Here is a 45108-nt window from a genome sequence, read left to right as displayed (position 1 = left end):
TTCGTCGCCGGGTTCCTGGTGATGCTGCTGCTGCGCAGCGCGGGCGCCGTGCCCGGCCCGGCCCTCGCGGGGGCGAAGGAGGTCTCGACGGTGCTGCTGGCGGCGGCGATGTTCGGGCTGGGGACGTCCGTCCGCGTCCGCTCCCTGCTGCGGACGGGACGGCGCGGCCTCCTCCTCGGCCTGCTCTCGACGGTGCTGGTCGGCGCGATCTCCCTGGCGGCGCTCAGCGTGCTCGGCCACCGGTGAGGACCTCCTCGCGCCGCCCCAGGCGCTCGTCCAGGAAGTCCTCCCAGGTGCGGCTGCCGTGGTCGGCGCCGTCCAGGGTCAGGTTGCGGGCGGCGCGGTAGGCGCGCCCGGCCTTCCCCGGGATGCGGACGGGCAGGGTCGGACGGCGCTTGCCGCGCGCCCCCAGGTACCCGGTGACGAGTTCCCTCATCCCGTAGACCTGGGGACCGGCCAGGTCGGGGACGCGGCCGGCCGGCTCGCTGAGCGCCAGTTCCACGAGCCGCACGGCAACGTCCCGCGCGTCGACCGGCTGGAACCGCAGCCCGCCCGGAATGGGGACGACCGGCATCTTGGCCATGGCCTGGACGGTCTGCAGCACCAGGTCGTGGAACTGGGCCGCGCGCAGGATCGTGTACGGCACGCCCGATTCGGCGACGGCCCGCTCGGTCTCCACCTGGGTCTTCATCCAGGCGAGCGGAACCTGCTCGGCACCGATGACCGAGATGAGCACCAGGTGCCTCACCCGCGCCCGCGCCACGGCCTCCATCAGGTTCCGGGCGACCACGTCATCGCCCTTGCCCCCGCCCGCGAGGTGCATGACGATCTCGACGCCGTCCAGCGCGGCCTCGATCCCCTCGTCCTTCATCAGGTCGCCGGTCACGTACTCGACGCCGTCCTCGGGGTCGCGGGCGTGGCGGGTGAGGACCCGCACGTCCTGTCCGGCTTCCCTCAGCAGCGGGACGACCTGCCGCCCGACCCGGCCCGTACCGCCGGTGACCAAGATGGGTGCTCGCATGGCTCCTCCGATTTCAGTCGCTCTCGTATTCACCCCTCCAGACGGGACCGTGCACCGGATATGTGACATCGCTGGGACGAAACGCCGATTTTGCCCTGCGGGCGGTGTGGAGGCGTCCGGCCGGGCAAGTGCAGAACCACTGCGAGCGGACGCGAGGAGGGCGCACCATGGCCAGGGGAACGATGCTCGACGTCTACACGGGGTTCGACCGGATGCCCATCGCGGGCGAGTGGCGGGCCGGCCGGTCGGACGGCCGCCGCGAGGACACCGACCCCTACACCGGCGAGGTCCTGACGGAGATCGGGCTCGCCGGTGCGGACGACCTGGACGAGGCGTACCGCGCGGCGCGCGACGCGCAGCCGGCGTGGGCGGCGCGGCCCGCGGCCGAGCGCGCCGAGGTCATGGCGAACGCCGCGCGGATCATGGCCGACCGGGAGGACGAGCTCATCGGCTGGCTGCAGCGTGAGGCGGGGGCGACGCGGGGCCGGGCCGGCATGGAGCTGGCGCTCGTCCGGGCGGTGACGGAGAAGGCCGCCGAGCAGGCCGACCGGATCAACCGGTGGACGGGCACGGGATCCGACATCCCGGACAAGGAGAACCGGGTCTACCGCAAGGCGGCCGGTGTGGTCGGGGTGATCAGCCCGTGGAACTTCCCCGTCCAGTTGTCGAACCGCTCGGTCGCCCCGGCCCTCGCGCTCGGCAACGCGGTCGTCCTCAAACCGGCGAGCGACACCCCGGTCACCGGCGGGCTGTTCCTCGCCAAGGTCTACGAGGAGGCGGGGCTGCCGCCCGGACTGCTCAGCGCGCTGATCGGCAGGGGGAGCGAGATCGGCGACGCGTTCGTCGAGCACGAGATCCCCCGCGTGATCTCCTTCACCGGGTCCACGCCGGTCGGACGGGGCATCGCGGCCAAGGCGGGGTTGAAGGAACTCGCGCTCGAACTGGGCGGCAACGGACCCCTGGTGGTGCTGGACGACGCCGACCTGGACCAGGCCGTGGCGGGCGCCCTGTACGGGAGCTACCTCCACCAGGGCCAGGTGTGCATGGCGACGAACCGGGTGATCGTGGACGCGTCCGTCCACGACGCCTTCGTGGACCGTTTCGTCGCGGCCGCCGCGTCACTCCGCTACGGCGACCCGCGCGATCCCGGCACGCAGCTGGGCCCGGTCATCAACGCGCGGCAGCTGGACTCGATCCGCGACAAGGTGTCCCGCGCGGTCGAGGACGGTGCCGAACTGCTCCTCGGCGGCGACCCGACGGGCCCCACCGGCCAGGTGCTTCCGCCCCGCGTCCTCCTCGGGGACAGCACGGTCGCCACCGCCGCCGAGGAGGTCTTCGGCCCCGTCGCGACCATCATCAAGGCGGACGGCGAGGACCACGCCCTCCACCTCGCCAACGACACCGAATACGGCCTGTCGAGCGGCGTCTACACCCGCGACGAAGAGCGCGGAATCGACTTCGCCCTCCGCGTCCAGGCCGGCATGACGCACATCAACGACACGACCGTGAACGACGATGTCCACATCGCCTTCGGCGGCGAGAAGGCGTCCGGACTGGGCCGCTTCGGCGGCGAATGGGTCGTGGACGAGTTCACCACCCACCACTGGATCAGCGTCCAGCACAACCCGCGCGACTTCCAATACTGAAGCCGCCCTGCTCAGCCTGCTCAAAGGATTCGGATGGCCTCGGCCTAGCGCCCTGACACGAGTTGGTCGCCGAGGGGGCTCCGGCGGTACAGGACGTGCCGGCCGTCCCGCGCGCGGGTGAGCAGGCCCGCATCGTGGAGGACCTGCAGGTGCTGCGAGACGGCGCTCGCGGTCACCTTCAGGCGGCGCGCGAGTTCGATCGTGGGCAGCGGCTCGTCGAGGACGGCCAGCAGCTCGGCGCGGCGCGTGCCGAGCAGCGCCGACAGGGCGGTGGCGCCGGGTGACGGCGCCGGCGTCCACAGGGTGGCGACACCGCGGCAGGGATAGGACAGGCCGGGCGGCTCGTCCGGGTGGACGGGCGGGGCTGGCTTGTGGGCGAACACCGCCGGCATGAGGAGCAGCCCGCGCCCGGACGCCGCCACGTGGTGCCGTCCGATCATCTTGTCGATGTAGAGCACCCCGTCCCGCCAGGTCAGGTTCGGGTGCATGTCGGCGAACAGCAGGCGGGCGCCGCCCACGGCGAGCTGCCGCGCCCGGTAGGTCATGTCGGCCTCCAGCACCAGGCGCATCTGCGGCCACACCGGTTCGAGCACCGTCCGCCAGTAGCGCAGCAGCACGTCGCAGGCGTCGTCACGGAGCTTCGCGGCCGAGGCGCCGTCCGGAGGCGTCGCCTTGACGAGCGCCGCCTCCATGTCCCTGCGGACCATCTCCGGAGGCGTCTGCCGGACGAGGGCCAGCTGGTCCTCGAAACGCGGCGCGAAGGTCGTGGGGCGCGGCGACAGGAAGTCCGGGACGGCCAGCCTCGTCCCGACGAGGGAGGTCAGCAGGCGGACGTCGTCCGGGTCGAGCCGGGCGAGCGCCGCGCGGCGCCAGGGCAGGTGCACCGTCTGCAGCCCGGGCTCGCGGAGGACGCGCAGGCTCAGGCACGCCTCGTCCAGCGGTGACAGCGCGAACCGGGTGTCCGCGAGGTCTTCGACGCCGAGCTCGAAACTGATCATTAAGCGCCACGCTACATCCGCCCGTGCCCGCCGAGCCTCCGGCGAGTGACCACTCTATGTGATAACTTGATCACTCAATGCAATTGCCGTGACGGGGTAATCATCGCTGCGCGGCGATTACCAGGGCGCGGCAATAATCGCGGCCCCATGTGACGAGTACGAGGGAGTGCGGTTTTGCGGGACTCGAGCCGGGCGTTGGCGAAGTGGGGATTCTCCGACGGGGTGCGGATGGTGCGAGAGGCGGGGCTGATGCCGGCCGACGTGCCCGCCATCGACGGAGCCAACGGAACCATCGTCCATATCGCCGGGCGCCAGTTCATCAACTTCAGATGTGTCGATTTCCTCGGCTGGCAGCACGATGATGACGTGGTGGCCCACTTCACCGATGCCGCGAGGTCCTACGGGCTGGCGAACGGCGGCTCGCGAGCCCAGGCGATCTCCCGGCCGCTGCGCGAGATCGAGCGGCAGGTCTGCGAGATCTACGGCAAGGAAAGTGCCATCACCTTCGCCTCCGGAATGCTCGCCACCGTGGGCTTCGTGCACGCGATGACGTCGAAGATCCAGGTCACCACAACGATCACCGCCGACTTCGGCGATGTCATCTTCCTCATGGACCGCGCCTGCCACTGGTCGATGTGGAAGGCCGTGGAGAAAATGCAGCCGGGCAGGCAGCTGTTCTCATTCGGCCATAACGACGTCGAGCGGCTCCGCACACTCCTGGCCCGCCACCAGGGCAAGCGTGTGATCGTCGGTTTCCAGAGCGTGTACTCCGGCGACGGCAGCGTCGCGCCGATCGGCGCCATTACCGACCTCTGCGCGGAGTACGACGCGGTCAGCTATGTCGATGACGCGAACGGCTTCATGGTCTACGACCACGAAACGGGGCCCTACGCGAACGAGTTCCGGAAGCTGTCGCAGGCCACGTTCGTCATGACCTCGTTCACCAAGTCGATCGGCATGGTGGGCGGCGCGGTCGCCGGGCCCGCGGACGCGGCCAAGGTGATCGAGTACTTCTCCGGGACGTCCGTGTTCACCGCGGCGCTGCAGCCGCCCACCGCCAGTACGATCGCCTACATCATCGGGCGATCGCGGGAAGACCGGCAGCGCGTCGATGACTATTTGCGCATGGTGGCGTGGTTCCGTGAGCAGCTCATCAGCGTGGGCTGCGACCTCAACGACAATCCCAGCTACATCATCTCGATTCATGTTGGCGACGAACGTGTCGCCGAAGTGGTGCGCTGCGAGCTCCAGGAACACGGATACCTCGTCTCGGTCTTCCGCTACCCGGCCGCGGAGCGAGGCAAGGCCCTTCTCCGCATCATCCCGAATCTCAGGCACAGCAAGGAGCACATGGAGGGCCTCGCCGACACCCTCAAGCTCCTCAAAGGGAAGTATCAGTTCTGATCGCGGCGGCGGCCGGGGCAGCCGCCGGGGCGGCGGCCGGCCGGCGGGCGGGCGGTGACGCGCGCCAGGGCGACCACCAGTTCGCGCGGCCGGCCAGCCTCATGATCCCCGGGACCAGCAGGGCGCGCACGAGGGTGGCGTCCACCAGGACGGCCGTCAGCACGCCCACGGCGACCATCTTCACCAGCACCACCGAGGAGGTCGCCATGGCCGCCATGACCAGTGCGAACACCGCTGCGGCGCAGGTGAACAGGCGACCGGTGCGGTGCAGGCCCGCGATCACCGCGGCCGAGGTGTCGCCGTGGCGGCGGTACTCCTCGGTGATGCGGGCGAGCAGGAACATCTCGTAGTCCATCGACACCCCGAACGCCACGCCCAGCACCACGACCGGCATGATCACGTCCAGGGTGCCGGTGGTGCTGAACTCGCCGACCAGCCGGTGCAGACGGCCGTCCTGGAAGACCGCCACCAGCACCCCGAACGTCGAGGTCAGGGTGAGCGCGTTGAGCAGCAGCGCCTTGAGGCCCAGCAGCGGGCTGCCGGTCATCCACATGACCACGCCGATGGTCGCCAGTGCCATGATCGCCACCATCCAGGCCAGCCGCCTGCCGACGAGCCGGCGGGTGTCGGCGAGTTCGGCGCCGGGGCCGCCGACCAGCGCCCGCTCCGGGGCGGCGACCGCGCGCAGCCGCTCGGCGATGGCGGCGGCGGCGTGATCATAGGGGGCGACGGCGGTGGTGGCCGCCATCCAGGTGCCGGCCGGGACGCTGTAGCGCGCCGACCGCGCGTCCGGCGCACCGATCCGCCGGCCGTCGGCGAAGGTCCCGTTCGCGGCCTGCACCCGGACGACCCCCGGTACGGCCGACAGCCGCCGCGGATAGTCGCCGGGGTGCGCTCGATGCGGCAGCACCACGGTGAGCGGCAGCAACTGGGCGTCGAAGCGGTCGCGGATCAGCTGCCCGGCGCGGGCCGCCGGGTCCTGCGGCGGCAGGATCCGCTCGTCGGCGATCCCGAACCGCGCGTGCGGCAGCGGAGTGGCCAGCAGCAGCAGCAGCGCCCCCGCGGCGGTGGTCACCGCCACCGGCCGCCGCATGACCAGCCGCGCCAGCCGCGCCCAGAACGAGGAGCCCTGGGCGGCGGCGCCGGGCCCGGACCGGCGCCCCGCGCTCCACGGGCCCGGGACCGCCAGCCGGTCCACTCCGGCGCCCAGCACCGCCAGCGCGGCCGGCAGCACCGCCAGCGCGGCGATGGCCGCCAGCACCGTCACCGCGATGCCGCCGTAGGCGATCGAGCGGACGATCGGTGAGGGGATCACGAGCAGCGCGGCCAGCGCGGTCAGCACGCTGATCGCCGACAGTCCCATCGCCCGGCCCGTGGTCGCGATCGCGTGCCGCACCGCTTCCTGGACGGGCCGCTGCCGGGCCAGTTCCTCACGGAACCGGGTCACGATGAACAGGCTGAAGTCCACCGCCAGCGCGAACCCGATCAGCGAGGCGATGTTGAGGGCGTAGACCGACACCGGGGTCGCCTCGCTCAGCAGCCGCAGCAGCGCCATCGCACCCACCAGGCAGAAGGCGCCCATGGCCAGCGGTATCAGCGCCGCGACCAGACTGCCGAACACCACCAGCAGCACCGCCAGCGTCAGTGGCAGCGCCACCGTCTCGGCCACCCGCAGGTCGTGCTCGCTCCGCCGTTGCGCCTCCACGCGGACCTGGCAGTCCCCTCCCACGGTCACCGTCAGCGGCCCCTGATGCCGCGGCAGCCGGGGCACCAGCCGGCGGGTGGTCCGCAAACGGTCCTGCAGATCTCCGCGCAGCCACGCCATGGCCACCGCGCTGCGGCCGTCAGAGGATCGCAGGCCGCGGTCGCCGCCGGCCCAGTACGACCTGGCCAGCGACACCCCGGGATCGGCGGCCAGCGCCGCCGTCAGACGCCGGCCCGCCGCCGCGGCCCGCACGTCATCGACCCCGCCCGCCGCCGCGCCCGCCGGCCCGGCGGTCACCTCGGCCACCACGACGAGGTCGGGCTTGCCCGCTCCGGCGTGCGTGCGCAGCCACCGATCGGCCTGCGCCGACCGGGTGGAGACCGGCAGGTTGTCGCCCATCACCAGCCGGTCGTGCACTCCGGCCCCGGCCCATGCCGCGCCCCCCAGCACCAGCAACGTCATCGCCAGCACCCAGTACCGCACGCGTACGACCCCTGCCGCCCACCCGGCCACGTTCCGCACGCCCCCCAAGTCCTGCGTCGGATACAAGTAGTCATGTTATAACTACTCAGAGTGACTAGCAGGTGGCCCCGCCGCTCGCGGGCCGGTCACGGGCCTTGAGCAGGACATCCACCAACCGACGGGAACGACCATGTCCGACGCACCATCCTCCGGCGGTTCGACCCCCGTCCAGGACCGGGCGCCCCAGCCCTCGGTGGAGACGGTGCGCGGGCGACTGCCGGTCACCGAACTGAAGTCGGTCCTGATGCACGAACACGTTTTCGTGACAGACCCGGAGATCCACCTCAACTACCCGCATCTGTGGCAGGAGGACGTACGGATCGCCGAAGCGGTGAGCAAGCTCACCGCGCTGAAGCAGGCGGGTGTGGACACGATCGTCGACCCGACGGTGATCGGCCTGGGCCGCGACGTCGCGCGCGTCGCCCGGGTCAACGCGCTGGTCGACATCAACATCATCGTGGCGACCGGGATCTACACCTACAACGATCTCCCGCACTTCTTCGAGTACAACGGCCCGAAAACGGCGCTGGGCAATGACGAGCAGATGGTCTCGCTGTTCGTCCGAGACCTGACACGGGGAATCGCGGGGACGGCGATCAAGGCCGCCTTCCTCAAATGCGCACTCGAAGGGGAGTTGACCGCCGGAGTCGAACGGGTGCTGCGGGCCGTGGCCGAGACGCACAAGCGCACGGGAGCACCCATCACCGTGCACACCAACCCGGCCGCACGCACCGGACTGCTCGCACAGCGGATCCTGACCGAGGAAGGCGTCGATCTCGGCGCGGTGGTGATCGCGCACAGCGGCGACACCACGGACCTGGACTACCTCCGGGAACTCATCGACAACGGCTCCTATGTGGGGATGGACCGCTTCGGCCTGGACATCCTGCTGCCCGGCGACCAGCGGGTGACCACCGTCGCCAAACTCGCCGAGCAGGGACTGGCCGAGAGGATGGTGCTCTCACACGACGCCTCCTGCCACATCGACTGGTTCCCACCCGGCGTCCGGGAAGAACTCGCTCCGAACTGGCAGTTCACGCACATCCACGACACGGTCCTTCCGGCGCTGCGCCACGCCGGGGTCTCCGACCGCCAGATCGACACCATGCTCATCGACAACCCGCGCCGCTACTTCAGCGGTGGCAGGGCGAACCGCGTGTCCGGCGAGATCCCCGCCCCTGGGCCCGAAGCCGATCATTAAGCGCCGCGCTACATCTCTTGGCCTTCCCGCCCGTCCGACGTGGACTTGCCCGTACAACCTGACGGAAGGACGGGCATATGAAGGGCTTCGACCCGCGGACCAGCTTCGGCAGGGTTTCCGGTCGGCGTGTCACAGGGGGCGTGGCTGTCTCGTCTCGGGTCTCGAAAACGGGTTCATCGGGGGACACGCTAAGGAGCGGGACATGAACGAGCAGGTCGAGGAGAACCGGAAGCGGAAGGTCGCGCTGGTCACCGGGGCGAACAAGGGGATCGGCCGCGGGGTCGCCGGGCGGCTCGCCGCGCTGGGCATGACGGTCTTCGTCGGTGCCAGGGACGCGCGGCGCGGCGCGGAGGCCGCCGCCGCGCTGCGCGAGGCGGGCGGCGGCGACGTGCACGCGGTCGCCCTTGATGTCACCGACCCGGCCACCGTCGAGGCGGCGGTGAGCCTGATCGAGGAGCGGTTCGGCCGCCTCGATGTGCTGGTCAACAACGCCGGGATCACCGGCTCGGGCCAGGTCTCCCCGCAGGACGCCACCGACCAAGTGCCGAGTACGGTCGACCTGGACATGGTCAGGGCCGTGTTCGAGACCAACGTGTTCGGGGTGATCGCGGTGACGAACGCGATGCTGCCGTTGCTGCGCCGCTCACCGGCGCCCCGCATCGTGAACGTCAGCAGCCACGCCGCGTCGCTCACCCTGCTCAGCGACCCGGACGGCCCCTTCGCCGCGCTGCTGCCGTCGGCGGCGTACAGCCCGTCCAAGTCCGCGCTCAACGCGCTGACCGTGCACTACGCCAACGAGTTGCGAAAGGACGGCTTCCTGGTCAACTCCGTCGCCCCGGGGTTCGTCGACACCGACAGCAACAACCACACCGGGTTCCTCACCGTCGAGCAGGCCGCCGCGACCGTGGTGCGCCTGGCCACGCTGGACGCGGACGGGCCGACCGCCGGCTTCTTCGCCGAAGAGGGGCCGGTGGCCTGGTGATGGACGGCGGAGAGGAGTCCTTCGAGGACCTGCGGCCGCTGCTGTTCTCGATCGCCTACCGGATCCTGGGCAGTGTCAGCGAGGCCGAGGACGCGGTCCAGGAGACCTGGCTGCGCTACACGTCTTCCCCGACTCGGCCTATGTCCACCAAGTCCTTCCTCTCGGCGGTGGTCACCCGGATATCGATCGATGTGCTGCGGTCGGCCCGGTTGCGCCGGGAGGAGTACGCCGGGCCGTGGTTCCCCGAGCCGCTGCTGACCGACCCCTACCAGGACCCGGAGCGCTCGGCGGAACTGGCCGACTCGCTGTCGATGGCGGCACTGCTGCTCCTGGAGCGGCTCAGCCCGCTCGAACGCGCGGTCTTCGTGCTGCGGGACGTGTTCGGGTTCGGCTTCGACGAGGTCGCGTCCGCCGTCGGACGCTCCGAGGGCGCCTGCCGCCAGCTCGCGGTACGGGCCCGCCGCCACATGGACGCGGGCCGCACCCGGTTCACCGCCGACCAGACCGAGCGCACGGAACTCGCAGGACGGTTCCTCGACGCCTTCCGGGAAGGGGACGTCGACGGACTGCGCGAACTGCTGGCCGCCGATGTCCAGATGGTCGGCGACGCCGGCGGCAAGGCCCCGCAGCTCGGCGGCCAGATCATCGGCCTCGAGAAGGTGGCCCACGCGCTCGCCTGGTCCGTCTCGCGGTTCGTCCGGGCCAGTGCCGTGCTGGAACAGCGGGAGGTGAACGGGCAGCCGGGCGCGATCGTCCGCGACGGGGACGGCAGGGTCCTCAGCACGTGGGCACTCGACATCCTCGACGGCCGGATCCAGACGATCCGCACGGTGAACAACCCCGACAAGCTCCACCACGTCGGCCCCGTGGGCGACGCCTGGGACGCTCTGCGCGCCGCGAACCAGCCCCTTACGGATTGACCGGCCAGGACATAGGCCCCTGGACGCAGGCCCCTGTGCGCTGCGGCGCCGGCCGACCCGGATCAACGTCCGCGAGACCGCCGATCCCGAGGCCGGACTACCTGGACCATCTGCGATCGGCGGCTAGATCGGGTAGCGGGTGGCCTCGTCGACCTCCGCGCTGCTCGGGTCCGCTATCACCTGGGGTTTGGGCGGGACCTCCTGGCCGGACACCGTGTCCTCCAGGTGGATGCGCGGCGGCAGTGCTCGCCAACGGCCATCCGTGTTCTCGGACCGCTCGTCATCGCTCATATGTCCATGATGCCCGGAGACTTCCGTCAGCGGGGGCGTGGTGGGTGTTTGGCGATGAAGAGGCCCTCGGCCGACACGCAGGTCTCGCCGCCGGCCTTGATCTCGCCGGTGGTGCGGATCTTGCGGCCGTCCACGGAGATCTGGCGGGCGGTGATCGTGAGCGGTTCGAAGAGCGGGGTCAGGCGGTGGTAGCGGACGGTCAGCTCCGCCGTCACGCCCGATGCGCCCGCCCAGCCGTTCGCGACGCCGAGGGTGTGGTCGAGCAGCAGGGCCGAGACGCCGCCGTGGACGCATGACGGCGGCCCCTGGTAGGGCAGGCCGAGGGTCGCCTCCGCCTCGATGGTGCGGGAGTCCACGGCCGTGTAGTCGAGGGGCGGCGCGATCGGGTTCTCCCGCCCGGCGACCGGGTCGTGGCGGGTCATGCCGTCGCCGCGCCACATGTCGACCAGGCGGTCGTCCACGGGCGGGGACGACGAGTCCAGGTCGTCGGCGACGGCGTTGAGACGGTCGGCGATATCGGACATGTCGGCGTCCGTCATGTCGCCGGCGCGGACGAGGGCGTCGATGACGCGGCGGGCCGCCGCGACGGCCGCGTCCACGCCGGCGGGGCGGGTTCCGGAGTGCAGGTCGATCGTCATCACGCCACCGGGTCGCGGGGCAGGCCGAGGAGGCGCTCGCCGATGATGTTCAGCTGCACGTCGGTCGTGCCGCCGGCGATCGACATGTTGCGGGAGTTCAGGAACATCCAGGTCGGGTCCTTCAAGCCGCCCTCGCCGCGTCCGGCGAGCGCTTCGGGGCCGATCCAGTCCATGGCGGTCTCCCACACCTGCTGGAGGTGCTCGACGCCGATCAGCTTGCCGATGCTCGACTCGGCGCCCGGCTGGCCGCCGGCGAGGGACCGCAGCGTGGTGCGCAGCCCGAACAGGCTGCTCGACTGCGCGTCGCAGAGGATGCCGCCGAGCGTGGTGAGCCGTTCGTCGTCGGCGTCCGCCGCCAGCTTGAGGAGGGCCTCGCCGCCGCTGCCGAGGGACGAGTCGTTCGAGAGTGAGACGCGTTCGTTGGCGAGGGTCGTGCGGGCGAGTCTCCAGCCGTTGCCCGGGGTGGAGACCAGGAGGTCGTCCGGGATGAAGACGCCGTCCAGGAACACCTCGTTGAACAGGGTGTCGCCGGTCAGCTCGCGGAGCGGGCGGATGTCGATGCCCGCGGACTTCATGTCCAGCAGGAAGTACGACAGGCCCTTGTGCTTCGGGACGGACGGGTCGGTGCGCGCGAGCAGGATGCCCCAGTCGGCCTCGCGGGCCATGGACGTCCACACCTTCTGGCCGGTGATCGTCCAGCCGCCGTCCACCTTCTCGGCCCGGGTGGTCAGGGACGCCAGGTCCGAGCCCGCGCCGGGCTCGGAGAACAGCTGGCACCAGCGGATGTCGCCGCGCAGGGAGCCGGGCAGGAACCGCTCGTGCTGGGCCGGCGAGCCGTGCGCGATCAGCGTCGGCACCACCCAGTTGCCGATGATCATGTCGTGCGCGCGGAGGCCGGCGGCGCGCATCTCCTCGGCGATGACGAGCTGGGTGACGGCGTCCGCGCCCTTGCCCCACGGGGCCGGGAGGTGCGGGGACGTGTAGCCGCGGTCGGCCAGGTAGGTCGCGCGCTCCCTGCCGTTCAGGGCCTTGGCCGGCTCCAGTTCGGCCCGCACGTCGGCGCGGACCGCCTCGGCCTCGGGCGGCAGTTCGACGCTGAGCTCGCGGCGGACGCCGTCCAGGGTCAGCCGCGCGACCCGGCGGCGCCACGACGCGGTGGAGCCGAGCAGGATGCGGAGGGTCTGCGCGCGACGGAGGTAGAGGCTCGCGTCGTGCTCCCAGGTGAAGCCGATGCCGCCGAGCGTCTGGATGCAGTCCTTGGCGGTCTGGAACGCGGCCTGGACGCTGGTCGCCCCGGCGACGGCGGCGGCGAGGGACGCCTCGTCCGAACCGGTCTCGTCCTGGGCGCGGGCGGCGTCCCAGGCGCAGGCGCGGGCCTGCTCGGCGTGCGCGAGCATCCGGGCGCAGCGGTGCTTGACGCCCTGGAACTGGCCGATGGGACGGCCGAACTGCTCGCGGACCTTGGCGTAGTCGGCGGCGGTCGCGGTGGCCCAGTCGGCCAGGCCGGACGCCTCGGCGGCGAACAGCACGGCCGCGAGGTCGCGGACCGCCTGCGAGTCCAGATTCAGGACTGACCCGGCCGGTACAGTCGCGTTCTCCAACTCGACCGTGGCCAGGCGGCGGGTCAGGTCGTGGCTGGGCAGTTCGTCCACGGTCGCGGCGTCGCGTGGCAGGACGAGCCAGGCGTCCGCATCGCCGTCCTTCGCCGGGACGACCAGGACGTCCGCCAGTGCGGCGCCCAGGACCGGGCCCGAGACACCGGTCACCGTGATCGCGGTGCCGGAACCGGAACCGGAGCGGGAAACGGTCAGGCTCCCCGCGTCCAGGCCCACCGCGCCGACCGCGCTCCCGTCCGCCAGCGACGGCAGGTGCGAGGCGTGCCCCGCGCGCGACAGCACCGCGCTCGCGAGGACGGTCGGCAGGAACGGCCCCGGGACGATGGCGCGCCCCAGTTCCTCCAGCACGACGGCCAGTTCCACCAGCCCGTAGCCCGCGCCGCCCGCGTCCTCCGGAAGGTGCAGCCCGAGCAGTCCCTGCGCGGCGAGGTCGTCCCAGAACGCCGGCGCCTTCTCCCGGTCGGCGTCCACGGCGGCCCGCACGACCGACGGCGCCACCTGCCGGGACGTGAAGGCGCGCACGGCGTCGCGCAGGTCGCGGTGCTCCTCGGTCAGCCCGATGGTCATGTTCAGATCCGTTCGATGATCGTGGCCGTGGAGTGCGCGCCGCCCGCGCACATCGTGACGAGGGCGGTCGACCTGTCGGACCGTTCCAGCTCGTTCACGGCCTGCGTGATGAGGCGGGCGCCGGTCGAGCCGACCGCGTGGCCGAGGGCGATGGCGCCGCCGTTGACGTTGACCTTGTCCATGTCGGCGTCCAGCACCGACGCCCACGACAGCACGACCGACGCGAACGCCTCGTTGATCTCGACGAGGTCGATGTCGGACAGCTTCATGCCCGCCCGCTCCAGGACGTGCCGCGTCGAGTCGATCGGCCCGTCCAGGTGGTAGTACGGGTCGGACCCGACCATCCCGGACGCGACGATCCGCGCGCGAGGCCGCAGCCCCAGCTCGGCTGCCCGCTCGGCCGACATCAGCAGCACAGCCGCGGCCCCGTCGCTGATCTGCGACGAGTTGCCGGCGGTGTGGACGCCGTCCGGAACGACCGGCTTCAGCCCGGCGAGCGCCTCGGCGGTCGTGTCCCGCAGGCCCTGGTCGCGGGTGACCACGGCCGTCTCCCCGGTCGGGCCCTCCTTGGTCATGACGGGCGCCTCGATCGGCAGGATCTGCCCGGCGAACCGGTCGTCCTCCCACGCCGCCTTGGCCTTGGCCTGCGACGCCAGCCCGAGCGCGTCGGCGTCCTCGCGGGTGATGCCGCGCTTCTTCGCGATGCGCTCGGCGGCGGTGAACTGGTCGGGGTAGTCGATGTCCCAGCCCTCGGGCGCGGGGCTGCCCGTCCCGGGGGCGAGGGCCTGGCCGAGGAAGACCCGGCTCATCGCCTCGACGCCGCAGCCGATGCCGGTGTCGATCGCCCCGGACGCGATCAGCCCGGCGACCATGTGCACGGCCTGCTGGGACGACCCGCACGCGCAGTCGATCGTCGTGCACGCCGTCGTGTAGGGCAGGCCCGCGTACAGCCACGCGTTGCGGGTGACGTTGTTGGACTGCTCTCCCGCCTGCGTCACGCATCCGCCGACGACCTGCCCGACCGTCGCCGCGTCGACGCCGGCGCGTTCCAGCAGCCCGCGCTGCGCCGACCCGAGCAACTGCGCCGGGTGCAGCCCGGACAGGGCTCCGTAGCGCTTGCCGACCGGCGTACGGACGGCGTCGACGATGACGGCCTCAGGCATGAGCTATCTCCTTGTGGAAAACAGGGTGCGTTGACTTGCGGCGTGTTGTTGTTATGGAGCGGCTCATAACAACAACACGCCGCAGGTCAACGACTCGGCGGCGTGAGGACGCGCTTGGCCCAGCGGTAGTCGGCCTTGCCGGACGGGGAGCGGACGATCGCGTCCGTGAAGGTGACCGTGGCGGGGAGCTTGTAGCCGGCCAGGTGCTCCCGGCAGTGGGCGCGCAGGTCCTCCGGGGTCGCCGACGTGCCGGGGCGCAGTTCCACGACGGCGGCGACGCGCTCGCCGAAACGGTCGTCGGGGACGCCGGCGACCAGCGCGTCCATCACGGCCGGGTGCGACTTGAGGGCCTGCTCGACCTCCTCGGGGAACACCTTCTCCCCACCGGTGTTGATGCAGCCGGAGCCGCGTCCGAGGACGACGACCGTGCCGTCAGCCTCGACCCGGGCCATGTCGCCGAGGATCGTCCAGCGCTTGCCGTCGACGACCGGGAACGTCCGCGCGGTCTTGTCGGGGTCGTTGTGGTAGCCGAGCGGGACGTTGCCGGAGCGCGCGACGTAGCCCACCTCGTCCGAGCCGGGCGGGATCGGCTTCATGTCCGTGTCGACCACCGTGACGCGGGGGTCGGCGGCGAGCCGCATCAGGCCGTCGTCGCCGACGCTGATGTTGCCGTCGACGCCCGACTCGGACGCGCCGAACCCGTTGTTGATGTGGATGCCCGGGATCAGCTCGGCGAAGTCCTCCTGCACGCTGCGGGACAGGATCGCGCCGCCCGAGCCGAGCACCTTGAAGGACGACAGGTCGTACTCGGCGCCGTGGGCGCGGACCGCGTCCGCGAGGGGCCGCGCGATCGCGTCCCCCACCACGGCGACGATCATCGGCTTCTCGCGGTCGATGGTGCGGAGCGCGTCCATCGCGTCGAAGCGCCGCATCAGGATCGTCTTGGACCCGGTGAACAGCGCCATGAGCAGCGTGTAGGACGCGGCGCCGTGCATCAGCGGCATCGTCAGCAGGAAGCTGAGCTCGAACCCGTTCCGCGCGGCGTCGGCCAGCTCCTCCGCGCTGAGGCGGGGCTCGCCGTAGGGGTTGCCGCCCTTCACGGCGGCCATGTAGAAGTCCTCGTGCCGCCAGACGACGCCCTTCGGGTTCCCCGTCGTGCCGCCCGTGTACAGGATGTACCGGTCGTCGGCGCTGCGCCCCTCCCGGAGCGACGGGTCGGGCTCGCCGGGCTCGGACGTGTAGTCGCTGACGCTGATCCGCGACGGCCACGCCGGCTTCTCGGCGGTCTCCCCCGTCCGGACGACGGTGACGACGCGCAGATCGGGGCATTCCCCCGCGACGCGGGCGGCGGCCGGGGCGAACTCGTCGTCCACGACCAGGCCCGCCAGCCCGGCGTCGGTGTAGAGGTAGTGGAGCTCCCGGTCGGTGTACCGGTAGTTGATGTTGACCGGGACGGCGCGGATCTTCAGGCAGCCGAGCAGCGTCTCGACGTACTCGGTCCCGTTCAGCATGTGGAGGCCCACGTGCTCGCCCGGCGCGATGCCCGCCGAACGCAGCCGTGCCCCCGCCGCGTCGGCCCGCGCGTCCAGGTCGGCGAAGGTGAGCCCGCGGTCGCCGCAGACCAGGGCGGTGCGGTCGGGGACGGCGGCCGCCACGGCCTCGAAGAGGGTCGCCAGGTTCAGCGTCATGCCCGCGAGACTAGAATTCATTCTCATCAACGGGCAAGCGCCGTCCCACTCAGCGGTCTCGCCGCTCGCGCGCCCTGCGGCCGACCGCTCAGCGGGACCGGACGACCGGCAGAAGTAGAATTCGTACTAGCCTCCGACCCGGCTACCGAACACACCGACCCGGAGGCTCCGATGAACGCTGACCTCTCCCTGGCGGGCCGCACCGCCATCGTCACCGGCGCGGGCGCCGGGCTCGGCCGCGCCGAGGCCCTCGCGCTGGCCGCGCAGGGCGCGAGCGTCGTCGTCAACGACATGGGCCCGGCGGCGGACGACGTCGTCGCCGAGATCAAGAAGGCGGGCGGCGAGGCCCTCGCGGTGAAGGGGGACGTCGGCGACTGGTCCATGGGCGACACGCTCGTGTCGGCCGCCGTCGACACGTTCGGTTCGCTGGACGTCCTGGTGAACAACGCGGGCGTGCTGCGCGACAAGATGCTGTTCAACCTGTCGGAGTCGGACTGGGACGACGTCGTCCACGTCCACCTGAAGGGCCACGCGTCGGTGTCGCGCGCCGCCGCCGTGCACTGGCGCGCCGCGAGCAAGGCGGCCGGCGGCCCCGTCTACGGACGCGTGATCAACACCTCGTCGGAGGCGTTCCTGTTCGGGTCGGCGGGCCAGCCGAACTACTCCGCCGCCAAGGCCGGCATCGTGGCGCTGACGCTGTCGACGTCCGCGGGCCTCGGCCGCTACGGGGTGCGCGCCAACGCGATCTGCCCCCGCGCCCGGACGGCGATGACCGAGGCGACCTTCAACGAGGGCACCGCGCCCGGCGGCCTGGACGTGATGGCGCCCGAGCGGGTCGGCACGTTCGTCGGCTACCTGGCGTCGCCCGCCTCGGAGAAGATCACCGGGCAGGTGTTCGTGGTCTACGGCGACATGGTCGCGCTGATGGCCGCGCCGACCGTGGAGCAGAAGTTCACCGCGGCCGAGGGCGTCTTCTCCGTCGAGGAGTTCGGCGCGCAGATCACGCCGTACTTCGAGGACCGCGACGCCCACAAGACCTACGCCGCCTACAGCGTGGCCGCGCTCGACAACACCGGTACCAGCAAGTACTGACCCCCGGCTCACCGGCGGCCGCCCCACGGCGCGAGGGGGCGGCCGCCGGTGTCTCTCCGAGGCCGGTGTCTCTCAGAAGTGGGACGCCTCGCGCAGCGTCGCCTCGGCGCCGCCGTCCACGTAGATGACCTGGCCGGTCATGTGGGTGTTCCCCGGGGAGACCAGCCAGCGCAGCGCCTCCGCGATCACCTCCGGGTCGGCGTAGCCGTTCAGCGGCATCGGGACGGCCTCGTTCATGATCTGGAACATGGCCTCGTCCTCGAACAGCGGCTTGGTCATCGCGGTCTTGACGACGCCCGGCGCGATCGCGTTCAGCGGGATGCCCGCGCCCGCCCACTCGGGGGTGGTGCAGACCCGCCGCATCCACTGCGCGAGCGCCGACTTCGACGACGGGTACAGCCGGCCGCCGGCGCCGCTCTCCTCGACCTTCGTCGCCGCCGCGATCGCGGCCGGCTCGTCCAGGTCCAGGCAGGCACGGACGACGTCGTCGTCCACCGGGTGGGTGCCGGAGATCGAGGCGACGACGGCGGCGCGCGGCGCCTCCGCCTCCGCGAGGGCGGGGCGCAGCCCGTCCAGCAGCTCGACGACGCCGAAGAAGTTCACCTTGACCGGCATGATCGTGAAGTCGGAGACGCCGGCGCAGGCGACGACGGCGTCGAGCCGCCCGCCCGCCTTCTCCAGGGTCCGCGCGACCGCGTCCGCCCGGCCCTCGGGGACGCTGAGGTCGGCGCAGACGTCGGCGCCGCGCAGGTCGATGCCGATGACGGTGTCGCCCGCGTCCCGCAGCAGGGCGGTGAGGGCCTCGCCGATGCCGGACGCCGAACCGCTGACGGCGATGGTGCGTGCCATGGTCACTCTCCTAGGTGTGGGAGCCGCCGTCGACGCGGAAGTCGGCGCCGGTGTAGTAGGCGGCGTCGGACGAGCCGGCGAACGCGATCGCCGCGGCGATCATCTCCGGCTCGGCGGCGCCGTAGTAGGACCGGATCTTGGAGAAGTAGTCCAGGTCGATGCCGGGCGGGAACATGTGCGGCGACCGGATCAGCGGGGTGTCGACCGATCCGGGCGAGATCGGCACGACCCGGATGCGGCGGCTCGCCAGCTCGGCGGCGAGGCTGAGGGAGAACGCCAGCACCGCGCCCTTGGACGCCGAGTACGCCGTCATGTACGGGTTGCCCTGCGTCGCCGACAGCGAGGCGGTGTTGACGATGACGCCCGTCCGGTCCGGGAGGTGCTTCAGCGACTCGCGGCAGAACAGGGCGGTGCCGACGAGGTTGACGGAGAACAGCCGGTTCAGGTCGTCGACGGTCAGGGTCTCGATCGGGGTGGTCTTGTGGACGCCGGCCACGTTCACGAGGACGTCGATGCCGCCGAGCGTCCCGGCCGCGTCCGCGACGGCGGCGATCACCGCGGCCTCGTCGGTCACGTCGGCCGTGCGGGTGGTGAGGGTGCCGGGCCCGCTGATCGCGCCGGCCGTCTCGGCGAGGCCCTGCTCGGAGATGTCCACGCCGTAGACCGCGGCGCCCTCGGTGGTCAGGCGGATCGCGGTGGCCCGCCCGATGCCGGACGCGGCCCCGGTGAGCAGCACTCTCACGCCGTCATAGCGGTTCATGGCGGCACGCTAGCCGCGGCCCCGCGGTGCCCGCCGGGGCCGTCCCGATCACTGGGAGGCGGTGCCGCCGGCCGCGGGCGCGTTCGAGCGGGGCGCCAGCAGCAGCTTGCAGGCGAGGCGGATGTCGCTCTCCACGTCCGCCATGGACGCGCGGCCGTTCAGGCTCGACTGGAGCACCCCGTACCAGCACTGCATCAGCAGCCGGACGAGCGTGACGTCCTGCACGGTGGGGACCTCGATGCCCACGGCACGCAGCAGGATCTCCCGGAACGTGTTGTCGATGTGGACCGTGTCGGCGACCGTCGCGACGTGCGCGGTGTTCGACGCGTGCAGCATCGAGGCCGACAGCACGGGCTGCGCCATCAGGTTCCGGCTGGCCTGCACCAGCATGTCGGCGACGGCGTCCTCGGGCGCGACGCCGGGCGCCGGCTCGGCGACCTGCTCGCGGAGCCGGTCGACCTGCGCCGCCATCACCGCGGTGAACAGGTGGACCTTGGACGGGAAGTACCGGTACAGCGTGCCGATCGCGACCCCGGCGGCCTTGGCGACCTCGTGCATCTGGACGCGTTCGAGGGACTTCTCCATGCCGATGCGCGACGCGGCCCGCAGGATGCGCTGCCGCCGGTCGTGCTGCTCGGGTGAGCTGGGCTCGGCGGACATCCTCGCCGCTGAGATCCTCGCCACGGTCCTCCCTCCGGGTCCGTCGGTGTGCTGACTAGGAACAATATCCAGTTTGCGCGCCGTCACCGCGATCGCCGATACCGGTCAGTGGGACCGGTCGCCCCGCCGCGCCGGGCGCCGCGTCTACGGTGTGCCCGCGCCGCGAACGCGCAGGCTGGAGGGGACGTCACGTGGGGAAATGGGACGACGAGTACGACGTGGTGGTGGCCGGCTCAGGGGCCGGCGCGATGGCGGGGGCGCTCGCCGCGGCCGCGTCGGGGCTGCGGACGGCCGTGCTGGAGAAGACGCGGGTGCTCGGCGGGACGTCGGCCTATTCGGGGGCGGCGATCTGGCTGCCGGGCACGCGGGTGCAGGAGCGGGCGGGGCTCGGCGACTCGGCCGAGTCGGCGCGCACGTACCTGCGGGCGCTGCTCGGGGACGAGAACGAGGCGCACCGGGAGGCGTTCCTGGCGACCGCGCCCGAACTGGTGGACTTCCTGGAGGACGACCCGGCGCTCGACTTCAGGTTCCAGGCGTTCCCGGACTACTTCGACGCTCCCGGACGCATTGACATGGGACGCTCGTTCGTCCCGCTGGAGTTGCCGGCCGAGCAGCTCGGCGACCTGGCCGGGCTGGTGCGCCCGCCGGTCGACCGCGACCGGGCGGGACGCGGGCACTCGGCGTCCAAGCCGATGGCGCAGGGGCGGGCGCTGATCGGGCGGCTGCTGCTGGCGTTCACCGCGACCGGCACCGGCGCCGTCCGCACCGAGACCCCGCTGACCGGCCTGATCGTCGAGGACGGCCGGGTCGCGGGCGTCGAGGCCGGCGGCCTGCGGCTGCGGGCGCGGCGCGGCGTGCTGCTGGCCGCGGGCGGGTTCGAGGCGTCGGCCGAGCTGCGCGCCGCGCGCGGCGTGCCGGGCGCGGCGGACTGGACGATGGCCCCGGACGGCGCGAACACCGGCGACGCGATCGAGGCGGCGGTGAAGATCGGCGCGTCCACCGGCCTGCTCGACCAGGCGTGGTTCTGCCCCGGCCTGCGCACCGCCGACGGGCGGCCCGCGTTCACGCTCGGCTTCCGCGGCGGGCTCATCGTGGACGGCTCGGGGCGCCGCTTCGCCAACGAGTCGCTGCCCTACGACCAGATGGGCCGGAGGATGGCCGCCGCCGAGGGACCGTTCCATCTGATCTTCGACGCGCGCTCGGACGGGCTGCCGGCGATCTCCGTCCCGCCGCTGGCGCCGGACGAGCAGCTGGCGTCCGGCCAGTGGGTCCAGGCCGGATCGGTGCAGGAGCTGGCCGGGAAGATCGGCCTCCCGCCCGACGCCCTGGGCGAGACCGTCGCGCGCTTCAACGGGTTCGCCGAGAAGGGCGCCGACGACGACTTCCACCGCGGCGAGGACCCCTACGACCGGTACTTCTCCGGCGGCAGGCCGTGCGTCGTGGCGCTCGACCAGGCCCCGTACTTCGCGGCGGAGGTCGTCCTCAGCGACCTCGGGACGAAGGGCGGGCTGCGCACCGACCCCGACGGCCGCGTCCTCGACGCCTCCGGCGGCCCGATCCCCGGCCTCTACGCCGCCGGCAACACCAGTGCCTCGTTCACCGGGCCCGTCTACCCCGGACCGGGCGTTCCGATCGGATCGGCGATGGCATTCGCCTACCGCGCCGTCCAGGACATCAAGAGGAGCAGCACGTGAGATCACTCGGGACCCGGGCGGTCATGGCGATCGCCTGCGCGGGAGCGGTCGGCGTCGCCGGCGCCGCGTGCGGAGGCACGCCGGAGGTCACCGCCGCCCCCGTCAAGGCCGACGCCGTCAAGGCCGACGCCGGCAAGGTGCCTCCGGGGCAGCGCGGGAAGCTGCTGAGCAGCCGTCCGCTGACGAACGCGGCGGCGCTGCCGAGCGCGTCCGCCAACCGGTTCATCACCTACACCTCCGAGGGCGCGGGCGGGAAGCGGATCACGGTGTCGGGCACGGTCGCCGTCCCCAAGGGCACCCCGCCGAAGGGCGGCTGGCCGGTGCTGAGCTGGGCGCACGGCACCACCGGGACCGCCGACGCCTGCGCCCCGTCCGCCGACACCGCGGACGGCCCGGCGCACGACTACCTGGCGATCACCGAGCAGTACCTGGACAAGTGGGTCCAGAACGGCTTCGCCGTCGTCCAGACCGACTACGAGGGCCTCGGCACGCCGGGCGGGCACCCGTACATGAACGGCGCCAGCGAGGCGAACACGGTCACCGACATCGTCCGCGCCGCCCGCCAGGCCGGCCACCGCATCGGACGGGACTGGTTCGTCGCCGGGCACAGCCAGGGCGGCCAGGCGACCCTCTACACGGCGGCGACCGCGCGGCAGCCCCGCGACATCCGCCTTAGGGGCGCGGTGTCGATCGCGCCCGGCTCCTCCATGAGCCAGGCCGCGCAGTACGTGAAGGCGCAGTACCCCGGCGCGGAGATCGCGCTGCCGTTCCTGTTCGTCCTGCTGAACGGCGCGCACGCGGCCGACCCGACGTTCGTCCCGGAGGACCTCCTGACGGACGACGCCGCCGCCATCGCCAAGGCCGGCCGGACGAACGCGTGCCTGGCCCAGCTCAAGCAGCTCACGGCGAACCTGCCGCTGACCGATGTGTTCCGCCCGGACGCCGACCTGACGCGCTTCGAGAACTACTACGACGCGCAGGAGGCGCTCGGCCTGACCATCGAGGTCCCGACGCTGGTCGCCCAGGGCACCGCCGACCGCGAGGTCTCCCCCGCCGCGACGCAGAACATCGTGACCGACCTCTGCAAGCGCTACGGCACCATCGCCTACCGCTCGTTCGACGGCGCCGACCACCGAGGCAGCATCAACGCCTCCTTCGAGGCGTCCCTGAGGTTCGCCAAGGCGATCCAGAACGGCGAGGCCCCGCCCACCACCTGCTGACCGGCAGTGCGCGGTCCCGTCCCTCGAACGGACGGGACCGCGCGCCGCCGGTACCGGACGAGCACCTCCTCGCGGCCGATCGCCGTCCGCCTTGACCAGATCGCGGTCCATTCCGGGTGGCGCGGATGAGCAAGGTTATGCACACGCTGTAGCCGAATGCATACTTTGCGCGACCAGTGGCGGTTCCGCCGCCGGTCGCACGATCGAGGAGGACAGAGCATGACCGCATCGGGGCTCACCCGGACCTGCGCCGGTCTCGCCTGCACGGCGGCGATGATGATCGGGGCGGCGGTCCCGTCACAGGCCGCGTCCGCCACGGAGAACTATCCCAAGACCCGGCAGAACACGCTCACCGCGATGCACGGTGAGGCCATGGCGCACGCGAGCTACCACTTCTACGCCGAGCAGGCCGGCTACGAGCACCTGGACAAGGTGCGCCGCCTGTTCGGCGAGGCCGCGCAGACCGAACTCCACGACCACTTCACCAAGGAGGCCCAGCTCATCGGCTTCGTCCACGACGACGCGGCGAACCTGCGGGAGAGCATCGCTGGCGAGCGCGAGGAGGCGACGCGCATGTACCCGCGGTTCGCCCGGGAGGCGCGGGAGGACAAGGACTACAACGCCGCCCGCCTGTTCAGCGAGATCGCCCGCGACGAGGCCCGGCACGCCCGCGCCTTCACGAAGGCGCTGTACGCCATCACGCACCACCGCGGGCACGTCCCCACCGGGCAAATGGCCGAACCCGTCAAGGTCGTCGCGGGCAAGCCGAAGGTGCGGTCGAAGCGGACGCTCCGCAACCTGGAGACCGCGATGCGCGGCGAGGCGTTCGCGAACGCCAAGTACACGCTGTACGCCGAGCACGCCAAGAGCCGCAACCCGAAGGTGGCCGAGCTGTTCCGGCGCGCGGCCGCGGTGGAGCTGACCGAGCACTTCGCCGAGGAGGCGGTGCTCGCCGGATTCGTCCACGACACCGCGGACAACCTGCGCCGGAGCATCGCCGGCGAGACCTATGAGGCCACGAAGATGTATCCGGGCTTCGCCCGCACCGCACGGGACGAGGGGAACTCGAAGGCCGCCGCGCTCTTCACGGAGATCGCCGGGGACGAGGCCGCGCACGCGCGGGCGTTCACGAAGGCGCTCGAGCACCTCCACCACCACCGCCCCGCCGGGCGCACCGACTCCTGACGGGGTCCTTCTGACGGGTATCCGGCGCACGCCTGCGATGGGGGCGTGCGCCGGACTGACCTGCGCGCACCGGACGCTGCCCGCCCCGGCAGCGGCCTACCCTCAGCGGCGACCGGATCCACGGTGCGGGACGTCCGCCGGACTGTCGTGTGCCGTACCGGCGGGTTCGGTGCCGGAGAGTGCGGCGAGGAGCTGTAGTTTCTCGTCGCTGCCGCTGCCCTTGTCGGGGTAGTAGACGACGAGGATGACGTCGTCGATGGGGAGTTTGTCGCGGTGCAGCCGTAGTTCACCGACGACGGGGTGGTTGACGGCGGTGGTGACTCCGTCGAGGTTGCGGACGTCGTGCCGGGCCCACAGTGTGCGGAACCGCTCACTGGACAGTGCGAGTTCTCCGACGAGTTCGACGAACCGGGGTCGTCGATGTCGTCCCCGATGGTGGTGCGAAGAGCGGCGACGAAGTCGGCGGCGGAGTTCGCCCAGTCCTGGTGGAAGGCTTGTTCCTCGGGGTCGAGGAAGAAGGAACGGAGCCGGTTCTGGCCGGGCCGCAGGCGCGGGGAGAACGCGACGGCCATCGGGTTGGAGGCCAGGACGTCGAAGGCGCGGCCTTCGACGAACGCGGGGATCCGCAGGTGGGCGAGGAGTTGGTGTGCCCGTGCCGGTACGCGTTCGGGGCGCTTGCGGCGCGGCGCCCTCGCGCGGACCTCCGCGAGGCCGAGCAGATACGTCCGTTCGACGTCGTCGAGCCGCAGGACGCGGGCGAGTGATTCGAGCACCTGGCGTGAGGGGTTCCGGTCGCGGCCCCGTTCCAGGCGCAGGTAGTAGTCGGGGCTGATTCCGGCGAGCAGCGCGACCTCCTCACGGCGCAGGCCGGGGACGCGGCGGTTTCCGCCGGGCGGGAGTCCCGCCTGCGCCGGGGAGATCAGCTCGCGTCGCGCGCGGCGGCACTGTTCGAGAAGGACAGCGAGCCTCGCTGAAGGGAAGACATCATGGATCTCTCCAACCGCACCGTCCTCATCGTCGGCGGAACCTCCGGCATCGGACGAGAGCTGGCCCGCCGGTTCGCCGCGGCGGGCAGCACCGTGGCCGTCGGCGGCCGCAGCGCGGACGCACTCGCGGAACTCGCCGGAGAGGGCTTCGGCGCATTCGGCATCGACGTCACCGACGGCGCCTCCGTCGCGTCCGCCCGCGACGCCGTGCTCGCCCGGTATCCCGAGTTGGACACCGTGGTGACGATGCCGGGCGTCATGCTCCTGGAGGACCTGCGCGATCCCGCGCACTTCGAGGCGGCGGAGACGACGATCGACACCAACCTGGTCGGCACCATCCGCGTCATCGACGCCTTCACCCCGCACCTGGTCCGGCGGGGCGCCGGCACCTTCATCACCGTGACCTCCGGCATCGCCTTCCTGCCGTTCCCGCCCATGCCCACCTACGCCGCCTCGAAGGCCGCGGTGCACGCCTACTCCGAGGCCCTGCGCGCGCAACTCGACGGGACCGGCGTCGGCGTCGTCGAACTCGTCCCCCCGGCCGTCGCCACGGCGGGCCAGGAAAAGGTGAACCCGAACGCGCTGCCGCTCGACGAGTTCGCCACCGAGGTCATGCGGCTGCTCTCGGCGGACCCCACTCCCCGCGAGATCCTCGTGAAGGGGGTCCTCACGCACCGCTGGGCCGAGCGCGACGGCACCTACGACGACCTCGTCGCGCAGCGCACCAAGGCCCTGACCATGCTCCCCGGCCGCGAAGGCTGACCCGCGCGGGTCAGACGAGGTTGTCCTCGACCTTGAGGCCGAAGACGCCGCGGCCCCACATCGAGAGGGCGTGCTCGACGTCGTTGGCGACGTGGACGCTGCCCGCGTGGGCGTCGCGCCAGGCGCGTTCGATGACGTTGCCGCGGTGCAGCGAGTTGCCGCCGGCGGTCTTGAAGAGGATGTCGATCGCCTGGATGGCGCGCTCGGTGCCGCGGACCTGGTCGCGGCGGGCGCGCAGCCGCAGCTCCATCGGGATCTTCTCGTTGCGGGTCGCGTACTCGTGGATCTCGCGGACGTTGCGGTCCGTCTGCAGGACGGCGGCGTCGATCTCGGACGCGGCGCGGGCGACGGCGACCTGGGCGTGCGGGTCCTCGACGAAGCGGCCGCCGCCGAGGCTGAGCCGGATCCGGTCGCGCATCCGCGCCACGTAGAGGTCGTGGCAGCCGGCCGCCATGCCGATCACGCTGGCGGTGACGGTGCTGGTGAAGATCGTCCCGAACGGCATGCGGTAGAGGGGGCCGGTGTTGACCTTGCGGCCCGGGTTGCGGAGCTGGGCCTGCTCGAAGTTGCGCATCGCGCGGTGGGACGGGACGAACGCCCGGTCGACGACGATGTCGTCGCTGGCGGTGCCGCGCAGGCCCATCGAGTCCCACACTTCGCGGATCTCGTAGTCGCGCTTGGGTACGAGCACCGTCATGAAGTCGACCGGGCGGCCCTCCGCGCCGACGACGAGGGCGCCGAGCAGGGCCCAGGAGGCGAACTCGACGCCCGAGGAGAACGACCAGTGGCCGCTCAGCTCGTAGCCGCCGTCGACCGGGGTGAGGCGGCCGATCGGCGAGTAGGACGAGGAGATCAGGGTGTCGGGCCCGGCGCCCCACACCTCGCGCTGCGCCTCGTCGGCGAACAGGCCGAGATGCCAGGAGTGGACGCCGAGGATCGCGGCGACCCAGCCGGTCGAGCCGCAGGCGCCGGAGATCGCCCGCACCACCTCGTAGAAGGCGACCGGGTCGCCCTCGGCGCCGCCGTAGCGGGTGGGCTGGAGCATCCGGAACACCCCGGCGGCGGTCAGTTCCCGTATCGTCTCGGCGGGGATCCGGCCCTTCTCGTCCACGGACCGGGCCCGCTCGGCGATGCCCGGCAGCAGCCCGTGCACGGCGTCCAGGACCTCGTTGCTCATCCGTCGACTCCCGTCTTCCCTAGTCCGACCATTGGAGCAGACCACGCCGCGGCACCGTCGGGGGGCCCCGCGTCCCGGCCACCGGGACTCGCCGGTCGGGACGGTGACCTGCGACCTAACGTTCGAATCACGCATCCATCGCTGAAGGGATGATCCACGTGACCGCAACCGAGTCGGACGCCGTCCGCGCCATCGAGGCGGAGGCCGTCTCCTCCCGGTTCGCCCGGGGATGGCACTGCCTCGGGCTGGCCGAGACGTTCAAGGACGGCAAGCCCCACACGGTCCACGCCTTCGGGCAGAAGCTCGTGGTCTTCACCGGGGCGGACGGGAAGACGAACGTCCTGGACGGCTACTGCCGGCACATGGGCGGCGACCTGTCCCAGGGCACGGTCAAGGGGAACGAGATCGCGTGCCCGTTCCACGACTGGCGCTGGGGCGGCGACGGGCGCTGCAAGCAGATCCCGTACTCGCGCCGCGTCCCGCTGCGCGCCCGGACCGCCGCGTGGCCGACGATGGAGCAGGACAAGCTGCTGTTCGTCTGGAACGACCCGGAGGGCAAGCAGCCGCCGGAGGACGTGCGGATCCCGGTGATCGAGGGCGCGACCCGCGACGACTGGACCGACTGGCGCTGGACGGAGCAGGTGGTCCACACCAACGCGCGCGAGGTCATCGACAACGTCGTCGACATGGCGCACTTCTTCTACATCCACAAGTCGTTCCCGACGTATTTCAAGAACATTTTCGAGAACCAGACCGCCACGCAGATCATGAAGGGCGTGACCCGCGAGGACGCCCGGCGGGCGCGTGAGAGCAGCGGCGGCGGTGGCGGGCCGCGGATGCTCGGCAACACCTCGGTCGCGTCCTACCACGGCCCCTCGTTCATGATCGACGAGCTGACGTACCACTACGAGGGCTACGACCTGCACTCGGTTCTGATCAACTGCCACTACCCGATCGACGAGAACTCGTTCTCGCTGCACTCGGGCATCATCGTCCAGCACAGCGACGCGCTCCCGCCGGAGGCCGCCGAGGCCACCGCGGCGAAGCTGTCGGAGTTCATCCTCCTCGGCTTCCAGCAGGACGTCGAGATCTGGAAGAACAAGACCCGCATCGACAACCCGCTGCTGTGCGAGGAGGACGGGCCGGTCTACCAGCTGCGCCGCTGGTACGAGCAGTTCTACGTGGACGTCGCCGACGTCAAGCCCGAGATGACCGACCGGTTCGAGTTCGAGATCGACACGACCCGTCCGGTGGAGTCGTGGAAGAAGGAGGTCGAGGAGAACCTCGCGCGCAGCGAGGGGGCCTCGGCGTGACGTCCCGCCAGGACGAGCGGCTCCTGGACGGCCCGCTGCTCCCGGTCTCCTGCCGCCGCTGCGCCGCCGAGGTGCTGGTGCGCAAGTCGACCTGGGAGCAGACGAGCATCCAGTGGAACGCCGCCGCGCGGGCCGCGTGCGTGGGCATCCAGGACCCGCACGACACATGTCCGGCGCTGCGCTCGGCGATCCAGGAGGCGGCGCTGACCGGCTCCATCAAGGTCGTCGATGGGTGAGCTGACCGGACGGGTCGCGGTCGTGACCGGCGCGGGCGACGGCATCGGACGCGGCGTCGCCCGCCGCTTCGCCGCCGAGGGCGCCCGCGTCCTGGTGGCGGAGCTGAACGAGGAGACCGGCGCGGCGGTGGCCGCCGAGATCGGGGAGAACGCCCGGTTCGTCCGGACGGACGTGACCGATCGGGCCCAGGTCGAGGCCATGGTCGCCGCGGCGGTCGAGACGTGGGGCTCGGTGGACGTCCTGGTGAACAACGCCTGGGGCGCCGGGACCGTCGGCCGCGTCGAGACCAAGACCGATGAGCAGCTCGCCCGCGGTTTCGCGATGGGCTACTACGGCCCGCTGTGGGCGATGCAGGCCGCGTTCCCGCACATGAAGGCGCAGGGGTGGGGACGCGTCATCAACATGTGCTCCCTCAACGGGGTCAACGCCCACATGGGGACCCTGGAGTACAACTCGGCCAAGGAGGCCCTCCGGACGCTGACCCGCACGGCCGCCCGCGAATGGGCGCCGACCGGGGTCGTCGTGAATGCGATCTGCCCGGGCGCCAAAAGCGCGGCGTTCCGGCGGGTGGCGGCCGAGCACCCGGAGATCGAGGCCGCCGCCGACCGCGCCAACCCGATGGGCCGCCTCGGCGACCCGGAGACCGACATCGCACCGGTGGCGGTGTTCCTCGCGTCCGAGGGCGCCCGCTACCTCACCGGAAACACCCTGTTCGCGGACGGCGGCTCGCACATCAACGGCGTCGCCTGGACCCCGGACCTGGACGGAGAGCAATGATCGACGCATATGGCCCGTGGGCCGTCATCGCCGGCGGTTCGGAGGGGGTCGGCGCCGCGTTCGCACACCGCCTCGCCGACGCGGGCCTGAACCTGGTGCTGATCGCCCGCAAGCCCGGCCCGCTGGCGGAGACCGCCGCGGCCGTCCGGGCGAAGGGCGTGCAGGTCCGGACGGTCGAGCTGGACCTGATCTCCCCGGACCCGCTGAAGAAGGTCCGCGAGGTCACCGACGGCCTGGACGTCGGCCTGATGATCTTCAACGCGGGCGCGAACAGCTACGGGCACGAGTTCGTCACCGGCGACCTGGACCGCTTCCAGGGCGTCATCGACCTCAACATCACCGCGCAGCTCGCCTTCACGCACCACTTCGGCGCGCTGATGAAGGAGCGGGGCCGCGGCGGCCTGCTGCTCGTCGGCTCCCTCGCCGGGTACATGGGCCAGGCGCAGATCAGCATCTACTCCGCCGTCAAGGCGTTCGGCCGCGTGTTCGCCGAGGGGCTGTGGCTGGAGATGCGCGAGCACGGGGTGGACGTCCTGGAACTCGTCCTCGGCGTGACCCGCACCCCGGCGATGGAGCGCGCCGGCCTCAACATGGACATGCCGGGCCTGAACGTCGCCGAACCGGACGACATCGCCCGCGAGGGACTCCAGCACCTGAAGGACGGCCCCATCTGGGTCGCCGGCGGCAACTACGAGGCGGCGCAGAAGCGGGCGGGCTTCCCCCGCGACCGCAAGGTCCTCGGCGCCCACGAGGCCATGAAGCGGATGCTCCCCGACCCGTCCTAGCCTTCGTCCGCGCGTGCTGATCGCGGCCCAGGGGTTTCAGGAAGTCCTCCTGCCCCTGGGCCGCTCTGTTCGCGAAAGCCTGGAGATCGAGTCCTTCGCCGGGTGAAAGATCCGGGCGGTGTCCCGACATGTGCAGGGTGACCACCGACCAGAGGAGGCCACGTTGCGGAGGACGCCCCATGGATGAGGCCGACTTCGCGGCCGTTTACGCCGCGACCTGCAAACCGCTGCTCGGCTACGCGCTGCGCCGCTGCGACTCCCCCGAGGACGCGGCCGACGTCGTCGCCGAGACGTTCACGATCGCCTGGCGCCGCGCGGCCGACATGCCGGCGGGCGACGAGGCCCGGCTGTGGCTGTACGGGGTGGCGCGCCGCGTCCTCGCCAACCACCGCCGCGGCGTCGTCCGCCACGCGCTCAAGACGGCGGCGCTGCGCGCCGAACTGCCGCCCGTCCCGCCCGTGCGCGACGACTCGGCCGTCGCCGAGGTCTTCCGCGCCCTGCCGGACCGCGACCGGGAGGTCCTCGCCCTCCTCGGCTGGGAGGGCCTGTCCGTCACCGAGATCGCCACGGTGCTCGGCTGCTCCCGCAACACGGTGAGCATCCGCCTGCACCGCGCCCGCCGGCGCTTCGCGCGCGCCCTGCGCGCCGCGGGCATCGACCACCCGGGGCCGGCCGCGCCGTCCCGGCCCGTTCTGCATGGGAGTGAGCCCGCATGACGTCTTCGATCGACGAGCTCGTGGCGGGTCTGAACCCCGTGCGCGACGATGACATCACCAGCGAGCCGTCCGGTGCGGCCGCCCAGGCCCTGCTCGCCGCCATCACCACCGCGGAGGACCCGGCGCCCCGCCGCCGCCTCCCCCGGTTCGTCCGCCCGGCCATCGGCGTGGCGGTGGCCGGTGTCGCGGCCACGACCGTCCTCGTCCTGTCCGCGCAGGACTCCGGCCCGCTGCGAAGCTACGCCAACGCCGCCGTGCGGATCGACGTGGCGGACGGCGCGTACGAGGTGGAGGTCAAGGACGCCTTCGCCGGCCAGCGGGACTTCCAGGAGGCGTTCGCCAAGGTCGGCCTGCGGGTCAGGCTCCGCATCGTGCCGGTGTCGCCGTCGCGCGAACGCGACGTCATCAGCGTCGGCTCACTGCCGGCGCCGCCCGGGAAGAGCGTGTCGGCGGGCGGCGAGAGCGGGACGTTCACGACCGTCCTGAAGTGCCCGCCCGGCCAGGACGCCTGCCCGCTCAAGGTCCGGCTCAGCGGCCCGATGTTCCGGTCGCCGGGCGGCGAGATCGTCATCGGCCGCAAGGCCCGGCCCGGCGAGGTCTACGGGGACGCCCACCCGGCGCGGGGCGATCACCCGGCGAGCCTCCGCCTCACCGGCCGGACCGTCGGCCGGGCGCTCGCGGACCTGCGCGGGCGCGGGCTCACCGCGTCCTTCTCGATCGGCGACTTCAAGGCGGACGGCTCCGGCTTCATGCATAACCCGCCCGCGGGCTGGCGCCCCGATGACGGACGCCGCATCACCGGGGCCTGGGTGCGCAGCTCGGACTCGGTCGGCCTGCTGGTCGCCCCGGCCGAGGACGACCCGGAGCCGCAGCCGACCGGCTGACCCCCACCCGCGCGGCTTGACCTCAAGTTTGGTCGAGGTCCTAGCGTTCCTCGTGATCGACGACGAAGGGGGACGACCATGCGGGTCGCGGGATTCACCGAGCCGGGCGGACCGGACGTGCTGAAGGTGCTGGAACTTCCCGTGCCGGAGGCCGGGCCCGGCGAGGTCCGGGTCCGGGTGGCGGCGGCCGGGGTGCAGCCGTACGACCTGGCCATCCGTGAGGGGTGGTCGCCGCCGGGAACGCCGGAGGGCTTTCCGCGCGTCCCCGGCAACGAGTTCGCGGGCGTGGTGGACGAGGTGGGCGCGGGCGTCACGACGGTCCGGCTGGGCGATGAGGTGCTGGGCTTCTGCCGCCTCACCGCCTACGCCGAGTACGTCGTCGTCCCTGCCGACGCGGTGACGGCCAAGCCCGCGAGCATGCCGTGGGACGTGGCGGGCGGGTTCCCCGCCGCCGTCATGACCCCGCACATCGCGCTGGAGGAGATGGCGGTCGGGCAGGGCGACACCCTCCTCGTCCACGCGGCGGCGGGCGGTGTCGGGACGGTCGCCGTCCAGCTCGCCCGCATCGCCGGCGCGACGGTCATCGGCACCGCCCGCGAGGCCAACCACGACTACCTCCGCTCCCTCGGCGCGACCCCGGTCGCCTACGGGGACGGCCTGGAGGAGCGCGTCCGCTCCCTGGCGCCGGACGGCGTGGACGCCGCGCTGGACGGCGCCGGCGGCCACGCCCTGGACGTGTCCCTCGACCTGGTCAAGGACCGGTCCCGCATCTTCACGCTGGTCGACCATGCCCGCGCCGCCGGCCTCGGCGTCCGGACGGTCCCGCCCACGAAGCGGTCGGTGCACCGCGTGGCCGAGGCCGCGCGCTTCTACGACGAGGGCCGCCTGCGCATCCACGTGCGCGCGTCCTTCCCGCTGGATCGTGCCGCCGACGCCCACCGCGAGGTCGCCACCGGCCACGGCCGCGGCAAGGTCGTCCTCCTGACCTGACCGCGAACGGCGTCCGGGCGGTCAGCCGCGGTCGAGGTGCTCCTCGCCGAACCGCCCGGACGCCGCCAGGGTCCGCCGGGCCGCGAGCCCTTGACGCCGCATGTCCTCCAGCGAGACCAGGAACTCGCGGAACGTGCGGAACGACTCGGCCGGCTCCTCGCCCTCCACGTACGTCCACACCGGCGGGTCGGCCGGAGCGGCCGAGGCGTGCGGGATGTAGTACAGGACGTATCCCTGGTGCATGGCGATGACGAGCGCGTCGTCCAGCAGGGACGGGTCGAGGTCGTTCTCGGCGAGCAGTTCGGCCGCGTCCTGCCGCAGTTCGAGAAGGTCCCGGTAGGCCCAGTCGGTGCCCTGCATCAGCGGGTAGGGGCGCTTGCCCATCACCGCGAGGAAGTCCCGGTAGAGCGCGGGCAGCGCGACGACCCGCTGAGCCCGAGCGACGGCGGCGATCTCCTCGTCGGAGCAGCCGAGGAAGTCGCCGGGGCCGGCGAGTCCCTGCGCCAGCAGCCGGTCCCGGAACTGCACCACCGAGAACGCGTCACGACTCATTGGATCTCCACCGCCTGGCCGGCGCCGTCGAGAATGGACAGCAGGAATTCATGAAATGTCACATGGAGCCGCACGCGGTCGCTCCGTCGCTGAGCCGTGACGCCGCCTTGCGGAGGTCGGCCTCGCTGACCCGCAGTTCCTTCACGGCACCTCCCCGCCCATAAGGAGTCTAAATAGGGCATCAGACGTACACCACCACGAATCCGGCATTGCCGAGCAAACCAGCGCATCATGGCAGGGCAATGCGGCCCTTTGATCACATGCGCGGTGGCGGGGCGGTCAGACGATGCGGGTGCAGAGGGTCCGGCTGCCGAGGTCCCAGGAGACCCTCCTGCCACCGGACGGGCAGGCGCCGCTGGTGAACGCGGTGATCCGGAGCACGAAGTCGTACCCGCCCGGAGAGGGATCCCCGCACGGCCACACGGTCATCAGGTCACCGTTGCTGACAGAGACCGTGTCCTCCTCTGCACCCTCGGTGGCCAGGAGGCACTCGCCCGGACGAAACTGCCGCCGCACGCAGAGGACGATCTCGTTCCCTTCCTCGCCGTGGCTCCACCACAGTTCGCCGTCCAGGTCGCCGGGGCTCCCGTTCCTACAGCCGGAGGTTTCGTCGGCCACCCTGTAGACCTTCAGGTAGGCGTCCGAGCGGCCGCAGCCGACCGCGCGCGGCGTGCGCTTGTTCCACTCGCCGGACTCGTCGTAGTGGGCGTTCAGGCAGTCGCCGACCGAGATCTTCTCGAACACCTTGCGGACGGGGTCGGGGGCGGCGGAAGCGCTGTCGGACGCGCTCGCGGTCTCGGACGCCTGGGCGGTGGGCGTCGCCGGAGGAGTGGGGGACGACCTGGCGGTCGTGGCCGCGGCGGCGGGCGCGGTCGGTTCCTCCCCGTCGGACCCGACGGCCCAGACGGCGAAGGCGATCAGGAGGACGCCCACCACCGCAGCGGCGGCCGCGATCAGCGGGGGCTTCGGCCGTCCGAGCGACGGGATCCGCGGTGCGTCGACCGTCAGGGGCGCCAGCACGTCGGTCTCCGCCACGCGCGTGGCGATCATCGTGGTGACAGCCTCCGGCAGCACTGGGTCCCCGTCCCGCACGAGCGCGGCGCAGCGGTCGAGGAACTCCCCGGGACCGGGACGGTCGGCCGGATCTTTCGCCAGCCCCGCCCTGATCAGCGGGAGCAGCGGCTCGGGCACGCCGGTCAGGCCGGGGTCCTCGTTGACGACGCGGTAGCCGAGGGCCTCGATCGGGCCGTCCCCGAACGGCCGCCGGCCGGTGGCGGCGAAGGCCAGCACGGCAGCCAGGCAGAACACGTCGCTCGGCGGCCCGATCTCGCGACCCCGGAGCTGCTCGGGCGACATGAACCCGGGCGTACCGGCCACGCTGGTACGGGTGGTCTGCGACGTCGCGTCCAGCGCCCGGGCGATGCCGAAGTCGATGATGCGGGGGCCGTCCTGGGCGAGCAGCACGTTGCCGGGCTTGAGATCCCGGTGGACGACGTTGCGCTCGTGGATCGCCATCAGCCCTTCGGCGAGCCCCGCCCCGAGCCCGGCGACCGCCTTCTCGGAGAACGCACCGTGCGCGGTGACGGCCTCCTGCAACGACGGACCGGCGACGTACTCGGTCACGAGCCAGGGCGGATCGGCGCCGGTGTCGGCGTCCACCACGTGCACGGTGTGGATGCCCTCGACCCGCCGGGCCGCCGCGACCTCCTGCTCGAACCGCCGCCGGAACTCCGGGTCCTCGGCGAGATGCGGGTGGATCACCTTGACCGCGACCGGCCGTCCGCCCTTCGACCGGCCCAGATAGACCTGGCCCATCCCGCCCGCACCGAGCCGCGCCAGCAGCCGGTACTCGCCGACCTTTCGCGGGTCGCCCGCCCGCAGCGGTTTCAGTTTCTCGCTCGACACCCGCACGCCCTCCCGCACCGACTGGTGATCAGACTCGAACTTTTCCATAAAGGGCGGGCGGATGTCTGCCGCGTGGATCCAGTGCCCCTTCTCCATGGACTCGGGGACGCCCCCAATATCCTTCGCCGATCTCGGTGAGGAGATGGCGAGCGCGCAGAGCAGGCGCTCCAGCGAGCAGCAGTGCAAGGGGAAACGGTTCGGGCGCATCAAGTACCGCCTGAATTCCGGCGCCACCGTGTGCCTTCTCGATGACGACCTTCGGCAACGCGGCCGACGCCCGCGAGCATTTCGCCGGGGGAAGGCGAAGTACTCGGGGTACACGCCGATCGAGATGCCGAAGCTCGGCGATGACAGCCTCGCCTACCGGCGCAACGCCGGCGGCCTGACCGGCGCCTACCTCACGGCGAAGGTCGGCACGGTGGTCGCGACCGTCCTCGTGGAACGCGGCGGCTACGGGGTGACGCTCTCACAGACCGCGGAGAAGTTCGTCGACCGGATCCGCCAGGCCCAGGCGGGCCAGAAGCCCGGCGCTGGCCTACCCCGCTTTGAGCGGGTCATCGACTACCGGTAACCGCGCTTGAGCAGGTACTTGGCCCCGGCGTCGAAACCGTCCCGATCGAGCACTTCGAAACCGAAGGCGTCGGCGAGCCGGTCGGTGATGTTGAAGGCGGCACAGACCGCCAGCGCGTCCTGCACCTGCTTCGGTGAAGCCCCCGCAGCCAGCACTTTCCGCATGTCGTCAGCGCCGACCGTCCCGTCCCGGGTCAGCTTGCCGAGCATCCGCAGGGTCGCCCGCAGCGGCTCCTCGATGGGCGCCGCGTCCAGATCGGCCAGCACCGCCGCGACGCGCGACTCGTCCTGATACGCCAGCCTCGCGCACGCGCTGTGCGCGCCGATGCAGAACGCGGTGCCGTTCACCTCGGACACGTAGGCGGCCATCAACTCCCGGTCGCCCACCGACCATTCGGACGGCCCGCGCATCGCCTCCTGGGTGAACTCCTTGGCCCGGTCACCGTAGAAGTCGGGCCGGTAGAAGACCAGCTTGGCGGCGTCCGGCAGCGGACGCCCGGAGAACAGCCGGACGACCCCGAACAACACCTTGGTCTTCGGGCTGTAACCGCGATTGAGGATGTCAAGACGCATGATCCGGCCCCTCCCCCGCCGTCGCCTCGGCCAGGGCGGACAGCCCGGCCGCGTACAACCGGTCGGACTGCCCCACCGCAGCGCACACCACCAGCTCGAAGACCTGGTCCTCGCTGTACCCCGCCGCCGTCACCAGCGCCAGATCCGCCTCACTCACCTCCGAGGGCCTGTCGACGACCTTGCCGACGAGCATGTCCAGCGGCGGCGAGAGCCCCTCGTTCCGAAAGGCAAGCCCCCGCTGCTCCACAGAGGCCCGTCCGTCCCCCCGCAGCACCCGATCAACCAGCGCCCGGTGCGCGACTCGCTTCCTGTCCGTGTCCGACATGGCACCCTCGTCCCCTCCACAATCGACAATCGTCCTAACCAACAAGACGATTGCCACACCCCCGAACACGACACACCCGCAGAACAGGCAACGTGCCGCCGGATCCACCAAGCCGCGAAAGGGCATCGAGCACGCCAGGCAGATCCGCAGACCGCGGCGACAGATCGACACTCCGCGCACCCTCGACGAACTCGAATACCTGCAGGCTCCACCCCCGGCGTCGGTGGACCAGAGCATCCGGGGAGCCGGAACGGTCGGCACCAGCACACGGTTCGCCGCCCGCTCCCGGGTGAAGAGCCGCCAGGCAGGATCACCATCAGCGGCGCTTACCAGTACGAGCTTCGGCCCACTCACGGATCGTCCGAGCGGTCTCGGCAGTGACGTCGGAGTCGGCCACCCCATGCGGATCGAGCCACCGGTAGCCGGTGTGTTCGGTGCTCAGCACGATGGGGCTGCCGTCGTGAGCCAAGCCGAAGGTGTACTGGCGGGCCTTACGACCGGACCCGGAGACGTAGTCGAAGTGGGCGACGAAGCCGGGATCCAGGACGAGCGGTCCCGTCCAGCCGATCTCTTCGGCAAGTTCCCGTCTCAGCGCGGCAAGCAGGTCCTCGCCCGGCTCGACCCCGCCAGAGGGCAACTCCTCGATACCGGACATGAACGCGTCATTGATCGAACGACGCAGGATGAGCACGCGGCCACTGATGTGAACGACGGCTCCAACGACAAGCTTGGCGACACCGTCACGGTCGGCGTCTGCCTGCAACTGCCAGACATCCACGCCGGATCCCACACTCACCGCGTGAGCATAGCCCGGCACTCTGCAACCGAGAGTACGCAACACACCACATTCCGCCAGCGGATGCGACACAATCACTTCGTGCGGGACGAGGACCAGAACACCCTGCAGGGTGACTTCGGCGAAGCCTGGCTAGAGGCGGTCGCCGCCGGATGTGACCTCCTCCATGGTCGGCCGACCACTGTGGACCTCCAGAAGGCGGACGTGCAGCTCGTGTATCCAGGGACCGAACTGGGGACGTACTATCCGACGGTGAACGTCCAGGTGAAGACCACTATCGAGCTGCGCCAGCTTGCATCCGGCGACTACAGCTATGACCTGGACCTTGAGACGTACGAAGCACTCAGGCGCACCGACCACGCCATTGGTAGGGTTCTCGCGGTAATCGGCGTTCCTCGGGAAGGCGAGAAGGTGCGCCTTCACAGCGAAGGAACGCTCCTTTGCGGCCGGGGCGCATGGGTCTCACTCGAGGGCATGGAGCCTTCCAGTAACAGGACAAGCCAGGCAATACGCGTTCCCGCCGCAAATACCCTCGACCAGTCGGGGTTGTGCAGAATGCTCAAAACGCACGGGGTTCGGCGATCGACCCCGGTTCCTTCCATCAATATTTGGGAGCAGCCGTGAAGCGCGCGAACTCCGCCAGGGAGGAGGGTGCCACGAATGCCCCACCTCTCGCCGCATTCACGAATTACCTAACCAGTTCCGGCTGGATCGTCGAAGACTCCGACGAACAGACCAGCATGTGGCGCCTGCAACGCGGTGAACGTTTCGACAAAATCCGCGTTGTACTGCCGACGACCCAGCGCGTTCGCGATTACGGAGACCGGGTCGATGACGCGCTCAGGGCGCTCTCCTACGTTGAGCGGCGACTCCCCGAAGAGATCGCGGACGACATCAACTTCGGCGGTGCGGACAACGTGGCCGTCCGCCTGACACCTGACGCTCCGGCGGGCGAGGCGCCACTACTGCTGGCCTATTCCGCAATTTCCGCTCTCAAGAACTTCGTCGTGGGCTCCGCGGCTTCGTTGGACTACGATTCGCTGGTCCTTCCTCCGAGGCGGCCGCAGCGGGCGGAGGCCTACGCGTCCCAAGCAAGGCTGTCCACTCAGCCAGGGAGCTTCATACTGTCGCTGGCCCTGCCGCTGTCGGACATCTATGCGGAGGAGTCGGATGACTCAACTCTTCCTGGCCAGGACGCATTGGTGAACGTTCCACCGCAACCCTTCGGGCGTAAGGTGACGAACCGGATGCTGGCGACGACTCGAAAGGCCCAGCAGCTGGCGGAGGAGGTCAGCGAAGGCGACCGGCCGATCTCTTCGTTCGGTGAGTTCGCCCCGCATGCCCCCAACGCCACGGAACTGGCGGCACTGAGTTCGCTGGGCGGGCCGGACCACGATATCTATCAAATACGGTTCGCCAAGTCGCCATTGACCGGCGGAACCGCGGAGCCGGCAGTCCTTCGGGTCACCCCAGGGCAGCAGCGAATCCTCGGCGAAGCCGCCGACTACCTGCGAACCAAACAACCTAGAGCAGGAGTTACGGTCACCGGCCTAGTGGTCCGACTGTTCCGGGAAGGTGGCTTCGGACGTGGAGAGGCGGTCATTCAGGGAGTGGCCGACGATTCCGGCGAAGCCCGTAGATACAGAATCGAACTCGCGGAACTCGACTACAATGAAGCTTTAAGAGCGCACGCAAATGGACTACAAGTCACTGCCACTGGAGACCTGGACATCAGAGGTACCAGGCGGTCTCTTCGAAGGCTGACCTCGTTTGCCATCATCCCGGGTCTTGAGGACGAATCCTAGGTTTGCCCCGTAAGCAGGATGCAGTATGGCCGCCCATCTAAGTGAACGCGGTTCTGTTCCGGTCTGGGGTGGTAGGCAGTTACTGTCCGGGCGCGGGAGTCGAAGCAGATGCCGTCGTCTGTCAGGTGCGCGGCGAGCATGTCGTGTAGCCGTCCGGTCGCGGCAGTCGCGGCGGCGGAGTCTAGACGTTTCAGGGCTTCGTTGGTGCAGGTGAAGCCTCGGACCCATTCGAGCGCGGCGTCCACGCTCGGGCCGTAGTAGACCGGTTCGCGGACGTCGGTGATGGCGATGTCCGTGAAGCCGGCGGTTTTCAAGATCTCGCGGACGGTCGACGGATCGGAAAGCGAAAACGCATCCGGTCCCGCAGAATCGGGTGCCAGTGGTGCTTCCGGTTCTGTCAGGGCTCGGCGGATGGCGACGTCCCATTCGTTGTGCTCTGGAGCCTGCCAGACCAGCATCACGAGGCGACCGCCTGGGCGCAGTGCTCGTCCGATGTTGGCGAAGGCGGTCACGGGGTCGTCGAAGAACATCGTGCCGAATCTGCTCATCGCCAGGTCGAAGCGCTCTGGTGGGAAGCGGTGAACTTGTGCGTCGGCCAATTCGAAGGTCGCATTGTTGAGTCCTTCCGCGCGGGCCAGTTCGCGGGCGCGGGCGATCGCGGGCGCCGAGACGTCCACCCCCAACGCGCTTCCCTCACGGGCCGCTCGCGCGGCGTCGCGGGTGGTCTGTCCGGCACCGCAGCCGATGTCGAGGACGTGGTGGTGCGGCTGGACGGCGACCGCTCGGCGCAGCACCTCGTTGTATCGCCGCAGTTCAGCGTCATAGCCGCCGGTGCTTGGCTCGTTAGCCACGTCTCGCATCGCGCTCCTTTGATCACGTCCCGGGTTACTGACTGCCAAGCCTCGCGGCGCCATGCGGCTCAGACCTCGGGGAGGGTCGGATCGGGTGTCCAAGGTGCCGGTGCTGTGATGGCCCAGCGCTCGTGGTCCTGCCACTTTCCATCGATATAGAGGTAGGCGGGCGAAAGCCCTTCGTAGCGGAAGCCGAGCCGCTGGACCAGTGCCAAGGAGGCATTGTTCGCCGGCTGGATGTTGGCCTCCAGTCGGTGTAGTCGCAGTTCAGTGAAGGCGTGCTGTAGGGCGGCGGCGAGCCCTTCGGTCATGTAGCCCTGGCCGGCGGACGGTGCGAAGGCCGCATAACCGAGGGACGCCCCCTGGTAGCGGCCCCGGATGATCGAGTTGATGTTGACCATGCCGGCGGCTGCGCCGGTTTCCCGGATGCGCAGCAGAAAGCCCTGGTTGGTGCCGTCGTCGAAGCGGCGCATCCAAGCCTGGAACTCCTCCGCGGTCGCGGGCAGCCGCATCCACGGCCGGTGCAGTTCGGTGCTGGCCCGCACGAGCGAGCAGAACTCGTCTTGGTCGGAGCGTGTGAGCGGGCGCAGTTCGACCCGCGACGGCGTCTTGCGCATGAGCCAACGTTAGAGACAAAAGAGGCCAGACGAAGAGCATTGGACGTCGACGGCAGGGCATCAACACCGAAGCACATGCCGCACCCCTGGACTGGCCGCCCCCGGGCGGCGCCGGACCCAGGCCCGGGCCGTGCTCGACGCCTACGTCACCGCCCACCACCCCGAAGAACTCCGCAAGACGCAGGGCGACGGCGCTCAGGGCCATCGCACTCGGCGGCCATGGCGGTGGGGGCTCCGTCACCTTGTCCGGTGGGTGATCCAGGCTCGGCCCGCTTGCGCTGCACTGGCCCGGGAGGCGCGTATGCCCTCTTGCCCGTGCATGGCTTTGTATTCGCGGAACATCGTCCACAGCGCACCGAGGCCGGTGACCGCATCGGCCGGAGCCGCGTTCCAAGCGGGGTGTGCTGCAACGAGCGCTTCGGCTTGCGCGGGGCTGTGCCCTGCCTCGACCAGCCGAGGGACGAGCAGCGCGGCATCAATCCACGCCTCCCCCCGGCACGCGAAGGCCCAGTCGATGACGTGGACGTCATCGACTGCGGCGAGGAGGTTCCCGCTGTGCAAGTCGTAGTGCAGCAGCGTCTCCCCTTTCAGCGACTCCGCCGACAGTCCTTCGAGCGCCTCGGCATACATCCGCCACCACGACTCCTGCGGCTTCATCCCCAACAACTCAGCTGCGACCCTATGAAGCAAATCCAGGTTCACCGTCACGCACGGCAGCATGTCGCCCGCCGTTCCGAGCCGCACCAGGGTGTCGATCACGCCTGGCAGGTCCGGAGACCCGGGTGACAGGTCGGCGCTTCGCGCGCCATCGATGTACTCGAACACCAGCAGGTGCCAACCGCCGATGTCGGCGCACCACAGCATTCGAGGGGCCGGGACGGACGGGGCGAGGGCAAGGTTCGCCGCTCGCTCGCGCCGGTAGAGGCGAGCGGCGGGATCGTCGGCTGGAACGCCCTTGAGGAAGATGCTGCCGCTTTCCACACGAAGCTTCGCCGCCACCCCCGGCATGCTGCCCCGCTCCGCGGCCTCAGCCTTGAGCACCGTCCCCCAACGGGTCTCCACGGCTGCCAGCACCTCACCGGGGAGGTCCTCCCACCGCCGTTTCCTCACGCTATATCGCCTTCGGGGAGTCGTGGCAGCCCTGATAGCACTGGCTGCAGTCACCGGCCGTTTCCCAGAGGACTGGGTCGACGGGCAACCCAGCCTGCTCCATGGCGGCCACGGTAGCCCGGATGCCGGCCCCTCGGGTGTGGTTGTCACCCTGGTCGTCGGGCGTGTGGTGGATGAACCGACCCGCGACGCGGTGGCAGAATTCGGCGTACTCGCTGGTGTAGAGGACGAAGGCGTGCCATCCCACGTCCACGGCCTTCGAGGGGGCCAGCCCGGCGCCGGGGTTGAGAGCACAGGCCGTCAGGAACGCCAACGCCTGCGTCAGGACGCGCTCGGCCTCATCGGTGGTGACGTGCCGTTCGTGGACGATCCGGGCAACCAGCCGGTCGAAGAGATCGGTGCTGATCAGCGTCCTCGGGTCAGTGAAGACTGGGAATGGATGCGCTGCCGTTACGGACATGGACTGCTCCTCGTCTTGAGCGGCGGGCGGCGGTCTGCAGCCATCCCACCTGCGAAACTCCACAACGAGAACGCTAGAAAGCCCATCACCGACCACGCCAGTGGCTTGCGTGAGCTTGCGCACGACCTTAGAGAGCCGCGATCGCCGCCGTGATCAAACTGCGGGCGGCCCGGCCGTGCACCGCCATCGAGGAGAGCTCGGAGAAGGTCCTCCGGTACAGGTCGAGTTCACCGGCCTGCCGTACCGTGATCTTGGCGGATACGGTCTCGATCACAACCTGCTCCTCGTCCAGTATCCAGAATCCTTCGACCGGCCACATGTCACGGAGAACAGAGAACGGAATAATCCCGAGTGCCACGGACGGCAAAGTCATGATGTCGAGCAGATGACCCAACTGCCCGGCCATCACATCAATGTCTCCGAGACTCGTACGTAGGACCGACTCCTCAATGACGACCGCGAACCGGTGGCCGCCGTCATAAAGCAGTCGCTGCCGCTCGACCCTGGCCTTCGCCGCCTCCTCTCCGGCATCCGGAAGTGCAAAGAAGTCGGCTATTCGAGCAAGAAGCGCACTTGCATAGCCCTCGGTCTGCAAAAAGCCCGGCACGACGCCAGGCTCGTAGATCCGGAAATTTGCAGTCTGTTCCCACAACGGCATCACGGCATCCTGCAACCGCTTCAAGCCACCACGCTGCGTACGCCGCCACTCCACGTATGCGGAATCGAGTTGGCGGTTGATGGACACGAGTTCCGCCACAACCCGCTCATCTACCCCGCACGCCGCGCACCATGCCTTGATGTCCGCATCCGCCACGGCCTGTTTACCACTCTGCATTCGGCTGCACTTGGACTCATGCCAGCCGCATGCGGCCGCCACCGCACGGGCCGACAGACCGGAATCCAGGCGGATCTCCCGCAGCCGAGCGGCCAGAGCCTCGCGGGCCTGCTGGACAGACGATGAAGGGTGGGTTGACATGGATGGACGTCAGGAGGGCCGATACTCACTGTGGTCGATCGCTCGCTCCCACACCGCCGCGAAAGCAGTGGAGCACAATGTGACCAGAGATCGATCGCGGGTCACTTCATTACCAGCCCACTCACCGTCACCAGAGAAATGGTTCCACACGAGAACGGCGGAATCAAATACCCAAAAATCGGTCGGCGGCGTCACAAGGCCGGCGGTCCGTTGGCGAGGCAGCCACCGCACCTGCTCTCCCGCCATCAAATTGACCGGAGCCGTACATTCCCATAGCCACCGACTGTAATCAGAGAGCGGCTCAGTAACAATCCGCGCCCGCTGGACATCAACCCCTCTTGCAACCGCCTTGCCAATGGTTGAAATCCACCACTCATCATTGGAATCTGTGGACACGGTTCCACTTTCGAGCCACTTCCCGAAAGAAGCGTCCGCCATGTAGACGTCACGCAACTCCAGGTGAACGGCGGAATCGGTCGCTGCGGCGAGAAGGTCTTCAAACCTCTCGTTGGTCAGCGGCGTCCCCATCGAGCGCCTCCAATGCCTTCAATATCATCGGCTTCATACGCGCGGGAACACGTACCGAAGACTCGTTCTCAGCCGTACGGCTGTAGGACGAGATCTCAGCCAGCACGGCCGCATCAATCTCCGTCCACCCCTGGATGACGAGTTCGCCCCTCGCACGGTCCAGGAAGATGGCGGGCGAGCCCTGGTTCTTGCTGGTGTCGTCCTTGCCGTAGAACTCCAGAGCCATACTGACCTACGGCACCCGCGCATGCATCGGCTTGCATGCAACTGAACTGATCCTCCGCTTCGCGGCCTCCAGCGGTCAAGCGTCCGGCAGACGACGCAGCGAAGCGCTCACCACAATGGGACGGGAGAGTCACCTCCAAGACCGGTGCTCGGTCCGCATGATTCTCGTCTTCGCCCAAGACCAGACCGAGATCTTCCTGGGTGGCCGGGGACGAGGCGACCACCGAGCGAAGCTTGCTGCGCTGAGTAGCGGGCCGTGAGGGACAAGGTGGCTGGACGACGAGCAGCGGACGCCGCCGGCAGGACATCAAGGCTTACCCCAAGCTCGCGTCTCGCAGATCGAAGACGGCGACGTTGACATCACCGTGGGCGTCGACGCTCGATCAAGGTCGCCTGACAGCAGTCTCGCACAGGCACGGCGACCCGCAGTTACGCCTGTCACGCCTGAACAGGCAAGCGCATTACGACGCGCGGCCTGGTGCAGGCGTCGGACGACGGGCGCCCATGCCTGCGCCCCAGTGAGACCAGGCATCGTGGGACGCCACCGCGTCCCCGGCGAGCCACGCTCATATCAAGCACGGCAACCGCCCCCTCGATCGTCGATTCGAAATCGCCACGCGCGTTAACTTCGGATCTTGGCGGATGCGTCTACCTGCGGCTTTGGCGCCTGGGTTAACATCGCCCCTCATGCAGCATCGTTCCCGCGCCTGGGTTCGGCGGCGGCTGCGGTCGCTCGCTGGGCTGGAGTTGTTCAACGTGCCGTTGCAGGCCGCGGTCTGGTTCGGTGTTGTCGGGTTGCCGATGACGGCGGCGAACGTGGTGGGTTTCGCACTGTTCGCGGCCCTGCTCGTGGTGGGGGCCGGGTATTGGTTGGCCAAGCTCCGGCAGATTTCCGGTCCTGGCGCGTCCTTGCCGGGCGCAAGGGTCTTCGTGGTCGCCCGCATCGCCATTGCTCTGCTTCTCGCGGTCGGGGTGTTGGCTCTCGTCGGGTGGGTGATCGCCGTTCCGGGGGCGGGCAGCTGGCCGGGGCTGGGCTTCGGGCTGTTCGCGGTGCTGGAGTACGTGAACTACTTCCACGTCCAACTCATGTACGACACGGCCGAGGACGTCCGCTACCTGCGCTCGCACGGCCTGCGCCGCGCACACCTGGCCCGCGACCTCGCCGTCCACCAAAGGTCCCGTCAGCGTGGTCGCGAGACGGCGTTCGACGCCGCAAAGGAAACGTCTAACCAGCGCTAACCTCGGGCTTTCACCGGGCGGCGGGTCGAGAGTGACCGTTTAGACAAGAAAAGTGCTCCCGAGCTGGGAGGATAGGGCTTGTCGAGAGTCCTGTCCGCACCAGTCCGAAAGCACTTTTCACGTGAAG

47 protein-coding genes and 1 pseudogene are annotated in these 45108 nt (G+C 70.5%); 22 read left to right on the top strand and 26 right to left on the bottom strand.

Going from position 1 to position 45108, the window contains the following annotated elements; genetic code table 11:
* The coding region (locus tag E1284_RS08945) for a putative sulfate exporter family transporter (protein ID WP_131938542.1) at positions 1–246 on the top strand (246 nt) is incomplete at its 5' end.
* Here E1284_RS08945 and E1284_RS08940 read toward each other — a convergent pair.
* Positions 224–1021 carry an SDR family oxidoreductase gene (locus E1284_RS08940; RefSeq protein WP_131938541.1) on the bottom strand — a complete coding sequence of 266 codons (798 nt, stop codon included), beginning with the start codon at positions 1019–1021 and terminating at the stop codon, positions 224–226. The genes E1284_RS08945 and E1284_RS08940 overlap by 23 nt on opposite strands.
* Before the next feature lie 167 nt (positions 1022–1188).
* Between E1284_RS08940 and E1284_RS08935 the strand changes: the two genes are divergently transcribed.
* Positions 1189–2667, top strand: coding sequence for an aldehyde dehydrogenase family protein (locus tag E1284_RS08935; RefSeq protein ID WP_131938540.1), 1479 nt, complete (start codon positions 1189–1191; stop codon positions 2665–2667).
* Between the two features lie 44 nt (positions 2668–2711).
* On the opposite strand, the gene E1284_RS08930 is transcribed toward E1284_RS08935, so the two are convergent.
* On the bottom strand, positions 2712–3665 hold the full coding sequence (locus E1284_RS08930) for an ArsR/SmtB family transcription factor (RefSeq protein WP_131938539.1): 954 nt from the start codon (positions 3663–3665) through the stop codon (positions 2712–2714).
* Between the two features lie 249 nt (positions 3666–3914).
* Here E1284_RS08930 and E1284_RS08925 point away from each other — a divergent pair, with 249 nt between their 5' ends.
* Positions 3915–5069, top strand: a complete 1155-nt coding sequence (locus E1284_RS08925; protein WP_165965185.1) for an aminotransferase class I/II-fold pyridoxal phosphate-dependent enzyme — start codon at positions 3915–3917, stop codon at positions 5067–5069.
* On the opposite strand, the gene E1284_RS08920 is transcribed toward E1284_RS08925, so the two are convergent.
* The gene (locus tag E1284_RS08920) at positions 5047–7257 is read right to left on the bottom strand and encodes an MMPL family transporter (RefSeq protein ID WP_131938537.1); all 2211 of its coding nucleotides are present in this window, start codon (positions 7255–7257) and stop codon (positions 5047–5049) included. The genes E1284_RS08925 and E1284_RS08920 overlap by 23 nt on opposite strands.
* A gap of 169 nt (positions 7258–7426) precedes the next feature.
* On the opposite strand from E1284_RS08920, the gene E1284_RS08915 reads away from it, so the two are divergent.
* From E1284_RS08915 to E1284_RS08905, 3 genes are all read left to right on the top strand, one after another.
* Positions 7427–8497: a phosphotriesterase family protein gene (locus E1284_RS08915; protein WP_131938536.1), complete on the top strand. Its 1071-nt coding sequence runs from the start codon at positions 7427–7429 to the stop codon at positions 8495–8497.
* A 202-nt stretch (positions 8498–8699) separates the two neighbouring features.
* Positions 8700–9479 (top strand): SDR family NAD(P)-dependent oxidoreductase, encoded by a 780-nt coding sequence (locus E1284_RS08910; RefSeq protein ID WP_131938535.1) that lies wholly within the window; start codon positions 8700–8702, stop codon positions 9477–9479.
* Positions 9479–10399 (top strand): RNA polymerase sigma-70 factor, encoded by a 921-nt coding sequence (locus tag E1284_RS08905; RefSeq protein ID WP_131938534.1) that lies wholly within the window; start codon positions 9479–9481, stop codon positions 10397–10399. Before E1284_RS08910 ends, E1284_RS08905 begins: the two co-directional genes overlap by 1 nt.
* A 123-nt stretch (positions 10400–10522) precedes the next feature.
* Here E1284_RS08905 and E1284_RS41305 read toward each other — a convergent pair whose 3' ends face one another.
* The 5 genes from E1284_RS41305 to E1284_RS08885 form a co-directional block, all read right to left on the bottom strand.
* The gene (locus E1284_RS41305; protein ID WP_165965184.1) at positions 10523–10690 is read right to left on the bottom strand and encodes a hypothetical protein; all 168 of its coding nucleotides are present in this window, start codon (positions 10688–10690) and stop codon (positions 10523–10525) included.
* A 26-nt stretch (positions 10691–10716) separates the two neighbouring features.
* Complete coding sequence (locus E1284_RS08900) at positions 10717–11328, bottom strand: PaaI family thioesterase (protein WP_131938533.1); 612 nt, start codon at positions 11326–11328, stop codon at positions 10717–10719.
* Positions 11328–13511 carry an acyl-CoA dehydrogenase family protein gene (locus tag E1284_RS08895; RefSeq protein ID WP_131938532.1) on the bottom strand — a complete coding sequence of 728 codons (2184 nt, stop codon included), beginning with the start codon at positions 13509–13511 and terminating at the stop codon, positions 11328–11330. The genes E1284_RS08900 and E1284_RS08895 overlap by 1 nt, the downstream gene beginning before the upstream one ends.
* A gap of 2 nt (positions 13512–13513) precedes the next feature.
* Positions 13514–14674 (bottom strand): steroid 3-ketoacyl-CoA thiolase, encoded by a 1161-nt coding sequence (locus tag E1284_RS08890; protein ID WP_131938531.1) that lies wholly within the window; start codon positions 14672–14674, stop codon positions 13514–13516.
* 86 nt (positions 14675–14760) lie between these two features.
* Positions 14761–16362: an acyl-CoA synthetase gene (locus E1284_RS08885; RefSeq protein ID WP_131938530.1), complete on the bottom strand. Its 1602-nt coding sequence runs from the start codon at positions 16360–16362 to the stop codon at positions 14761–14763.
* 171 nt (positions 16363–16533) lie between these two features.
* Between E1284_RS08885 and E1284_RS08880 the strand changes: the two genes are divergently transcribed.
* The gene (locus E1284_RS08880; RefSeq protein ID WP_131938529.1) at positions 16534–17454 is read left to right on the top strand and encodes an SDR family NAD(P)-dependent oxidoreductase; all 921 of its coding nucleotides are present in this window, start codon (positions 16534–16536) and stop codon (positions 17452–17454) included.
* 72 nt (positions 17455–17526) lie between these two features.
* Here the strand turns inward: E1284_RS08880 and E1284_RS08875 are convergent, their stop codons facing one another.
* From E1284_RS08875 to E1284_RS08865, 3 genes are read right to left on the bottom strand one after another with little or no spacing between them, the layout of a single operon-like run.
* Positions 17527–18303, bottom strand: a complete 777-nt coding sequence (locus E1284_RS08875) for an SDR family oxidoreductase (protein WP_131938528.1) — start codon at positions 18301–18303, stop codon at positions 17527–17529.
* Between the two features lie 10 nt (positions 18304–18313).
* A complete protein-coding gene (locus tag E1284_RS08870; RefSeq protein WP_131938527.1) occupies positions 18314–19063 on the bottom strand; it encodes an SDR family NAD(P)-dependent oxidoreductase in 750 nt (249 codons plus the stop codon).
* Between the two features lie 48 nt (positions 19064–19111).
* The gene (locus E1284_RS08865; protein ID WP_243714351.1) at positions 19112–19747 is read right to left on the bottom strand and encodes a TetR family transcriptional regulator; all 636 of its coding nucleotides are present in this window, start codon (positions 19745–19747) and stop codon (positions 19112–19114) included.
* A 167-nt stretch (positions 19748–19914) separates the two neighbouring features.
* Here E1284_RS08865 and E1284_RS08860 point away from each other — a divergent pair, with 167 nt between their 5' ends.
* The 3 genes from E1284_RS08860 (at position 19915) to E1284_RS08850 (ending at position 23822) form a co-directional block, all read left to right on the top strand.
* Positions 19915–21417 carry an FAD-dependent oxidoreductase gene (locus E1284_RS08860; protein ID WP_131938526.1) on the top strand — a complete coding sequence of 501 codons (1503 nt, stop codon included), beginning with the start codon at positions 19915–19917 and terminating at the stop codon, positions 21415–21417.
* Entirely contained in the window at positions 21414–22637 is a 1224-nt protein-coding gene (locus E1284_RS08855) for an alpha/beta hydrolase family protein (protein ID WP_131938525.1), read from the top strand. Before E1284_RS08860 ends, E1284_RS08855 begins: the two co-directional genes overlap by 4 nt.
* Before the next feature lie 219 nt (positions 22638–22856).
* Entirely contained in the window at positions 22857–23822 is a 966-nt protein-coding gene (locus tag E1284_RS08850) for a ferritin family protein (protein WP_207923645.1), read from the top strand.
* 102 nt (positions 23823–23924) lie between these two features.
* Here E1284_RS08850 and E1284_RS43830 read toward each other — a convergent pair whose 3' ends face one another.
* Positions 23925–24203 (bottom strand): MmyB family transcriptional regulator, encoded by a 279-nt coding sequence (locus tag E1284_RS43830; protein ID WP_341770381.1) that lies wholly within the window; start codon positions 24201–24203, stop codon positions 23925–23927.
* A 110-nt stretch (positions 24204–24313) separates the two neighbouring features.
* Positions 24314–24742 (bottom strand): annotated as a pseudogene (locus tag E1284_RS43825) (helix-turn-helix domain-containing protein); the annotation flags it as partial.
* 66 nt (positions 24743–24808) lie between these two features.
* Between E1284_RS43825 and E1284_RS08840 the strand changes: the two are divergent.
* Complete coding sequence (locus tag E1284_RS08840; protein WP_131938524.1) at positions 24809–25570, top strand: SDR family oxidoreductase; 762 nt, start codon at positions 24809–24811, stop codon at positions 25568–25570.
* A 10-nt stretch (positions 25571–25580) separates the two neighbouring features.
* Here the strand turns inward: E1284_RS08840 and hsaA are convergent, their stop codons facing one another.
* Positions 25581–26747, bottom strand: a complete 1167-nt coding sequence (hsaA, locus tag E1284_RS08835; RefSeq protein WP_131938523.1) for a 3-hydroxy-9,10-secoandrosta-1,3,5(10)-triene-9,17-dione monooxygenase oxygenase subunit — start codon at positions 26745–26747, stop codon at positions 25581–25583.
* Between the two features lie 149 nt (positions 26748–26896).
* Here hsaA and E1284_RS08830 point away from each other — a divergent pair, with 149 nt between their 5' ends.
* The 7 genes from E1284_RS08830 to E1284_RS08800 all read left to right on the top strand — a co-directional run bounded on the left by E1284_RS08830 (position 26897) and on the right by E1284_RS08800 (position 32449).
* Positions 26897–28060: a 3-ketosteroid-9-alpha-monooxygenase, oxygenase component gene (locus E1284_RS08830; RefSeq protein WP_131938522.1), complete on the top strand. Its 1164-nt coding sequence runs from the start codon at positions 26897–26899 to the stop codon at positions 28058–28060.
* Entirely contained in the window at positions 28057–28296 is a 240-nt protein-coding gene (locus E1284_RS08825; RefSeq protein ID WP_131938521.1) for a ferredoxin, read from the top strand. Before E1284_RS08830 ends, E1284_RS08825 begins: the two co-directional genes overlap by 4 nt.
* Positions 28289–29074: an SDR family NAD(P)-dependent oxidoreductase gene (locus E1284_RS08820; protein ID WP_131938520.1), complete on the top strand. Its 786-nt coding sequence runs from the start codon at positions 28289–28291 to the stop codon at positions 29072–29074. Before E1284_RS08825 ends, E1284_RS08820 begins: the two co-directional genes overlap by 8 nt.
* On the top strand, positions 29071–29859 hold the full coding sequence (locus E1284_RS08815) for an SDR family NAD(P)-dependent oxidoreductase (protein ID WP_131938519.1): 789 nt from the start codon (positions 29071–29073) through the stop codon (positions 29857–29859). The genes E1284_RS08820 and E1284_RS08815 overlap by 4 nt, the downstream gene beginning before the upstream one ends.
* Before the next feature lie 179 nt (positions 29860–30038).
* Complete coding sequence (locus tag E1284_RS08810; protein WP_131938518.1) at positions 30039–30575, top strand: RNA polymerase sigma factor; 537 nt, start codon at positions 30039–30041, stop codon at positions 30573–30575.
* A complete protein-coding gene (locus E1284_RS08805; protein ID WP_131938517.1) occupies positions 30572–31459 on the top strand; it encodes a hypothetical protein in 888 nt (295 codons plus the stop codon). The genes E1284_RS08810 and E1284_RS08805 overlap by 4 nt, the downstream gene beginning before the upstream one ends.
* Positions 31460–31537: 78 nt before the next feature.
* Complete coding sequence (locus tag E1284_RS08800) at positions 31538–32449, top strand: NADP-dependent oxidoreductase (RefSeq protein ID WP_131938516.1); 912 nt, start codon at positions 31538–31540, stop codon at positions 32447–32449.
* 21 nt (positions 32450–32470) lie between these two features.
* Here E1284_RS08800 and E1284_RS08795 read toward each other — a convergent pair whose 3' ends face one another.
* Positions 32471–33001: an SMI1/KNR4 family protein gene (locus tag E1284_RS08795; protein WP_131938515.1), complete on the bottom strand. Its 531-nt coding sequence runs from the start codon at positions 32999–33001 to the stop codon at positions 32471–32473.
* A 279-nt stretch (positions 33002–33280) separates the two neighbouring features.
* Positions 33281–34906 (bottom strand): serine/threonine-protein kinase, encoded by a 1626-nt coding sequence (locus E1284_RS42405; RefSeq protein WP_207923644.1) that lies wholly within the window; start codon positions 34904–34906, stop codon positions 33281–33283.
* A gap of 142 nt (positions 34907–35048) precedes the next feature.
* Here E1284_RS42405 and E1284_RS08785 point away from each other — a divergent pair, with 142 nt between their 5' ends.
* A complete protein-coding gene (locus E1284_RS08785; RefSeq protein ID WP_131938514.1) occupies positions 35049–35477 on the top strand; it encodes a hypothetical protein in 429 nt (142 codons plus the stop codon).
* Here E1284_RS08785 and E1284_RS08780 read toward each other — a convergent pair.
* From E1284_RS08780 to E1284_RS08770, 3 genes are all read right to left on the bottom strand, one after another.
* Complete coding sequence (locus E1284_RS08780) at positions 35468–36049, bottom strand: carboxymuconolactone decarboxylase family protein (RefSeq protein WP_131938513.1); 582 nt, start codon at positions 36047–36049, stop codon at positions 35468–35470. The two genes, E1284_RS08785 and E1284_RS08780, sit on opposite strands and share 10 nt — an antisense overlap.
* On the bottom strand, positions 36039–36374 hold the full coding sequence (locus E1284_RS08775; protein WP_131938512.1) for a hypothetical protein: 336 nt from the start codon (positions 36372–36374) through the stop codon (positions 36039–36041). The genes E1284_RS08780 and E1284_RS08775 overlap by 11 nt, the downstream gene beginning before the upstream one ends.
* Positions 36375–36690: 316 nt before the next feature.
* Positions 36691–37170 carry an NUDIX domain-containing protein gene (locus E1284_RS08770; protein ID WP_207923643.1) on the bottom strand — a complete coding sequence of 160 codons (480 nt, stop codon included), beginning with the start codon at positions 37168–37170 and terminating at the stop codon, positions 36691–36693.
* Between the two features lie 81 nt (positions 37171–37251).
* Between E1284_RS08770 and E1284_RS08765 the strand changes: the two genes are divergently transcribed.
* Complete coding sequence (locus E1284_RS08765; protein WP_243714349.1) at positions 37252–37794, top strand: DUF4365 domain-containing protein; 543 nt, start codon at positions 37252–37254, stop codon at positions 37792–37794.
* Positions 37791–38975, top strand: coding sequence for a hypothetical protein (locus tag E1284_RS08760; protein ID WP_131938511.1), 1185 nt, complete (start codon positions 37791–37793; stop codon positions 38973–38975). The genes E1284_RS08765 and E1284_RS08760 overlap by 4 nt, the downstream gene beginning before the upstream one ends.
* Here the strand turns inward: E1284_RS08760 and E1284_RS08755 are convergent.
* From E1284_RS08755 to E1284_RS08725, 7 genes are all read right to left on the bottom strand, one after another.
* Positions 38972–39835 carry a class I SAM-dependent methyltransferase gene (locus E1284_RS08755; RefSeq protein WP_131938510.1) on the bottom strand — a complete coding sequence of 288 codons (864 nt, stop codon included), beginning with the start codon at positions 39833–39835 and terminating at the stop codon, positions 38972–38974. The two genes, E1284_RS08760 and E1284_RS08755, sit on opposite strands and share 4 nt — an antisense overlap.
* 59 nt (positions 39836–39894) lie before the next feature.
* Positions 39895–40443 (bottom strand): GNAT family N-acetyltransferase, encoded by a 549-nt coding sequence (locus E1284_RS08750; RefSeq protein WP_131938509.1) that lies wholly within the window; start codon positions 40441–40443, stop codon positions 39895–39897.
* A 237-nt stretch (positions 40444–40680) separates the two neighbouring features.
* A complete protein-coding gene (locus E1284_RS08745) occupies positions 40681–41517 on the bottom strand; it encodes a phosphotransferase family protein (RefSeq protein WP_165965183.1) in 837 nt (278 codons plus the stop codon).
* Between the two features lie 37 nt (positions 41518–41554).
* The gene (locus E1284_RS08740) at positions 41555–42013 is read right to left on the bottom strand and encodes a glycine-rich domain-containing protein (RefSeq protein WP_131938507.1); all 459 of its coding nucleotides are present in this window, start codon (positions 42011–42013) and stop codon (positions 41555–41557) included.
* 127 nt (positions 42014–42140) lie between these two features.
* Positions 42141–42989 (bottom strand): helix-turn-helix domain-containing protein, encoded by an 849-nt coding sequence (locus E1284_RS08735; RefSeq protein ID WP_131938506.1) that lies wholly within the window; start codon positions 42987–42989, stop codon positions 42141–42143.
* Between the two features lie 9 nt (positions 42990–42998).
* A complete protein-coding gene (locus tag E1284_RS08730; protein WP_131938505.1) occupies positions 42999–43517 on the bottom strand; it encodes a DUF6879 family protein in 519 nt (172 codons plus the stop codon).
* A complete protein-coding gene (locus E1284_RS08725) occupies positions 43486–43743 on the bottom strand; it encodes a hypothetical protein (protein ID WP_131938504.1) in 258 nt (85 codons plus the stop codon). Before E1284_RS08725 ends, E1284_RS08730 begins: the two co-directional genes overlap by 32 nt.
* Positions 43744–44429: 686 nt before the next feature.
* On the opposite strand from E1284_RS08725, the gene E1284_RS08720 reads away from it, so the two are divergent.
* Positions 44430–44981, top strand: a complete 552-nt coding sequence (locus tag E1284_RS08720; RefSeq protein WP_131938503.1) for a hypothetical protein — start codon at positions 44430–44432, stop codon at positions 44979–44981.
* Positions 44982–45108 lie beyond the last annotated feature (127 nt).

The organism is Actinomadura bangladeshensis (assembly GCF_004348335.1).
GTDB lineage: Bacteria > Actinomycetota > Actinomycetes > Streptosporangiales > Streptosporangiaceae > Spirillospora > Spirillospora bangladeshensis.
Note: the sequence above shows the minus strand (reverse complement) of the source record. Positions and strands in the feature narration are given on the sequence as shown.

What these genes read in the sequence shown, in the direction of transcription:
- E1284_RS41305 (WP_165965184.1), bottom strand. Translation starts at nt 10,690, where the DNA reads ATGAGCGATGACGAGCGGTCCGAGAACACGGATGGCCGTTGGCGAGCA.
- E1284_RS08895 (WP_131938532.1), bottom strand. Translation starts at nt 13,511, where the DNA reads ATGACCATCGGGCTGACCGAGGAGCACCGCGACCTGCGCGACGCCGTG.
- E1284_RS08890 (WP_131938531.1), bottom strand. Translation starts at nt 14,674, where the DNA reads ATGCCTGAGGCCGTCATCGTCGACGCCGTCCGTACGCCGGTCGGCAAG.
- E1284_RS08725 (WP_131938504.1), bottom strand. Translation starts at nt 43,743, where the DNA reads ATGGCTCTGGAGTTCTACGGCAAGGACGACACCAGCAAGAACCAGGGC.
- E1284_RS08775 (WP_131938512.1), bottom strand. Translation starts at nt 36,374, where the DNA reads ATGTCGGACACGGACAGGAAGCGAGTCGCGCACCGGGCGCTGGTTGAT.
- E1284_RS08880 (WP_131938529.1), top strand. Translation starts at nt 16,534, where the DNA reads ATGAACGCTGACCTCTCCCTGGCGGGCCGCACCGCCATCGTCACCGGC.
- E1284_RS08750 (WP_131938509.1), bottom strand. Translation starts at nt 40,443, where the DNA reads ATGCGCAAGACGCCGTCGCGGGTCGAACTGCGCCCGCTCACACGCTCC.
- E1284_RS08935 (WP_131938540.1), top strand. Translation starts at nt 1,189, where the DNA reads ATGGCCAGGGGAACGATGCTCGACGTCTACACGGGGTTCGACCGGATG.
- E1284_RS08840 (WP_131938524.1), top strand. Translation starts at nt 24,809, where the DNA reads ATGGATCTCTCCAACCGCACCGTCCTCATCGTCGGCGGAACCTCCGGC.
- E1284_RS08805 (WP_131938517.1), top strand. Translation starts at nt 30,572, where the DNA reads ATGACGTCTTCGATCGACGAGCTCGTGGCGGGTCTGAACCCCGTGCGC.
- E1284_RS08850 (WP_207923645.1), top strand. Translation starts at nt 22,857, where the DNA reads ATGACCGCATCGGGGCTCACCCGGACCTGCGCCGGTCTCGCCTGCACG.
- E1284_RS08800 (WP_131938516.1), top strand. Translation starts at nt 31,538, where the DNA reads ATGCGGGTCGCGGGATTCACCGAGCCGGGCGGACCGGACGTGCTGAAG.
- E1284_RS08730 (WP_131938505.1), bottom strand. Translation starts at nt 43,517, where the DNA reads ATGGGGACGCCGCTGACCAACGAGAGGTTTGAAGACCTTCTCGCCGCA.
- E1284_RS08780 (WP_131938513.1), bottom strand. Translation starts at nt 36,049, where the DNA reads ATGCGTCTTGACATCCTCAATCGCGGTTACAGCCCGAAGACCAAGGTG.
- E1284_RS08720 (WP_131938503.1), top strand. Translation starts at nt 44,430, where the DNA reads ATGCAGCATCGTTCCCGCGCCTGGGTTCGGCGGCGGCTGCGGTCGCTC.
- E1284_RS08940 (WP_131938541.1), bottom strand. Translation starts at nt 1,021, where the DNA reads ATGCGAGCACCCATCTTGGTCACCGGCGGTACGGGCCGGGTCGGGCGG.
- E1284_RS08785 (WP_131938514.1), top strand. Translation starts at nt 35,049, where the DNA reads ATGGCGAGCGCGCAGAGCAGGCGCTCCAGCGAGCAGCAGTGCAAGGGG.
- hsaA (WP_131938523.1), bottom strand. Translation starts at nt 26,747, where the DNA reads ATGAGCAACGAGGTCCTGGACGCCGTGCACGGGCTGCTGCCGGGCATC.
- E1284_RS08925 (WP_165965185.1), top strand. Translation starts at nt 3,915, where the DNA reads ATGCCGGCCGACGTGCCCGCCATCGACGGAGCCAACGGAACCATCGTC.
- E1284_RS08820 (WP_131938520.1), top strand. Translation starts at nt 28,289, where the DNA reads ATGGGTGAGCTGACCGGACGGGTCGCGGTCGTGACCGGCGCGGGCGAC.
- E1284_RS08830 (WP_131938522.1), top strand. Translation starts at nt 26,897, where the DNA reads ATGATCCACGTGACCGCAACCGAGTCGGACGCCGTCCGCGCCATCGAG.
- E1284_RS08905 (WP_131938534.1), top strand. Translation starts at nt 9,479, where the DNA reads ATGGACGGCGGAGAGGAGTCCTTCGAGGACCTGCGGCCGCTGCTGTTC.
- E1284_RS08885 (WP_131938530.1), bottom strand. Translation starts at nt 16,362, where the DNA reads ATGACGCTGAACCTGGCGACCCTCTTCGAGGCCGTGGCGGCCGCCGTC.
- E1284_RS08755 (WP_131938510.1), bottom strand. Translation starts at nt 39,835, where the DNA reads ATGCGAGACGTGGCTAACGAGCCAAGCACCGGCGGCTATGACGCTGAA.
- E1284_RS08810 (WP_131938518.1), top strand. Translation starts at nt 30,039, where the DNA reads ATGGATGAGGCCGACTTCGCGGCCGTTTACGCCGCGACCTGCAAACCG.
- E1284_RS08795 (WP_131938515.1), bottom strand. Translation starts at nt 33,001, where the DNA reads ATGAGTCGTGACGCGTTCTCGGTGGTGCAGTTCCGGGACCGGCTGCTG.
- E1284_RS08735 (WP_131938506.1), bottom strand. Translation starts at nt 42,989, where the DNA reads ATGTCAACCCACCCTTCATCGTCTGTCCAGCAGGCCCGCGAGGCTCTG.
- E1284_RS08930 (WP_131938539.1), bottom strand. Translation starts at nt 3,665, where the DNA reads ATGATCAGTTTCGAGCTCGGCGTCGAAGACCTCGCGGACACCCGGTTC.
- E1284_RS08910 (WP_131938535.1), top strand. Translation starts at nt 8,700, where the DNA reads ATGAACGAGCAGGTCGAGGAGAACCGGAAGCGGAAGGTCGCGCTGGTC.
- E1284_RS08875 (WP_131938528.1), bottom strand. Translation starts at nt 18,303, where the DNA reads ATGGCACGCACCATCGCCGTCAGCGGTTCGGCGTCCGGCATCGGCGAG.
- E1284_RS08815 (WP_131938519.1), top strand. Translation starts at nt 29,071, where the DNA reads ATGATCGACGCATATGGCCCGTGGGCCGTCATCGCCGGCGGTTCGGAG.
- E1284_RS08915 (WP_131938536.1), top strand. Translation starts at nt 7,427, where the DNA reads ATGTCCGACGCACCATCCTCCGGCGGTTCGACCCCCGTCCAGGACCGG.
- E1284_RS08870 (WP_131938527.1), bottom strand. Translation starts at nt 19,063, where the DNA reads ATGAACCGCTATGACGGCGTGAGAGTGCTGCTCACCGGGGCCGCGTCC.
- E1284_RS08740 (WP_131938507.1), bottom strand. Translation starts at nt 42,013, where the DNA reads ATGTCCGTAACGGCAGCGCATCCATTCCCAGTCTTCACTGACCCGAGG.
- E1284_RS08900 (WP_131938533.1), bottom strand. Translation starts at nt 11,328, where the DNA reads ATGACGATCGACCTGCACTCCGGAACCCGCCCCGCCGGCGTGGACGCG.